Source organism: Stenotrophomonas sp. B2, from assembly GCF_014947095.1.
In the GTDB taxonomy this organism is placed as follows: Bacteria; Pseudomonadota; Gammaproteobacteria; order Xanthomonadales; family Xanthomonadaceae; genus Stenotrophomonas; species Stenotrophomonas maltophilia_P.
Map to the genome: position 1 here is coordinate 57,004 of NZ_JADCQA010000012.1, position 55,415 is coordinate 112,418.

52 protein-coding genes (2 of these 52 only partly in view) are annotated in these 55,415 nt (G+C 67.1%); 33 read left to right on the forward strand and 19 right to left on the reverse strand.

Features of this window, described 5'->3' with window-relative positions; all coding sequences use genetic code 11:
* Positions 1-1,376, forward strand: the final stretch of a protein-coding gene (gene glnE, locus IMX13_RS14515) for a bifunctional [glutamate--ammonia ligase]-adenylyl-L-tyrosine phosphorylase/[glutamate--ammonia-ligase] adenylyltransferase (RefSeq protein ID WP_193396604.1). 1,420 nt of this gene lie to the left of the window's left edge; 1,376 of the gene's 2,796 nt are visible here — the last part of the coding sequence; its start codon lies off the left edge, out of view; its stop codon occupies positions 1,374-1,376.
* A gap of 111 nt (positions 1,377-1,487) precedes the next feature.
* Here glnE and IMX13_RS14520 read toward each other — a convergent pair whose 3' ends face one another.
* Positions 1,488-2,054: a queuosine precursor transporter gene (locus tag IMX13_RS14520; RefSeq protein ID WP_053520117.1), complete on the reverse strand. Its 567-nt coding sequence runs from the start codon at positions 2,052-2,054 to the stop codon at positions 1,488-1,490.
* A 101-nt stretch (positions 2,055-2,155) separates the two neighbouring features.
* A complete protein-coding gene (locus IMX13_RS14525) occupies positions 2,156-3,115 on the reverse strand; it encodes a mitochondrial fission ELM1 family protein (RefSeq protein ID WP_193396605.1) in 960 nt (319 codons plus the stop codon).
* Between the two features lie 126 nt (positions 3,116-3,241).
* On the opposite strand from IMX13_RS14525, the gene IMX13_RS14530 reads away from it, so the two are divergent.
* Together IMX13_RS14530 and IMX13_RS14535 are read left to right on the forward strand one after the other, a co-directional pair.
* A complete protein-coding gene (locus IMX13_RS14530) occupies positions 3,242-3,832 on the forward strand; it encodes a malonic semialdehyde reductase (RefSeq protein ID WP_053520115.1) in 591 nt (196 codons plus the stop codon).
* An 85-nt stretch (positions 3,833-3,917) separates the two neighbouring features.
* Positions 3,918-4,628: a YceI family protein gene (locus IMX13_RS14535; protein ID WP_074902043.1), complete on the forward strand. Its 711-nt coding sequence runs from the start codon at positions 3,918-3,920 to the stop codon at positions 4,626-4,628.
* 104 nt (positions 4,629-4,732) lie between these two features.
* On the opposite strand, the gene IMX13_RS14540 is transcribed toward IMX13_RS14535, so the two are convergent.
* Positions 4,733-5,134 (reverse strand): hypothetical protein, encoded by a 402-nt coding sequence (locus IMX13_RS14540; protein ID WP_193396606.1) that lies wholly within the window; start codon positions 5,132-5,134, stop codon positions 4,733-4,735.
* A 180-nt stretch (positions 5,135-5,314) separates the two neighbouring features.
* On the opposite strand from IMX13_RS14540, the gene IMX13_RS14545 reads away from it, so the two are divergent.
* Positions 5,315-6,139 carry a hypothetical protein gene (locus IMX13_RS14545; RefSeq protein WP_193396607.1) on the forward strand — a complete coding sequence of 275 codons (825 nt, stop codon included), beginning with the start codon at positions 5,315-5,317 and terminating at the stop codon, positions 6,137-6,139.
* A 16-nt stretch (positions 6,140-6,155) separates the two neighbouring features.
* On the opposite strand, the gene IMX13_RS14550 is transcribed toward IMX13_RS14545, so the two are convergent.
* Positions 6,156-6,953, reverse strand: coding sequence for a siderophore-interacting protein (locus IMX13_RS14550; protein WP_053520112.1), 798 nt, complete (start codon positions 6,951-6,953; stop codon positions 6,156-6,158).
* Between the two features lie 59 nt (positions 6,954-7,012).
* The gene (locus IMX13_RS14555; RefSeq protein WP_053520111.1) at positions 7,013-7,570 is read right to left on the reverse strand and encodes a PadR family transcriptional regulator; all 558 of its coding nucleotides are present in this window, start codon (positions 7,568-7,570) and stop codon (positions 7,013-7,015) included.
* 573 nt (positions 7,571-8,143) lie between these two features.
* Between IMX13_RS14555 and aceE the strand changes: the two genes are divergently transcribed.
* Both aceE and IMX13_RS19000 read left to right on the forward strand, forming a co-directional pair.
* Positions 8,144-10,831, forward strand: a complete 2,688-nt coding sequence (gene aceE / locus IMX13_RS14560; protein ID WP_065175416.1) for a pyruvate dehydrogenase (acetyl-transferring), homodimeric type — start codon at positions 8,144-8,146, stop codon at positions 10,829-10,831.
* Between the two features lie 575 nt (positions 10,832-11,406).
* Positions 11,407-13,041: an anti-phage dCTP deaminase gene (locus tag IMX13_RS19000; protein WP_193396608.1), complete on the forward strand. Its 1,635-nt coding sequence runs from the start codon at positions 11,407-11,409 to the stop codon at positions 13,039-13,041.
* Between the two features lie 289 nt (positions 13,042-13,330).
* Here IMX13_RS19000 and IMX13_RS14570 read toward each other — a convergent pair whose 3' ends face one another.
* Complete coding sequence (locus IMX13_RS14570; protein ID WP_193396609.1) at positions 13,331-13,699, reverse strand: hypothetical protein; 369 nt, start codon at positions 13,697-13,699, stop codon at positions 13,331-13,333.
* Between the two features lie 687 nt (positions 13,700-14,386).
* Between IMX13_RS14570 and IMX13_RS14575 the strand changes: the two genes are divergently transcribed.
* Positions 14,387-15,526: a YncE family protein gene (locus IMX13_RS14575; protein ID WP_193396610.1), complete on the forward strand. Its 1,140-nt coding sequence runs from the start codon at positions 14,387-14,389 to the stop codon at positions 15,524-15,526.
* 113 nt (positions 15,527-15,639) lie between these two features.
* Here IMX13_RS14575 and IMX13_RS14580 read toward each other — a convergent pair whose 3' ends face one another.
* A complete protein-coding gene (locus IMX13_RS14580; RefSeq protein ID WP_193396611.1) occupies positions 15,640-16,116 on the reverse strand; it encodes a nuclear transport factor 2 family protein in 477 nt (158 codons plus the stop codon).
* Positions 16,117-16,334: 218 nt separating this feature from the next.
* Here IMX13_RS14580 and IMX13_RS14585 point away from each other — a divergent pair, with 218 nt between their 5' ends.
* Positions 16,335-17,147, forward strand: a complete 813-nt coding sequence (locus IMX13_RS14585) for an alpha/beta hydrolase (protein WP_193396612.1) — start codon at positions 16,335-16,337, stop codon at positions 17,145-17,147.
* A gap of 20 nt (positions 17,148-17,167) precedes the next feature.
* Entirely contained in the window at positions 17,168-17,338 is a 171-nt protein-coding gene (locus tag IMX13_RS14590; protein ID WP_164972344.1) for a hypothetical protein, read from the forward strand.
* Here the strand turns inward: IMX13_RS14590 and IMX13_RS14595 are convergent.
* Positions 17,335-18,078, reverse strand: coding sequence for a hypothetical protein (locus IMX13_RS14595; RefSeq protein ID WP_193396613.1), 744 nt, complete (start codon positions 18,076-18,078; stop codon positions 17,335-17,337). The two genes, IMX13_RS14590 and IMX13_RS14595, sit on opposite strands and share 4 nt — an antisense overlap.
* Before the next feature lie 139 nt (positions 18,079-18,217).
* Here IMX13_RS14595 and IMX13_RS14600 point away from each other — a divergent pair, with 139 nt between their 5' ends.
* Both IMX13_RS14600 and IMX13_RS14605 read left to right on the forward strand, forming a co-directional pair.
* Positions 18,218-18,814, forward strand: coding sequence for a hypothetical protein (locus IMX13_RS14600; protein ID WP_227255455.1), 597 nt, complete (start codon positions 18,218-18,220; stop codon positions 18,812-18,814).
* 54 nt (positions 18,815-18,868) lie between these two features.
* Entirely contained in the window at positions 18,869-19,837 is a 969-nt protein-coding gene (locus IMX13_RS14605) for a polysaccharide deacetylase family protein (protein ID WP_193396614.1), read from the forward strand.
* Between the two features lie 3 nt (positions 19,838-19,840).
* On the opposite strand, the gene IMX13_RS14610 is transcribed toward IMX13_RS14605, so the two are convergent.
* Both IMX13_RS14610 and IMX13_RS14615 read right to left on the reverse strand, forming a co-directional pair.
* Positions 19,841-20,731: an MnmC family methyltransferase gene (locus IMX13_RS14610; RefSeq protein WP_193396615.1), complete on the reverse strand. Its 891-nt coding sequence runs from the start codon at positions 20,729-20,731 to the stop codon at positions 19,841-19,843.
* Positions 20,732-21,244: 513 nt separating this feature from the next.
* Positions 21,245-21,661: a hypothetical protein gene (locus IMX13_RS14615; RefSeq protein WP_193396616.1), complete on the reverse strand. Its 417-nt coding sequence runs from the start codon at positions 21,659-21,661 to the stop codon at positions 21,245-21,247.
* An 85-nt stretch (positions 21,662-21,746) separates the two neighbouring features.
* Between IMX13_RS14615 and IMX13_RS14620 the strand changes: the two genes are divergently transcribed.
* Complete coding sequence (locus IMX13_RS14620; protein WP_065175406.1) at positions 21,747-22,031, forward strand: hypothetical protein; 285 nt, start codon at positions 21,747-21,749, stop codon at positions 22,029-22,031.
* Between the two features lie 24 nt (positions 22,032-22,055).
* Here the strand turns inward: IMX13_RS14620 and dmeF are convergent, their stop codons facing one another.
* The gene (gene dmeF / locus IMX13_RS14625; protein WP_193396617.1) at positions 22,056-23,030 is read right to left on the reverse strand and encodes a CDF family Co(II)/Ni(II) efflux transporter DmeF; all 975 of its coding nucleotides are present in this window, start codon (positions 23,028-23,030) and stop codon (positions 22,056-22,058) included.
* A 51-nt stretch (positions 23,031-23,081) separates the two neighbouring features.
* Between dmeF and IMX13_RS14630 the strand changes: the two genes are divergently transcribed.
* Positions 23,082-23,366 (forward strand): metal-sensing transcriptional repressor, encoded by a 285-nt coding sequence (locus tag IMX13_RS14630; RefSeq protein ID WP_049417302.1) that lies wholly within the window; start codon positions 23,082-23,084, stop codon positions 23,364-23,366.
* A 24-nt stretch (positions 23,367-23,390) separates the two neighbouring features.
* Here IMX13_RS14630 and IMX13_RS14635 read toward each other — a convergent pair whose 3' ends face one another.
* Complete coding sequence (locus IMX13_RS14635; protein ID WP_053518817.1) at positions 23,391-23,768, reverse strand: MerC domain-containing protein; 378 nt, start codon at positions 23,766-23,768, stop codon at positions 23,391-23,393.
* A gap of 68 nt (positions 23,769-23,836) precedes the next feature.
* On the opposite strand from IMX13_RS14635, the gene IMX13_RS14640 reads away from it, so the two are divergent.
* Positions 23,837-25,162, forward strand: a complete 1,326-nt coding sequence (locus IMX13_RS14640; RefSeq protein WP_193396618.1) for a GTP-binding protein — start codon at positions 23,837-23,839, stop codon at positions 25,160-25,162.
* 10 nt (positions 25,163-25,172) lie between these two features.
* Here the strand turns inward: IMX13_RS14640 and IMX13_RS14645 are convergent, their stop codons facing one another.
* Positions 25,173-26,783 carry an ATP-binding cassette domain-containing protein gene (locus tag IMX13_RS14645; protein ID WP_193396619.1) on the reverse strand — a complete coding sequence of 537 codons (1,611 nt, stop codon included), beginning with the start codon at positions 26,781-26,783 and terminating at the stop codon, positions 25,173-25,175.
* A 163-nt stretch (positions 26,784-26,946) separates the two neighbouring features.
* Positions 26,947-27,846, reverse strand: coding sequence for a LysR family transcriptional regulator (locus tag IMX13_RS14650; RefSeq protein ID WP_053518823.1), 900 nt, complete (start codon positions 27,844-27,846; stop codon positions 26,947-26,949).
* Between the two features lie 197 nt (positions 27,847-28,043).
* On the opposite strand from IMX13_RS14650, the gene IMX13_RS14655 reads away from it, so the two are divergent.
* Positions 28,044-29,222 (forward strand): serine hydrolase domain-containing protein, encoded by a 1,179-nt coding sequence (locus IMX13_RS14655; protein WP_193396620.1) that lies wholly within the window; start codon positions 28,044-28,046, stop codon positions 29,220-29,222.
* Complete coding sequence (locus tag IMX13_RS14660; protein ID WP_128988049.1) at positions 29,219-30,403, forward strand: MFS transporter; 1,185 nt, start codon at positions 29,219-29,221, stop codon at positions 30,401-30,403. Before IMX13_RS14655 ends, IMX13_RS14660 begins: the two co-directional genes overlap by 4 nt.
* 3 nt (positions 30,404-30,406) lie before the next feature.
* Here IMX13_RS14660 and IMX13_RS14665 read toward each other — a convergent pair whose 3' ends face one another.
* Positions 30,407-32,023, reverse strand: a complete 1,617-nt coding sequence (locus IMX13_RS14665; protein ID WP_065182542.1) for an EAL domain-containing protein — start codon at positions 32,021-32,023, stop codon at positions 30,407-30,409.
* A 226-nt stretch (positions 32,024-32,249) separates the two neighbouring features.
* Here IMX13_RS14665 and cycA point away from each other — a divergent pair, with 226 nt between their 5' ends.
* The 4 genes from cycA (at position 32,250) to IMX13_RS14685 (ending at position 38,035) form a co-directional block, all read left to right on the forward strand.
* Positions 32,250-33,623 carry a D-serine/D-alanine/glycine transporter gene (gene cycA, locus IMX13_RS14670; protein ID WP_180875803.1) on the forward strand — a complete coding sequence of 458 codons (1,374 nt, stop codon included), beginning with the start codon at positions 32,250-32,252 and terminating at the stop codon, positions 33,621-33,623.
* 61 nt (positions 33,624-33,684) lie between these two features.
* Positions 33,685-34,461 carry a lytic transglycosylase domain-containing protein gene (locus IMX13_RS14675; RefSeq protein WP_065182540.1) on the forward strand — a complete coding sequence of 259 codons (777 nt, stop codon included), beginning with the start codon at positions 33,685-33,687 and terminating at the stop codon, positions 34,459-34,461.
* 133 nt (positions 34,462-34,594) lie between these two features.
* The gene (locus tag IMX13_RS14680; RefSeq protein ID WP_193396621.1) at positions 34,595-35,947 is read left to right on the forward strand and encodes a hypothetical protein; all 1,353 of its coding nucleotides are present in this window, start codon (positions 34,595-34,597) and stop codon (positions 35,945-35,947) included.
* A gap of 9 nt (positions 35,948-35,956) precedes the next feature.
* Positions 35,957-38,035, forward strand: coding sequence for a gluconolaconase (locus IMX13_RS14685; protein WP_193396622.1), 2,079 nt, complete (start codon positions 35,957-35,959; stop codon positions 38,033-38,035).
* On the opposite strand, the gene IMX13_RS14690 is transcribed toward IMX13_RS14685, so the two are convergent.
* Positions 38,013-38,417: a YciI family protein gene (locus IMX13_RS14690; protein ID WP_193396623.1), complete on the reverse strand. Its 405-nt coding sequence runs from the start codon at positions 38,415-38,417 to the stop codon at positions 38,013-38,015. The genes IMX13_RS14685 and IMX13_RS14690 overlap by 23 nt on opposite strands.
* Positions 38,418-38,600: 183 nt before the next feature.
* Between IMX13_RS14690 and IMX13_RS14695 the strand changes: the two genes are divergently transcribed.
* From IMX13_RS14695 to IMX13_RS14735, 9 genes are all read left to right on the forward strand, one after another.
* The gene (locus IMX13_RS14695; protein WP_111186600.1) at positions 38,601-39,014 is read left to right on the forward strand and encodes a YciI family protein; all 414 of its coding nucleotides are present in this window, start codon (positions 38,601-38,603) and stop codon (positions 39,012-39,014) included.
* A 51-nt stretch (positions 39,015-39,065) separates the two neighbouring features.
* Entirely contained in the window at positions 39,066-39,488 is a 423-nt protein-coding gene (locus IMX13_RS14700) for a VOC family protein (protein WP_065182537.1), read from the forward strand.
* Between the two features lie 38 nt (positions 39,489-39,526).
* Positions 39,527-39,937 carry a VOC family protein gene (locus tag IMX13_RS14705; RefSeq protein ID WP_193396624.1) on the forward strand — a complete coding sequence of 137 codons (411 nt, stop codon included), beginning with the start codon at positions 39,527-39,529 and terminating at the stop codon, positions 39,935-39,937.
* Between the two features lie 30 nt (positions 39,938-39,967).
* Positions 39,968-40,324 carry a DUF1428 domain-containing protein gene (locus IMX13_RS14710; RefSeq protein ID WP_053518847.1) on the forward strand — a complete coding sequence of 119 codons (357 nt, stop codon included), beginning with the start codon at positions 39,968-39,970 and terminating at the stop codon, positions 40,322-40,324.
* Positions 40,325-40,369: 45 nt separating this feature from the next.
* On the forward strand, positions 40,370-41,638 hold the full coding sequence (locus IMX13_RS14715) for a sigma-70 family RNA polymerase sigma factor (RefSeq protein WP_053518849.1): 1,269 nt from the start codon (positions 40,370-40,372) through the stop codon (positions 41,636-41,638).
* Positions 41,639-41,692: 54 nt separating this feature from the next.
* Complete coding sequence (locus tag IMX13_RS14720) at positions 41,693-43,342, forward strand: M28 family metallopeptidase (RefSeq protein WP_193396625.1); 1,650 nt, start codon at positions 41,693-41,695, stop codon at positions 43,340-43,342.
* Positions 43,343-43,501: 159 nt separating this feature from the next.
* A complete protein-coding gene (locus tag IMX13_RS14725) occupies positions 43,502-44,764 on the forward strand; it encodes a histidine kinase (protein WP_193396626.1) in 1,263 nt (420 codons plus the stop codon).
* Entirely contained in the window at positions 44,754-45,521 is a 768-nt protein-coding gene (locus IMX13_RS14730) for a LytTR family DNA-binding domain-containing protein (RefSeq protein WP_193396627.1), read from the forward strand. Before IMX13_RS14725 ends, IMX13_RS14730 begins: the two co-directional genes overlap by 11 nt.
* 32 nt (positions 45,522-45,553) lie before the next feature.
* A complete protein-coding gene (locus IMX13_RS14735; RefSeq protein ID WP_053518860.1) occupies positions 45,554-45,898 on the forward strand; it encodes a hypothetical protein in 345 nt (114 codons plus the stop codon).
* Between the two features lie 39 nt (positions 45,899-45,937).
* Here IMX13_RS14735 and IMX13_RS14740 read toward each other — a convergent pair whose 3' ends face one another.
* The gene (locus IMX13_RS14740; RefSeq protein ID WP_053518857.1) at positions 45,938-46,552 is read right to left on the reverse strand and encodes a hypothetical protein; all 615 of its coding nucleotides are present in this window, start codon (positions 46,550-46,552) and stop codon (positions 45,938-45,940) included.
* Between the two features lie 331 nt (positions 46,553-46,883).
* Complete coding sequence (locus tag IMX13_RS14745) at positions 46,884-48,995, reverse strand: M13 family metallopeptidase (protein WP_074901982.1); 2,112 nt, start codon at positions 48,993-48,995, stop codon at positions 46,884-46,886.
* A 287-nt stretch (positions 48,996-49,282) separates the two neighbouring features.
* On the opposite strand from IMX13_RS14745, the gene IMX13_RS14750 reads away from it, so the two are divergent.
* Positions 49,283-52,234, forward strand: a complete 2,952-nt coding sequence (locus IMX13_RS14750) for an EAL domain-containing protein (protein ID WP_227255456.1) — start codon at positions 49,283-49,285, stop codon at positions 52,232-52,234.
* 66 nt (positions 52,235-52,300) lie between these two features.
* Here the strand turns inward: IMX13_RS14750 and IMX13_RS14755 are convergent, their stop codons facing one another.
* Positions 52,301-53,182, reverse strand: a complete 882-nt coding sequence (locus IMX13_RS14755; RefSeq protein ID WP_193396628.1) for a LysR family transcriptional regulator — start codon at positions 53,180-53,182, stop codon at positions 52,301-52,303.
* Positions 53,183-53,277: 95 nt separating this feature from the next.
* On the opposite strand from IMX13_RS14755, the gene IMX13_RS14760 reads away from it, so the two are divergent.
* The 3 genes from IMX13_RS14760 to IMX13_RS14770 all read left to right on the forward strand — a co-directional run.
* Positions 53,278-53,688 carry a DoxX family protein gene (locus tag IMX13_RS14760; RefSeq protein WP_193396629.1) on the forward strand — a complete coding sequence of 137 codons (411 nt, stop codon included), beginning with the start codon at positions 53,278-53,280 and terminating at the stop codon, positions 53,686-53,688.
* A 31-nt stretch (positions 53,689-53,719) separates the two neighbouring features.
* Positions 53,720-54,508, forward strand: a complete 789-nt coding sequence (locus IMX13_RS14765) for a class III extradiol ring-cleavage dioxygenase (RefSeq protein WP_193396630.1) — start codon at positions 53,720-53,722, stop codon at positions 54,506-54,508.
* 115 nt (positions 54,509-54,623) lie between these two features.
* Positions 54,624-55,415: the start of a Na+/H+ antiporter gene (locus IMX13_RS14770; protein WP_193396631.1), read on the forward strand. It continues 852 nt past the right edge of the window; the window shows 792 of its 1,644 coding nt (coding positions 1-792); it begins with the start codon at positions 54,624-54,626; the stop codon falls past the right edge of the window.

Genomic DNA, 55,415 nt, shown 5'->3' on the forward strand with positions numbered 1-55,415 from the left:
CGCTGCGCGATTTCGCGCAGAGCACCGGCGTGAAGTCGCTGTCCGACGCCGCGCGCGCGCGGCTGGACCGCGTGCTGCCGGCGCTGCTGCACGCCGCCACGCGCTCGCCGCAACCGGATGCCGCACTGAAGCGCGTACTCGGCCTGCTGCAGGCGGTGCTGCGCCGGACCAGTTATCTGGCCCTGCTGGACGAACAGCCCAGTGCGCTGGCGCGGCTGGTGGATGTGCTGGCGCGCAGCGCGCTGCTGGCCGAGCGCCTGGCGGCCTATCCGTTGCTGCTGGACGAACTGCTGGACGTGCGCGTGTCCGGCCCGATGCCGGATGCGGCCGGCATGCTGGCCGAATGCCAGCAGGCGCTGACGGTCGAAGATCCGGAAGCCGCGTTGCGCTGGCTCAACGAAACCCGGCTGGCCCTGAGTTTCCGCATGGCGATGGCCACGCTGGACGGCCGCCAGGGCGCGGTCGACAGTACCCGCCAGCTGGCCGAACTGGCGCAGGCGGTGGTGGTCACGGTGCTGGCCATGGCCGAGTCCGACATGCAGGCCGCGCACGGGGGCATTCCCGGCGGGCGCTTTGCGATCATCGGCTATGGCAGCCTGGGGGGCCTCGAACTCGGCTTCGGTTCCGATCTGGACCTGGTATTCCTGCACGATCATCCGGCGGGCGTGGAGACCAGCGATGGCGCGCGCGCGCTGGAGCCGGGACGCTGGTACGCGCGGCTGGCACAGAAGGTGATGGCCCTGCTCGGCGCGGTCACCGCCGCCGGTCGCCTGTACGACATCGACGTGCGCCTGCGGCCGGACGGTGGCAAAGGCTCGCTGGTCTCGTCCCTGGCCAGTTACACCGAATACCAGCGCGAACGCGCGTGGACCTGGGAGCATCAGGCGCTGGTGCGTGCGCGCGGCGTGGCCGGTGATGCCAGCCTGCTGGCCGACTTCGAGCAGGTGCGTGCGCAGACCCTGGGCCGTGCACGCGACCCCGCCACCCTCTATGCCGATGTGCTGAAGATGCGAGGGCGCATGCGCACCGAACTGGACCGCAGCGATGCCGCGCGCATCGATCTGAAGCAGGGCGCCGGTGGCGTGGTGGACCTGGAGTTCCTGCTGCAGACCGGTGTGCTCGAGCGCAGTGCACACGTACCGGCGCTGCTGTCACCCCGCGACACGCCGTCATTGATCGATGCACTGGCCGCAGCGGAATTCCTGCCGGTCGCCACCGCGCAGGCACTGCACGCTGCGCATGCCACTCTGCTGGATGTGGGCCTGGCCTGCACGCTGGACCGTCGCCCGCGGCTGGCACCGACCACACCGGCCATCGAAGCGGCCTGCGCAGCAATCAGTGCGGCCTGCCGGGCGGCCGGCCTGCCGTTCGGCTGATCGGCGGCGAGGCCGCCGGGCATGACCCGGCGCTACCCGAACAGGCGCGCTGCGCCATGCCGGCGTCATCCAAACAAACGCAACGGTAGCGCCGGGCCATGCCCGGCGGAATCACCGCGCGCTTTCCGCGCGCAGCGGCGCCATCTTCCACAGCAGCGCGCGGAACGGCGCCAGCAGGCACACGCCAATGGCCAGCTTCACGGCCAGATCGCCCGCCGCCCAGCTCACCCACGGCAGGCTGGAACCGGCAAAGGCGATCGACCAGAAGATCGTGGTGTCCACCGTCGCGCTGCAGGTGGTGGCTACCATCGGCGCACGCCACCAGCTGCCCCGGCGCAGGCGGTCGAATACGGTGATGTCCAGCAGCTGCGCCACGATGAAGGCCGAGCACGATGCGATGGCGATGCGCGGCGTCGCCACCCAGACCGACAACAGCACCGCCACCGCGAAACCGATCCAGGCCACGCGCCGGGCGGGTCCCGGGCCGAAGCGGCGGTTGATCAGATTGCTCACCAGGAACGCGACGGGATAGCTGAACGCACCCCAGGTCAGCCAGTCGTTGATCGGGTACTGCACCAGCACGTTCGACAGCAGCACCACCGCGCCCATCGCCAGCACGGCCAGCACCAGGGCGCGCGGGGTCAGCGGGGCAAAAACGGGGGCAGGACGCACGGACATGGCGAGCCAGGAGGACAAGGGGAATGGCCCATTATCCGCGCGGCCAAAGGCAAATCCAAAACCACCCGTTCAGGAACACGCCCGCCGCCAACGGTGGGGCGTTACCCCAATGCCAGCCGCGCCCTGACCTCGGCGGCGATGCGCGCGGTTTCGCGCAGTGGTTCGATGCGGTCGTACTGCCAGTCCAGCCAGCGTTTCTGCAATCGCCCGCGCTCGTGCAGCAGCTGCTGGAAGCGGGCGAGGCGTCCCTGCGCGGTCTCCGCCAGCGCCACCATCACCGGCATGCGCGTGGCGCAGGCTTCAGAGAGCAGGTTCACCGAATCGGGCGATACCACCACCCGGTTGGCCCAGCCGAGCAGGCCGCCATACGGATTCACCCCGTCGCCGCCGTCGCCCCAGATCACGTGCGGCAGGTCGGCGAAGGTCGCGCGCAGGATCTCGGCCAGTGCCGGCGGGGTGCGTCGCGAGGTGGTGGCCAGCAGGCTGCCGCCTTCACTGCGAATCTGCGCGGCCAGGGCGCGGAACACACCGACCATCGCCGTTTCGTCCCACGGCGCCAGCGGCGTCGGGCCGCCCACCAGCAGTGCAGTGCGCGGACCGGGCAGGGTGCTGAAGCCGGCGAACGCCGCCCGTCCCCAGGCCAGCCAGTCGTCATCGACCGGGTTGAGGCTGCCGATCAGGGTCAGCACATTGCTGCCGCGCAGGCGGTCATGCTCGGGTACCACCACCATGTCCCAGTGGCGGGCGCCGATGCGCGGGTCGAGGATCTGCACCACCTGCGTGCCGCGGGCGCGCAGCACGCGCAGCGCACCGGCGGCCTGGCGGCCACAGCCGATCGCCAGCGCAGGGGGCTCGGCAGCCAGTGCCGCGAACGCATCGCCGTAGCCGTTGGCATCCCCGGGCAGGCGCCGCGGGGTGACCCAGCGCCAGGGCGCCCGAGGCTGCAGCACCACCGGCCGATAGGTGCCCTGGCGCAGCGCCGAGGCCAGCGCGACCGCCTGGCGGACATTGCCTGCACGGCCATCGGTGACCGTCCACGGTGCGCTCGATCGTTTCACCATTGGCATTAATTCGTTTCAGCCCTGCTGGGTGTTGCAACAGTCGCGACACTCTACACTGCGGCTGGTCGTTTCGCCCCGCGTTGCCCGCGGGCACTGACTCCCCTTCGCCGCCCTGGAGATGCACCGATGTCCCACGCGCTTGACGCCGCCGCACTGGATCAGCTGTTCCGCACCGCCCGCACCCAGAATGCCTTCCTCGACACCCCGGTGGACGACAGCCTGCTGCAGGAACTGTACGAGCTGGTGAAGTGGGGCCCAACCGCGGCCAACGCCAGCCCGGCGCGCTTCGTGTTCGTGAAGTCGGCCGAAGCCAAGGCCAAGCTGGCCCCCGCGCTGTCCGAAGGCAACCATGACAAGACCATGGCCGCACCGGTCACCGTCATCATCGGTTTCGACCTGGATTTCCACGAGAAGCTGCCGTACCTGTTCCCGCACGCCGACGCCAAGTCCTGGTTCGACGGCCCGCAGGAAGGCCGCCACGAGGCCGCCATCCGCAACGGCAGCCTGCAGGGCGCCTACCTGATCCTGGCCGCGCGCGCGCTGGGCCTGGATGCCGGCCCGATGTCCGGCTTCGACCCGGCCAAGGTCGATGAAGCCTTCTTCGCCGGCACCAGCATCAAGTCGAATTTCCTGGTCAACCTGGGGTACGGTGACCCGGCGGGCCTGTTCCCGCGCCTGCCGCGTCTGTCGTTCGACGAAGCGGCGCGCATCGCGTAAGTCGCTGTATCGGTTTCGGGCCCGCCGGTTGCGGCGGGCCATTGCTGCACCCTGTACCCACCCTACGATCCGGAGAGTTCCTCAGATGAGCGCCACCCGTAAACTGCTGCTGCCGCTGGCCCTGACCCTGGCCATCGCCGCCTGCTCCAAGCCGGCCGATACCGCTGCCCCGGCCGCTGATGCCGCCGCTCCGGCCGCCACCGAACAGCCGGCCGCCACCCCGGCTGCCGATGCTGCCGCTGCCGCGCCCGCCGCCGAAGCGATCCAGATCGCCTCGGGCACCTACAAGCTCGACCCGAGCCACACCGACGTGCTGGCGCAGTGGAGCCACTTCGGCTTCTCCAACCCGAGCGCACACTTCGGCAACGCCGAAGGCACCCTGGTGTACGACGCCGCCGACGTGACCAAGTCCACCGTGGAAGTGAAGCTGCCGCTGAGCGGCCTCAACAGCTTCACCGCCAAGTTCGACGAGCACCTGAAGAGCGCCGACTTCTTCGACGCTGCCAAGTTCCCGGCGGCCACCTTCAAGAGCACCAAGGTGGAATCGGCCGGCACCAACAAGCTGACCGTCACTGGCGACCTGACCATCAAGGACATCACCAAGCCGGTGACCCTGGACGTCACCATCAACGGCGGCGGCGAGCACCCGATGGCCAAGGTTCCGGCCGCCGGCTTCGATGCCACCACCACCCTCAAGCGCAGCGATTTCGGCGTGGGCGCCTACGCCCCGAACGTCAGCGATGAAGTGAAGATCCGCATCACCACCGAAGCCACCGGCGAGAAGCCGGCCGCTTGATGCACCCCGCTCACTCGTCGTGAGAAGGCAGAAGGCCCGCTGCGAAGCGGGCCTTCTTTTTTGAGCGCCGGGAACGCGCGTTGGCCGCTATCGGGTACGCGCGCTCAGCGCAGCGCGCCCAGCCACGCTGCACACGCCTCGCTCGGGCTCTGCTTGGCCTTCACCGTCATGCCACTCAACCGCACGAAGGTCTGCGCGGCCTGCGCCACCACCTGACGTGCGATCAACGCGGCCTGCCTGGTCGCCGCCTGCTGCTTGCGCAGCTGCACGATATGCACCGACGGCCGGCCCACCGGCGCGTACTTCTGGTCGCGGCGCAGCACATCGGCCACCTGCGCCACTTCGTACTCGGCCTGCAGGAACCGGTGTTCGGCGTCCAACAGATCCCGCAGCGGTGCACGCAGGGCGGCCGGATCAGCGAAGGCCGCCAGCGCGCCATCACAGGCGTCGTCGTCGTTGAAGCGGGAGCGCAGCGCATCGACGCCGGCCAAGGTCAGTTTGCCCACAGGGGCCTCGTTGCAACTGGGAAGGAGCGCGATTGTCGCATCTGCCCGGCTCGATCCGCTGCCGGCGTCATGCGCCGCTCCGTGGGACAAGGGTCTGACCCCGTGGCATGGGCCGAAGAGCCACCCACAGTGAACCCGGTCCTACAATCGCCTGCTGTTTCATCCACGGAAGGTAAGGCCATGCAGGACGTGCAGTACTGGTTGAACGAATTCTGGGCCGGGTTGAGCGTGCTCGATCTGGCAGTGGGCAGCGTGCTGGGCGCGCTGCTGGGCCTCATGGTCGGACTGGCCGGCTGGTATGCGCTGCGCCGCCGCGGCTGGTTGCAGCGGCGCAGGCGCTGGCATCACTGGCTGCTGGCCAGTTACGCGCTGCTGCTGCCGCTGGGCACCGCCTTCTTCGGCCTGCAGCTGGGTTTCACCGCGGGCGCGCACCGCGCGCTGCTGCAGCAGATGGACCATTTCCAGCCGCATCTGCAGACGCTCGTGGCCCAGTGGAGCCACGGGTTCACCGACTCGCTTGACGACCCGCGCATGCGCGATGCGCTGCACAGCGAAGGCACGGTGGGCGATGTGGCCGAAGCGGTCGCCTCGGCCTACCTCAGCGAACACCCGCTGCCGGTACTGGATGGCCTGGGTGACGGCGTACTGGCACGCGCCAGTGGCTGGGTGATCGGCAAGGTGCGCGAAGGCGTGCTGCGCGGCCTGGTGGAAGACACCCTGGTGGACAAGGCCGGTGTGCTGGGCGTGGAGCCGACGGTGGTGCGCGAAGCGCTGACGATGCGCGTGGACGAACTGCTGCACACCCGCGGCGTGTTGCGGCTGGTGAAAGCGCAGATCAACGGCATGATGCCGGGCGTGTACTTCGGCCTGCTGCTGCCGTGGCTGGTCGTTGTGCTGCTGATGGCGCTGGAGATCTGGGCCGCGCACCGGTTCGGATGGCGACAGCAACGCATCCCGGTGGCTGCCTGCTGCAGAGCCGGGCCATGCCCGGCTCACGCAGACTGAGGCAAACGCTGCGCGCTCAGTCGCCGTCGGTATCGTCCGGGTGCGCCTTCCAGTAGCCGGTCGAACGGATCCAGTCGCGCGGCACGCCCAGATGGCCTTCGATGAACTTGCGCATCATCCGTGCGCGACGCGATTCGGTGGCGATCCAGTAGAACGTGTCGCCCTCCGGTGCCTCGAAGTCGGTCAGCATGTCTTCCAGCAGCGTGCTGCTGGCCGCCGGGAAGCCATTGCGCTCCAACCAGTGAATCTGCACGTTCTCGTACTGCGGCAGGTCCTGACGCTCGGCTTCGTCGCTCACTTCGATGAAGGCCTGCACCTCGGCGCCCTCCGGCAGCACGTCCAGCCAGCGGGCAATGGCCGGCAGCGCGGTTTCATCGCCAATCAGCACGTAGGCGTCGTAGCTGTCGGCCACCACGAACGAGCCGCGCGGGCCGCCGATCACCAGCGTGTCGCCCGGCTGCGCCCGTTCAGCCCACGGCCCGGCAATGCCCTGGTCGTGCAGCACGAAGTCGATGGCCAGTTCGCCGGCGTCGTGGTCCCACCAGCGTGGGGTGTAGTCGCGTGCCGGAGACGGCTGCTTGCCGTCCGGGTAGCTGCGGCCTTCGGCCGTCAGCACCGGCAGCACCATTTCGCCGCTGGCGTTGGGGAAGAACAGCTTGATGTGGTCGTCGGCGCCGGGCGAATCGAAGCCGGCCAGATCATCGCCGCCCAGCACGACGCGGCGCATGTGCGGGGTGACCACCTCGGTGCGCAGCACCGTCAGTTCGCGGAATCTCACATCCAGGCGCAGGCGCGCGTTGTGATGCTCAGTCATGGGAATACCTGTAAAGGTGTCGCGCAGGGGGCGCGGCGTAGGGGGAGACCTGGCTGGAGTCAGTCTGGCTGGGTCGTTGAAGAGGTGGGCTCGCTACCGGTGGTGCCGTTGATCAGTGCCGATGCCTGCGACAGCAGCGCCGCCACCTGCTCGGCCTCGCCTTCGGCCCAGCGGCCGTGGTGATGCACCAGCGCCCGCTTGAAGTCACGCAGGGCGCTGGCCAGCGGCGGCGGCAGCGATGCCTTGGTGATCTCGCGGGCGCGGTCGAAGGCCCGTCGCTGGGCCAGGCGCACCTGGGTGCGCTGCACCTTCAGCTCGAACTCGCCGGCGGCGGTGATGCGGAACACCCGGCGGCCATCCACTTCCTCCGATGCCACCCAGCCGGCCTGCTCGAAGCTCGCCAGCAGCGGGTACATGGTGCCGGCGCTGGGCGTGTAGGCCTGCAGAAACTGGTTGCTGATCAGTTGCATCAGCTCGTAGCCATGGCGCGGCTGCTCGCCGATCAGGGCCAGCACCAGCAGGCGCAGGTCGCCCCGGCTCAGCACGCGTGGCTGGCCATGGCGGCGGGGCACGGCCGATTCGCTGGAACGGGTTCTGGGGGAAGGGGAACGGCTCATTTCGATATATCGGTAACGAGTATCGAAACGATATATCGATAGGGCAGGCGCCGGCAAGCATCGATCCGGCCACAACCGTGCCGCGTTTGGGCCACGTACACAGAAAGGGCGCCCTTGCGGTGCGCCCCGGGGACCACTGTGGAAGGGAGCGAGGCAGCCAGACGGCGGGCCGTTGCGGCAGTGCCAACACTCGCCGCCACCTTGCGCGGCAGGCGCAGCCCGGTCCAGAGCCAGGCGCGACACCGCATCAGTCATTCAGCTGCGGTGCCCCCGGCGTAGGCCCACACGCGGTCGGCCGTGCCCTACAACGGTCATCGCCCTGGGTAACACTTCGTTCTGCACATGCGCCAGGCGGGCAATCGCGACGTGCCCGAAGCGGTCCGAGGCCCGCCGCAGCGGCCTGCAGCGCGCCTGCTGGCCCGCCGAAGACAGGCGGGACATGCCTTGCGGACACTGGCTGCATGCGTCCATACGCCAGCGTAGCCAAGTGACGAAAGCCCTTGGTGCGCTACACTTTGCGGTCTAGATATCTATACAACAGTCGCGCGCGTGCGTGCGGTTATGGGAGCGCTAATGAACTGGTTGAACGAGGTGCTGAACAACGACCCGAATCCTGTGGAAACCCAGGAGTGGATCGAGTCGTTGAAGGCCGTTATTGATGTCGAGGGCTCCGAGCGCGCGCATCAGCTGCTGGAAGGCATGGTGGAGCTGACCCGTCGTTCGGGCGCCTACCTGCCGTTCTCTCCCACCACCGAATACGTCAATACCATCGAGCCGCAGTTCGAGGCCAAGAGCCCGGGCAATGCCGAGCTGGAATGGCGCATCCGTTCGATCATCCGCTGGAACGCGATGGCCACCGTGGTCCGCGCCAACCGCAAGCCGGGCGACCTGGGCGGCCACATCGCCTCGTTCGCCTCCGGCGCCACCCTGTACGACGTGGGCTTCAACCACTTCTGGCGCGCCCCGAGCGACAACCACCCGGGCGACCTGCTGTTCATCCAGGGCCACAGCGCCCCGGGCATCTACGCCCGCGCCTTCCTGGAAGGCCGCATCAGCGAAGAGCAGCTGGACAAGTTCCGCATGGAAGTGGACGGCGGTGGCCTGTCCTCGTACCCGCACCCGTGGCTGATGCCGGACTTCTGGCAGACCCCGACCGTGTCGATGGGCCTGGGCCCGCTGGCCGCCATCTACCAGGCGCAGTTCATGCGTTACCTGGAAAACCGTGGCCTGATCGAGAAGTCCGACCGCAAGGTGTGGTGCTTCATCGGCGACGGCGAGTCGGACGAGCCGGAAACCCTGGGTGCCATCGCCCTGGCCGGCCGTGAAGGCTTGGACAACCTGATCTTCGTGGTGAACTGCAACCTGCAGCGCCTGGACGGCCCGGTGCGCGGCAACGGCAAGATCATCCAGGAACTGGAAGGCGTGTTCCGCGGCGGCGGCTGGAACGTCATCAAGCTGCTGTGGGGCGGTTACTGGGATGCCCTGCTGGCCAAGGACACCAACGGCGTCCTGAAGAAGCTGATGATGGAAACCGTCGACGGCGAATACCAGAACTGCAAGGCCTTCGGCGGCGCGTATACCCGCGAGCATTTCTTCGGCAAGTACCCGGAGACCGCCGCGATGGTCGCCGGCCTGTCCGACGACGACATCTGGCGCCTCAACCGCGGTGGCCACGACCCGCACAAGGTGTACGCCGCCTACCACCAGGCCGTGAACACCAAGGGCATGCCGACCGTCATCCTGGCCAAGACCGTGAAGGGTTACGGCATGGGCAGCGCCGGTGAAGCGCTGAACCCGACCCACCAGACCAAGAAGCTGGACGACGAAGCCGTCAAGCACTTCCGCGACCGCTTCAACATTCCGGTGACCGACGAGCAGCTCAAGGACGGCCAGGTGCCGTTCTACAACCCCGGCCCGGACTCGCCGGAAGTGCAGTACCTGCAGGAGCGCCGTGCCGCCCTGGGTGGTTACCTGCCGCAGCGCCGCCGCAAGGCCGACAAGAGCTTCAACGCACCGAAGCTGGAAACCTACGAGCGCCTGCTGAAGAGCAGCGGCGAACGCACGTACTCCACCACCATGGCGTTCGTGCAGAGCCTGAACATCACCCTGCGCGACAAGGAGCTGGGCCCGCACATCGTGCCGATCGTGGCCGACGAAGCCCGCACCTTCGGCATGGAAGGCCTGTTCCGCCAGATCGGCATCTACGCGCCGTTCGGCCAGAAGTACAAGCCGGTGGACGCCGACCAGCTGATGTTCTACCGCGAAGACCAGAGCGGCCAGGTGCTGCAGCAGGGCATCAGCGAGCCGGGCGCGATCAGCTCGTGGATGGCCGCCGGTACCAGCTACTCGGTCAGCAACGTGCCGATGCTGCCGTTCTACATCTACTACTCGATGTTCGGCTTCCAGCGCGTGGGCGACATCGCCTGGCAGGCCGCCGACATGCGTACCCGCGGCTTCCTGCTGGGTGGCACCGCCGGCCGCACCACGCTGAACGGTGAAGGCCTGCAGCACGAAGATGGCTTCAGCCATCTGGTGGCCGGTGGCATCCCCAACGTGCGCAGCTACGACCCGACCTTCGGCTACGAAGTGACGGTGATCCTGCAGCACGGCACCAAGGCGATGATGGAAGACCAGGTAGACGAGTACTACTACCTGACCCTGATGAACGAGAACTACGCCCACCCGGACATGCCGGAAGGCGCAGCCGAGGGCATCGTCAAGGGCATGTATCTGCTGACCGACGCCGGCAAGCCGAAGAAGGGCGAACTGCGCGTGCAGCTGCTGGGTTCGGGCACCATCCTGCGCGAAGCCATCGCCGCCGCCGAGCTGCTGGACAAGGACTTCGGCGTCACCGCCGATATCTGGAGCTGCCCGAGCTTCAACGAACTGCGCCGCGACGGCTTCGATGTGGAGCGCCACAACCGCCTGCATCCGGAAGGCGAGCAGCGCAAGGCCTACGTGACCGAGCTGCTGGAAGGCCGCCAGGGCCCGGCGATTGCCGCTACCGACTACGTGCGTGCGTATGCGGACCAGATCCGCGCGTTCGTTCCGATGTCGTACACGGTGCTGGGTACGGATGGTTTCGGCCGTTCGGATACCCGTGCGAACCTGCGTCGCTTCTTCGAGGTTGACCGGTACTACATCGCGCATGCCGCGATTGCGGCGCTGGCGAAGGAAGGGAAGATGACCGCGAAGGATGTGGCCCGGGCGATCAAGCAGTACAAGATTGATCCGGAGAAGGCTAATCCTGTTGGGGTTTGATTGAGTGCCCGCCGGAGCCGCTGGGGCTTCGGCGGGCATCACGCAGTGCTCACCACTGCGCGATGCTATTGGTCAAGTTGTTGAAAAATAAAGCCAAATTCTGATGGTGCCGGGGCTTGCCTTCATCTCGATGGTGGCTAAACTAGTTCCAAGCACCAAACCGGAGTAGGACATGTCGGCCCAGACGAAAGGGGGAGCAATGGAAGGGCAGCTTTCGTTCTCGTTTGAAATCAGCCGGGACCTAGATGTCGACTCATGTGTTAGCTCAGCTCAAGAGCAATCAACAGTCAATGTCATACATGCGCATACTGCGCAGGTGACATGCATTTCGTCACGACGAATCTCTGTCGAGAAGCGGGATCAGAGCGATGCCTACCTGCGCGTGATGGAATACGCTCGAAGCCTCCGGCACATCTAAAAAACAGTCTCCGCGTCTTTTTTAGCTTCAATTGAAGTGAGTAGCTGTTTGCTTCATTCAGAGGTGGCAGGATGTCGCAAAGTCACAATCCGGACTATCTTGCTTAAGGTTGTATTAACGTTTACCTTTCCCAATAGTTCTCAGGGAAGGGGCGGTCGTGAACTCTGCACTTACGCTTGTGTCATCGGAGTCGCCGGGCGAGCAGAAGCCTGGGCCAAAGCGTGCGCTCAAAGACATCTTGGATGGCGTTACCTCAAAAGAGCTGGTCTTGGCCTTCAGCGGGCCTATTGGCGCTGGTGTAAAGGATGTAGTTGATCTGGTCGAGAATGAGCTTGTTGGACTAGGATATTCTACAGAGAGAATCAAGCTTAGTGATCTGATTCGCCAGGCTGCACGGAAGCTGAATCTGTTCCCATCTGAGCCTGAGGTGGCTTCCGCTGTAAGCCGATATAGGGCATTACAAGACATGGGGAACGCGCTTCGCGATCTTAAGGGAAGTGACGTCCTTGCCCAGTTGGCTGTGCGAGACATTTCCTTGGACCGGGCTAAAAAGAACTCCGGTGAAATCAAAGATGTTGTGCCCGGTAGAGTCGCCTACTTGATCGACCAGTTGAAAAATCCAAGTGAGGTGTCTCTCCTGCGGGCTGTATATCGAGAAAATTTCTATCTTGTGGGCACACTTTGTGGGTCGGATCAAAGAAAAAGGAATCTCCAAAGCGAAGGGCTCTCAGTAACCGAGGCTGAGTCGCTCATGGAGCGAGATCGAAAAGAGGGTGTTAGTCATGGGCAGAATTTAGAAAAGACTCTCCAATTGGCGGATTTCTTTGTCAGAAATTCAACCTCTAATACCCGCGCTATACGCGGGCCGCTCGATCGGTTTCTTCGTCTTGTTCATGGAGATTTAACTGTAACTCCGACAATTCATGAGCAGGGCATGTACGCGGCATTCTCCGCAGGGTTAGGATCTGCTTGCATGTCAAGGCAGGTAGGTGCGGCGATTATAGATCGTGAGGGTAAACTGATTTCCATGGGCTGCAACGATGTCCCACGCGGTGGGGGTGGCCTTTATCGAGAGAGCCTACAGCCTGACGACCACCGTTGCGTGCATCTAAAAGGGGGGAACTGCTTTAATGATGAGAAGAAGAATAAAGTTAGCAATGAAATCGGGGTAATGATTCTTCCTCATCTTAAGGAGTTTTTGGAGAAGAATGGCGTTTCCGATGGCGAAGAAAAATCGAGGGAGCTCTCTAGGATAATATCTAAAATTATTAGGGGGGAGTCACGACTTAAGGATATAATAGAATTTTCACGCGCAGTTCATGCGGAAATGGATGCGCTTGTTAATCTGGGTCGGACCGGGCAGGGGACTTCGCAGGATGCTGTTCTTTATACAACGACATACCCCTGTCATAACTGCGCCAGGCACATTGTGGCTGCCGGAATTCGGGCGGTGTATTTTATTGAGCCGTACGAAAAGAGCCTGGCAACAGATCTGCACTCGGACGCGATTAGCCATGATTCTGATCAGGAAATTCCTCTTAGTGAGTGGCTAGATCCAGATAGAACTAAGCATAGGAAGGTTGCATTTTTGCATTTTGAAGGTGTGTCGCCGAGGCGATACATGGATCTGTTCTTTGCCGAGGGCAGAAAGGATGGGCAAGGTAAAGGGCGAAAATGGATCGGGCGCTCTGCTTCTAAGAAAATTCCGGAGTATCTCGAGGCATACCCCGCCCTTGAATCTAGGGTGGTCAAGCACCTCGACGACACGGGGATGGGTCTGGAAGACGTCTAATCATTAAGTCGGGGGCATTATTCAGAACGGCTGAGGGATAGAGTTAGCCGCAAATGTTGACGTGTTGAATAATGCGCTAACCGTCCGGTGGCTAAGAAGAGAGCCGATTGAGCTTTGTTCGAATTATACATCGAAGCTTGAATCCATACGCCTCACGCCATATTGATATAAGGGTGTCGGCGTGTTGATGAGCTTCCCATAGAGATAAAGATTGCAGCAGAAGATGGGGAAGGTAATCTCATCGATTGATGAAGGTGCGCCTACTATGACGATCTTCGCACTTTGCCAACTACTGCCGAACCTGCAACCGCTCAGTAACCTGCGCAGTCAACGCCACACAAGCCATCTTCAACCCCTCCATCACCCGATCCCCCACGTACTCTTCGGGCGCGCCATTCTGCCGCGTGCGCTCCGCAGCCAGCATCAGCTCCGCCACCACGCGTAAACCGGCCAGCGCGCAATCCGCGTCCGCCAGCTGAAGACAACGCCCAGGCAACTGATGCCGCTCGGGCCACGGCCGGCCATCCGCAGCCGCACCCTTTCCGATGCGACGCAGGGTGGAAACAAATCCGTTGGGATCGGGGGATGCGTCGCGCTCGGGCTCGGTATTGGCCGGATCGTACTGCGCGTGCAGGGAACGGAAATCCGATTCGTTCATGGCAATGCTCCGTACAGGACAGAAAGCAACGCCACCGATGGAGGTGGCGGGACGATGCGTGGCTCGAAAACCGGTAAGTATCAGACCGGCGGGTCCGAAGACCCCCACGCACCGCCCGCCATGGAACGCGAACGGATTGCCAGCCGGCGCCACGCAAACGTGACGCCGGCTGACAAGCGTGAACATCTGATACTTGGACGGGTTTTCGAGTCCCGCGCCACCCTTTTCCGGTGGCCCGCCAATCTGCTCACGCCTGCGCCCTGAAATCCAATTGGAATTTGCGGAGAAAACACGCAGTTCCACAGAGCAGGACTATTGTCGCAGATGGCCAGCGTGCCGTATGCGACGACAATCTCCGCAATCGAACTTCAAGGAAGCTTTCTACGACAGGAAAGATCGTAATCAGCCTGTACGCCCGCACAGAACGCTACCGCCTACCGATCGCGCAGGGCCTCCCGAAAGCATCCGTCCACACCGGAATGGGGCCATCGTCACCGCCCCACAGCCGAAAAGGCGAGCCAAAAGCGACACTCCGGCCGTCGTCCTCGGCGCCACGTCTCTCCCCAGCCTGCTACCATTCCCCCGCAACCCAGCCAGCCCACCCCGCGCAGACACACCCGGGGCGGGCCGTCGCCGTACGGCCCAGCGAGCCAGGACACCCTTCCGTGCCCTTTCAAGGATGCTCGCATGTTCCGTCATTCCGCTTTCCGCTCGGCCGCCCTGGCCCTTGCCATTTCGCTCAGCGTCGGCGCCCCGGCGGCCTTCGCCGATAACGCGCCCGTCGCCAGCACCCCCGCTGCCGTGCAGCGTCAGGCCATCGCCAAGGGCCTGTACGAACTGGCGTACAGCCCCACCCAGAACGCCGTGTTCGTTGCATCGTCCGGTGGCTTCGGCGATGACGCCGGCCCGTCGCAGGTGCTGCGCCTGAACCCGGCCACGCTGGCCGTGGAAACCCGCATCCCGCTGGAGCGCAAGGCGTTCGGCGTGGTGTTGGATGACGCTCACAACCGCCTGTACGTCGGCAACACCGTCGATACTTCGGTAACCGTGGTCGATACCGCCCAGAACAAGGCCATCGGCATCGTGCAGCTGATGGAGAAGAAGGTCGGCAAGGACGGCAAGGCCGCCTACACCCACGACCTGCGCGAACTGGTGGTCGACAGCCCGGCCAACCGTCTGTACGTGACCGGCCATTCCAGCGAAGGCAGCGTGCTGTTCGTGGTCGATACCACCACCCTGAAGGTGATCAACACCATTCCGGGCCTGGGCAACGCCAAGGCGCCGGGCCTGGCGCTGGATGCCGCCAACAAGCGCGTGTATACCAGCAACCTGCTGGCCGACCTGGTAGTGGTCGGCACCGACGCCAACACGGTGGTGGCCCAGCACAAGATCAGCGCCGAGCAGCCGATGAACATCGCGCTGCACCCGGACGGCAAGCGCCTGTTCGTGACCGACCAGGGCTCGGAGATGATCCGCAGCTACATGACCAAGAGCAGCGCGGGCTTCACCAGCAAGCACCCGGGCCAGCGCGTGCTGGTGCTCGACCGCACTACCGGCAAGGAACTGGCCAGCATCCCGACCGACGCCGGCCCGCTGGGCATCCTGCTGGATGCACCGCGCAAGCGCCTGTACGTGACCAACCGCGACGGCGGCACGGTGACCGCGTACGACAGTGACAGCTACCAGAAGGTGGCCACCTACCCGGTGCCGACCCACCCGAACAGCCTGGCGCTGGATGCCAAGAACAACGTGCTGTACGTGAGCATCAAGAACGGCGAGAAGGATGCCAAGGACGCGAACGAGAGCGTGGCGCGCATCCAGTTGTAACGGCTGGAGGTGGCCGCGCTGGGAGAGCGCGGCCACCTGTTGCAGGCATGGGATTTCGCCAGGTGCGCGCCAGAGTGGCGGCGTGGACCCTCCACCGCCTGCCACCCCGAACCTCAATCCACCCCGCGGTGGTCATAGCTGATCACCCGCTCCACCTGCCAGGTGCCGTCCACGCGTCGCCACACCTGCACGAAGCGCGCCTGCCCCACCCACCGCTCCACACCGTCCTTGCCGCGTTCGTAGAAGCGATGGTCGCCCATCTCCAATGCACGCTCTTCGTGCAACGGGAACACCTGCAGCGAACGGTCCACCAATTCGCGGCGCAGGCGCCAGCCGCCCTCGCGCGCGCTGTCGCACATGCGGGCGACGCTGCGCCGGAAGTCCTCGCGGCTGCTGGCCGATTTGCCGTCCTTGTCATGGAAGAACTCCATGTCCTCGGTGGTCATCGCGGCAGCCCGATCGGCATCGCAGGCCTCGAACGCCACCGCGAACAGCTGGGTATCCGCCTGGCGGATCTGCTCGCGCAGGGTATCGGACGGGGCAGGGCTGGCGGCAAGGCCGGCGGCGAGCAGGGGCAGGGCGAACAGCATGGCGCGTCTCCGTGGATGTCGGGCGCACAGTGGCACGCTGCGGGGGCGGTTGGCGCACGGGTGTGACGAAGCCGCGTCTGCCGGGTACGAACGGCCGGATTCCGGGTGCGGGTGCAGGGCGCCAAGCGTGTAGGGCATGTCATGGCGCGGGCGGATTCCCTCACGGTCGCCACAGGCGGCGCTGCCTAAGCTGGTGCCATCTTTCACCAGGAGTTCCCATGCCTGCTTCCTCCATCCGGCTGCACATCGAAGACACCGGCGGCGAGGGCCGCCCGGTCATCCTCATCCATGGCTGGCCGCTCTCGGCCGAGGCGTGGAAGGATCAGGTGCCGATCCTGCGGGATGCGGGCTACCGCGTGATCAGCTATGACCGCCGTGGCTTCGGTCGTTCCGAGAAGCCGGTCGACGGCTATGACTACGACACGCTGGCGGCCGATCTGGCCGACATCATCGAGCAACGCGATCTGAAGGAGGTCACGCTGGTCGGTTTCTCGATGGGTGGCGGCGAGGTGGCGCGCTACATCGCCAATCACGGCGAGGCGCGCCTGCACAGCGTGGTGTTCGCGGCTGCGGTGCCGCCGTACCTGCTGCGCACCGAGGACAACCCGGAGGGCCCGCTGACCCAGGACAAGGCGGACGAGATGCGCGCCGGCCTGGAACAGGACCGCGAAGCCTTCTTCGATGGCTTCACCCGCGATTTCTTCAGCGCCAACGGCAAGCTGATGGTTACCGAAGCCGAGCGCCAGGCGGCGATCGCGCTTTGCCACCAGTCCGACCAGACGGCGGCGCTGGGCTGCATGAAGGCGTTTGCCACTACCGACTTCCGTCGCGACCTGCAGAAGGTGAGCGTCCCCACTCTGGTGCTGCACGGCGACAGTGATGCCACCGTGCCACTGGAGGGCTCGGGCAAGCGCACGCAGCGCGCCATACGTGGCAGCGAGCTGGTGGTGCTGCAGAACGCGCCGCATGGCTGCAACACCAGCCATACTGACGACTTCAATCTGGCGCTGTTGAACTTCCTCAAGCAGTAACCGGCCTCTACACTCTCCGCATGCGCCAGACCCGCACGCCGCCGTGGAAGAAGCCCAACCCGAAGGGCCAGAAGTCGCAGCCGTTGTCGCCTGCACAGAAGGAGGCGGCGCGGCAGCGCGCGGAGGAGAACGGGCGACCCTATCCGAACCTGGTCGACAACATGTGGGCGGCCAAGCTGCCGCGCGGTTAGCGCGGCGTTGGGCGGCCCGCTGGTGCAGGGGCGAGCAGGGGCGTCCAACCGCGTTCGCGCCAAGGTGCGAACGTGCGTGGGTGGACCTGCACCGCACCTGCGGCCAGAGCGCCCCGCGCTGTCAGTGCGGCCTGCAGCCGGTCTGTCTGCATCGGCTGTGCGAACGCGACCTGCAGCAGGTCACCCTGCTGCCGTACCAGTACCGGCAGGACATCGCGCGACTGGATTGCCAGCGGTGGGCGGCCGATGGTGTAGTCCATCTCGACCGTGCGTGCGCCCTGTGCGATGACAGGCTGCCACGCCTGCAACAGCGCGGCGTGCCGGGATGCGGGCAGGCGCACCTGGGCGATGCTCGCCGGGTAGCCGACGGTGCTTTCAACCATGACCTGGAAGCGTGCGCCGTCCGGCATGGCGACGGCCCATACCGCTGCCGTGGCGAAGATCGGTATGCAGCCGACGAAGTACCAGCGGCGGGGAACCGGTGCGGCAACGGGGTAGCTCCACTGCGGATGACGACGTTGCAGGCGCCGTAGTGCCTTGCGTTCGCGACGGCGCGGTGGTGTGGCCGCAGGCAGGAGGGGCGACGTCACCGGTGGCAGCTTTGCGCGCTGGGTCTGGATGACACGCGACACGGCGTAGGCCGCCCCTGCGATCATCAACAGGCCGGTGCCGTAATGCACCAGCAGGTACAGCATCAGCATCCAGCGCACTCCATGCAGCGGTTCTTCCTCGGTGGACATCGTACCGCCGAGCACACGTGTTGTCGCATCCGCCAGCCGACAGCCGTGATCGGCTTGGTTACGATGACAGACCGCCGACACGAGTGTAACGATGACATCCACTCCGTTCCCTCAGGGCCGCACGCGCGCCCCGGGACTGATGTTGCTTCTGCTGCAGGTGGTCGCCGTGCTGGGCCTTGGCCTGGCCGCAGGCTATTTCCATCACCGTGTGGATCTGTTGCTGGAGCCGGTGACGGCTGCCTGCGGTGGCCCGGACCCCGCGGCGCGACTGCGGATGGCCGAAGTGTTGATGGCGCGTGCCGGCGCGCTGGATGATTGGCAGCCACTGCGGTGGTTGCCGGTAGCGGGAATGGTGCTCGCACTGCTGGGTGCGATGGCCATCTGCGTGCATTGGTGGCACCGGGTACGGCGGCCCCTGCGCACCACCGCGTTGGGGCTGATGGCTCTGCATGCCAGCGCCATGGCGCTGGCGGCGTGGACCCTGCATCTGTACGAAGACGCGTGGAACAGCGTGGTCAGGCTGTCTCCGACGGCGTGTCTGGTCGATCTGACCCAGCAGGGACGCATGCCGCTGGAGCAGGCCCAGGAAGTGGTCTTCCATATTTTCACCCGCGCGCACGCGCCGCTGCAGCGCAATCCGGATGACCTGGCCCTGGTGCTGGTGGCGCTGCTGACGGCCGCGATGGTGGGCGGTGTTGCGCTGTGGCGGGCCGCGGCTGCTGAAGAGGGGCGCTGACGGCGCTCGCGCGCTGGGCTACAGTCGGCGTTCCTGCCGACACAAGGATGGTCCATGCGTACGTGGCTGTGTGCCCTGCCGTTGCTGCTGTTGTCGCTGGCGGTGCACGCCGCGGAGGTGGACCGGCGCATCGCGGTGACCATTGATGATCTGCCGTGGGCGCGCGTGGACACCATCTTGCCTGCGGATCTGCAGACGCGCCATGCGGCGTTGATGGCGCAGCTCCGCCAGGCCGATGTGCCGGTGGTGGGCTTCGTCAACGAGAACAAGCTGGAGGTTGATGGCCAGGTGCAGCCGGCGCGGGTGCAGATGCTGCGCGATTGGCTCGACGCGGGTTATGGGCTGGGCAACCACACCTATTCGCACATGGACCTCAATGCGCAGGGCGTAGCCGCCTTCCAGCAGGATTTCCTGCGTGGCGAACAGGTGCTGCGGCCGCTGCTGGCCGAGCGTGGCCAGCGGCCACAGTGGATGCGCCATCCGTATCTGCGTGCGGGTCGGACGGCCGAGGACCGCGCGGCAATGGACGGATTCTTCCGCGACCACGGGTACCGCGTGGCGCCGGTGACGGTGGACAACGGCGAATGGGTCTGGGCCTTCGCCTACGCCAACGTGATGAATGAACAGCCGCCGTCCGCAGCCCGCGAGGCTACGCTGGCGCAGCTGCGCAAGGGCTATGTGCCGTACATGCTCAACAAGCTGGACTACTACGAGCGGCAGTCGCAGGCGCTGCTGGGCTATGCCTTGCCGCAGGTCTGGCTGATGCATGCCAATGAACTGAACGCGGCCACCTTCGCCGAACTGGTGGCGGCCACCCGGCGGCGCGGCTACCGCTTCATCACGCTGGAAGAAGCCATGCGTGATCCTGCCTATGCGCGCGGCGCGGAAGGCTACAACGGCCGTTACGGCCCGAGCTGGCTGCATCGCTGGGCGATGGCCGAGAACAAGCCGAAGGATTTCTATGCCGGCGAACCGGTGGTGCCGGCGTGGGTGATGACGCTGGCGAAGGTGGATTCGGAGTAGCGCTCAGCGCTTGACCGCCAGCACGCCGTCCAGCGCGAGCTCGGCCTTGAACCCGGCCTTTTCCAGGCGCTTGGCCACTTCGCGCGGCACATCGCGGCCGCTGGTGAGCTTGTTGGGCGCGCCGGTGTAGTGGAACAGGCGGCCGCCCTTGCGCAGGACGCGGGCGAAATGGTCGTAGAACACCTGCGAATACAGTTCGCCTGCGATGCCGAAGCGCGGCGGGTCATGCAGGATCGCATCGACGCTGTTGCTGGCGATCTGCTCGATCTGCTGCGAGACGTCGCCCTGGCTGAAGTGCAGGCGACCACCGGCAGCGGCCGAGTCGGGATCGGGCGACCACGGGTTGAGCGTGCGCAGCCACATCACGTCGGCGTTCTTCTCGAACGAGCGGATCTGGCCGACGCCGGCCTCCAGTGCGCAGGCGGCGAAGTAGCCGAGCCCACCACAGGTATCAAGCAGCGCCTTGCCCGCCGGTGCAACCAGCTCGACCTTGCGGCGCGCGTCCTCGAACGGCGACAGCTTCGAGGTGGGCAGCATCTTGATGCCGTCGATCTCGAAGGTCGGCGCACCCCACTCGGTAGGCACCAGTTTGATCAGTGAACCGCTGTAGCGTGAGATGGGAGCGAAGTCTTCGCCCTCCCAGTAGTACAGCGTGCGGTCCTTCAGCTTGCCCGGCCACGGGTAGTGCTGGCCGCGGAAATGGAAGCCTTCCGCGTCCAGCCCCACGCTGTCCTGGCTGCGCCCCAGGTCAAGCGAGCCTTGCCACTCGGGCGCGCCCTTGTCATGGGCACGACACAGGGCGTCGGCGCTGTCGCGGGTCAGCAGAGGGCCGGTGTAATGGGGCACGGCAGGCATCGGGTGGGTCGGGGGAGGGCATGGTACCGCAGCTGCCATGAAGGATAGAAAGAGCGGTGTTGGATCCCAACGCAACTGCCGGGGGCATTTTCGCGAGTGCATACCCAACCTGCTGCCGGCCCTTCAATCGTCCCTTCCCCCTGAGACGGTTCCATATCCATGGAGGCGCAGAAGGCCTGATGATAGAGCTTGGTGGCTTCCGACTGATCACTGTATCGATAGATCAGGCGTCCAAATCCATCTGGCTTGAGATGCTGATCAACCTGGATGTGTGCTCCGTCGAAGTCTGGCCACGTTGTACGACGAACGATGATGATCTCGCCCTTGGAGTCCAACTCCGTTCTGTCGACACTCAAGGGTGTTTCTGCGAACGCAGGTACAGCCATGGCCGCCGCTAAACATAGCATCCGCGCGCGTCTGCTCATGTGTGAGTCTCCGTTTCATGGTTGCGGAGACAGTAGGCTCAACAATATCCGGCATCTTGATTGTGACCGAAGTTGTGCCTGGTCGAATTTGAAACGTTCCTCATTCGCTTGAATCCCTGCACTTCGATCAATCGCACTTCACCGCATACACCGGCCCGGCACCGATCAGCATCAGTGCCATGTAGTCGCTGTCACTGGCCTTGCCCTTCAGCGTGGCGCCGCTGTTGAAGTGGAAGAGGCCGAAGCCGCCGGCCATGCGGATCAAGGCGCTGTCGATCTGTGCCGCATCGTCGCGGAAGTAGCGGCTGATCTCGCTGGAGGTGGCCTTGTGCAGCCCGTTCGGGTCGCGCTGCCATTGGCCATCGCGGTTGAAGGAAACGAAGTACTGGCTGCCTTCGCGCTCGATGCGGAAATCGGCGGTCTTGCGCGGGCTGATGGCGAAGCAGCCTTGCAGGGCATCGGAAGAGAACGGCAGCCGCGCATCGCCGCCACAGGCGGTGAGCAGCAGCAGGGCACCGGGCAGCAGCAGGCGAAGCGCGCGCATGGGATGTCCCGACGAGGCAGGTGCGGCTAGTGTAGGCAGCAGCCGGGCGGGGCCCGTACAGAAATTCGGCAAGAGGACGCGTGCAATGGCACAGGGCAAGGCACCGTGGTGCGGTGTGGCCAGTGGATTGGGCCTGGTCGTGGGGTGGGCTGCAGGCACGCTTGCGGCACAGGCGGCGGTGGCCGCGGGAGGCAATGGCATCGCCGCGGGCCTGGGGGTGGGTGTGCTGGGCTCGGCACTGGTGGGATGCGGGCTGGCGGTGGCATCGCGGGTGCGGGGCGAGCGTTGGCCCTGGATCGGTATCGTGGGCGCGGTGCTGAGTGCGCTGCCGTTGCTGATGTACCTGCTGCGGATGATGCTGAAGCTCTGAAGCCGGGGCGAGGGCTCGGCGCTGTCAGGACGGGCTGTGATGGATCTCGACCGTCACGTGCACCAGCTCCTCGTGGATCGCCAGCGCCTGGCGCACGGTATCGGCATCAAGGCGGGCGTCACTGGTCACCACGCTGGCGCTGACCGCGTACTTGCCCCGGCCCACCTGCCAGACGTGCAGGTCGGCCAGGCGTGCCGGCCATGGGCCCTGCTCGATCACCTCGCGGACCTCGGCCACCACCGGCGCGTCCATCTGCGCGTCGAGCAGGATGCGGCCACTGTCACGCAGCAGGCCGACCGCCCACACCGTGACCAGCACGGCGCCGACCAGACCCATCACGGGGTCCAGCCAGGTGAGGCCCAGCAGTTTGCCGCCGAGCAGTGCGACGATGGCCAGCACCGAGGTGGCCGCGTCGGCCAGCACGTGCAGGTAGGCCGAGCGCAGATTGAGATCGTGGCCATGCGAAGGGGCATGAACGTGATCGTGGTGATGCCCGTGATGATGCGCGTGGTCGTGCCCATGCGGATGATGCGCGTGGCCGGGGCTGTCGTGCAGCCACCACGCACAGAGCAGATTCACGCCCAGGCCTACCACGGCGATGGCGATGGCTTCGTCGTAATGGATCGGCGCGGGAACCCACAGCCGCTGCACGGACTGCGCGGCCATCAGCGCGGCGACACCCAGCAGGGCAATGGCGCTGGTATAGCCCGCCAGGATCTCGATCTTCCAGGTGCCGAAGGCGAACCGCGGGTCGTGCGCGTAGCGCCGTGCACAGCGGTAGGCGAACACCGAAAGGCCCAGCGCGAGTGCGTGCGAGCTCATGTGCCAGCCGTCGGCCAGCACGGCCATGGAGTTGAACCACCAGCCGCCGACGATCTCCACCAGCATCATGCCGACGGTCAGCCACAGGGCGCGGCGGGTGTTGCGTTCGGCAAGGGGATTGCCATCGTCGAAGCGATGGTCGTGGCGACGGGCAGCGGCGAGCGTGTCCAGATGCATGGAGTGACCGGCGGGTGGAGTTGATACCCCCATAGGGTATACGATCCACCCATGGCACACGTACACAGAAATCGAAAACAGCTGCTGACCCGGGTGCGCCGCATTGGCGGCCAGGTGGCGGCATTGGAGCAGGCGCTGGACAGGCCCGAGGGTGAAGCGGGCGACTGTGCGGACGTGCTGGTGCAGGTTGCGGCGGTGCGTGGTGCGGCCCACAGCCTGTTGATGGAGTTGCTGCACGAGCACCTGCAGGAGCATGTGGTCGGGGCTGAAGACCCGCAGCAGCGGGCGGCGGAGGCCGAGGTGCTGGTCGAACTGTTGCGGCGTTACGGGAAGTAACGCCGAGCGGGCCGTCGGCGATGCTCAGCAGTGGCGGTGCCGGCGCCGCGCGTTCCAGACGTGGGTGGCGGCCAGCAGCAGGCTGCCGGTGACGGTCAGCGGCGTTTCCCAGGCATGCGAAGGCAGCTCGAGCGCGCCGGCCAGCAGCAGGCCCAGGCCGAGACCGGCCGCGGTCCAGGCCATGACGGGCAGGCGATGGCGGCGGTCGGCCCGCCACAGGGCGTAGCCGGTCAGCGGCAGGGCGATCGCCACGAACAGCAGATGCACCCATTCGGCCTGGGCCCAGGCGCCGAACAGTGGCAGCGCGGCGGCAAGCAGGGGCAGCGCCAGGCAGTGCAGCAGGCACAGGCTCGACAGGGCGAGGGCTCCGGCATCGAGCAGTGCGGGGGAAGGGGACTTCATGGGGGAGGTTCCTTGCGCAGCAATTGTTATACAGTAACATTTCTTTCCCGCAGCCAGACCGCTCCGACATGAACACTGTTTCCCGCGCCGACCGCCGCTTGCCCGTCACCGTGCTGTCCGGCTTTCTGGGGGCCGGCAAGACCACCCTGCTCAACCAGATCCTGCGCAACCGCGAGGGCCTGCGCGTGGCGGTCATCGTCAACGACATGAGCGAGGTCAACATCGATGCGCAGCTGGTGCGCGACGGTGGCGCCGAACTGCGCCGCACCGAAGAGACGCTGGTGGAATTCAGCAACGGCTGCATCTGCTGCACGCTGCGCGAGGACCTGCTGCAGGAAGTACGGCGGCTGGCTGACAGCGGCCGCTACGACTACCTGCTGATCGAATCCACCGGTATCGGCGAACCGATGCCGGTGGCCGCGACCTTCGCGGTGCGCGATGAGCAGGGCTTCAGCCTGAGCGACATCGCCCGGCTGGACACGATGGTCACCGTGGTCGACGGCAGTGCCTTCCTGGCCGACTTCGGATCGACCCTGCGCCTGGCCGAGCGTGGCCAGCAGGCGGGACCGGACGACGACCGCGGGGTAGTCGACCTGCTCTGCGAGCAGGTCGAGTTCGCTGACGTGATCGTGGTCAGCAAGATCGACCAGGCGGAGGAGGAAGTGCTGCAGGACACGCTGGCCGTGCTGCGCGGCCTCAACCGCGATGCGAAGCTGCTGCTGTCCAGCTTCGGTGATGTACCGCTGACGGAACTGCTCGATACCGGCCGCTTCGACTTCGAGCGGGCGCAGCGCGCACCGGGCTGGGTGAAGGAGCTGCGTGGCGAGCACACGCCGGAAAGCGAAGAGTACGGCATTGCCAGTTTCGTCTACCGTTCACGGCGGCCGTTCCATCCGGCCCGTTTCGCGCGCGCGTTGCGCAGTGGCATGCCCGGCGTGATCCGCAGCAAGGGCTGGTTCTGGCTGGCCAACCGCATGGACTGGGTGGGCGAGTTGAACGCGGTTGGCGCGGCAACGCGCACGCAGGCCGCAGGGTTCTGGTACGCCGCGCGTGATCGCGTACGTGCAGGCCTGGAAGACACCACGCCGCTGCTGCCGCCGACGCCCCTGCCGTACAGCGATGTGGGCTGGGCGCGCCAGCAGGCCAACTGCTGGAGCGCTCCGCTGCCGGGCGTGGAGGACTTCCCGGATCGCGCCGCGCATGCCGCGATGGCGCGGCTGTGGCATCCGCTATGGGGGGACCGTCGGCAGGAACTGGTGGTGATCGGCGTGCACATGGATGAACGCGCGGTGCGCGCGGAACTGGACGCGTGCCTGCTGGATGACCAGGAGCTCCGCGCCGGCCCGCTGTTGTGGCAGCAGTTGCCTCAGTCGTTCCCGGAATGGAAGCGCTGACGGGAGGGGTTCAAGGGCGTGGGTCGTGCCATTGCCAACCGTCTGCTGTTACCTGCAGTACCTGCGTGGGCCGCAATGCCTGCAGCAGGTGACGGTCGTGGCTGACCATCATCAACGCACCCGGCCATGCATCCAGCAGCTGTTCCAGCGCCTGCAGTGCCCCCAGGTCCAGGGCATTGCCGGGCTCGTCGAGCAGCAGCAGCTGGGGTGCCGGGTCGGCATACAGCACGCTGGCCAGTGCGCCCTTCACCCGTTCGCCGTCGCTGAGGCTGCTGGCGGGACGCTGGATGCGCTGCGCATCCAGCCCCAGCAACGCCAGGCGCGTGCGCAGCTCGCCAGGATCGGCGGCGGGGTTGGCGGCCTGCACGCTGTCCAGAATGCTGCGCGTACCGCACAACCCCAGCAGCTGCTGGTCCAGCAGGGCCAGCGGCGCCAGGCGCTGCACGGCGCCACTGCGGGCGGGCAGGTGATCGGCCAGCACACGCAGCAGGGTCGATTTGCCACTGCCGTTGTCGCCGATCACGGCGATGCGTTGCCGGCGACGGATCTCCAGCTGCAACGGCAGGCTGCAACCGTATGGCAGTACGAGATCAGTCGCCTGCAGCAGGCGCGCACTGCCACGTTCGCCCTCGCCTGCAAACAGGGCCAGCTCGGGTGTGGCCTGCACGGCCGATGAAGCGGCGCGTACCTGCGCGGCACTGGCCTGCAGGCGCTCGTTCTGGATCTGCTGCGCACGCCCGTGGCTGGCTTCTGCGCGCTGCTTCTGCCGGCCGAGCAGGATCGGTGCCTGGTTGGCCTGCTTCGCCTCGCGCGTGCCGCGTGCCTGCCGTTGCTGTTGGCGTTCGTGCTGCTCGCGCGCGCTGCGCTGCTGCCGCCGGTGCTGTGCACGTGCGTGGTCAAGCTGTGCGTCCGCTGCGTCCCGCTCGGCGGCGCGTGCCTCGGTATAGTGCTGCCAGGGGCCGCCGTAGCGACGCAGGCCGTGCGCGTCCAGCTCGACGATCTGCTGCATGTGCGATAGCAGTTCGCGGTCGTGGCTGATCACCAGCAGACCGCCGGTCCACTGCTGCAGCTGCGCGTAGAGCTGCTGCCGATGGCGGGCGTCGAGGTGATTGCTGGGCTCGTCCAGAATCAGCCAGTCGGCGCCACTGGCCCAGGCGCCGGACAGCGCCACCTGCATCGCCTGGCCACCGCTGAGGCGGGCCGCCGGCTGCGCAGGATCGAGATCGTCCGGTAGCTGTTGCGCCTGCCAGTGCTGTGCCAGCCGCTCGCGCAGATCCCAATGCTCGCCGATGCAGGCGAAGTCGGCCTCGTCGATGCTGCCGGCTTCAATCCGCGCCAGTGCGGCCAGCTGCGGGCCGACGCCGGCCAGTTCGCCGACGCTGCCACGGGGTGGGTGGCCGGGCGTGGGCAGCAGGAACACGTTGCCGCTGCGGTGCACGTCGCCGCTGTCCGGCGTGATCTGCCCCGCCAGCAGGCGCGACAGCACGCTCTTGCCGGCACCGTTGGCGCCGACCAGGCCGGTGGCGACCGGTTCAAAGGAAAACGACAGGTCTGAAAACAGCGACCGGCCATCGGCCAGTCGATACGACACGCGATCGAGCGTGAGGAAATGTGCGGTCATGCGACCTCCATGGATGCCGTGTTCTCCCCTGCGCACAGGGGCGGGAAGCGTCGGGCCGTCTAGTTCGAAGACGGCGGCATCAATGGCGCATCGGTCGCGAGCCTCAAGGAGGAATGAGCGGCCAGTATAGCGCCGGCGGCTGAACGATCGCGCTGCGTCGTGGCTACGGCACGGTGTCCAGGCGCGCGCCGACGAAGTCGATGAACACGCGCAGCTTCGGCAGTACGTGGCGCCCCGAGGGCCACAACAGGTGGAAGGTGCCGCAGGAGTGCACGTACTCGTCCAGTACCGTCACCAGGCGCCCGTCGGCCAGCGTATCGCGCACTGAATGCACGGGTACGAAGGCCAGGCCGACATCGCGCAGGGCCAGGGCCACGCGGGCTTCGATGGTGTTGGCGACCATGTGCACGGGCAGTTCCTGCACGGGTTCGCCTTCGGGCCAGTGGATCGGCCATGGCTCCAGCTTGCCGCTGCTGGGGAAGCGGTAGTGCAGCAGCGTGTGCTGCAGCAGGTCGGCCGGGGTGCGGGGCGTACCACGCCGCTGCAGATAGGCAGGCGAGGCAACGACACGCCGGGGAAACACCCCCATCCGACGCGCGTTCATGCGCGAATCGCTGGGCTCACCCACGCGCAGCACTGCGTCGAAGCCTTCTTCGATCACGTCCACCAGGCGGTCACTGAAGTCCAGGTCGAGGCGGATGTCCGGATACGCCGCCATGAATTCGGCCATCAGCGGCAGGGTGAGGTCGCCGACCAGCGGCAGGCTGATGCGCAGGGTGCCACTGGGCGTGGCATGCGGTTGCGCCAGTTCGGTACGTGCGGCATCGCGCTCGTCGAGGATGCGCCGGCAACGGGCCAGGAACAGCTGGCCCTCTGCGGTGAGGGTGATGCTGCGCGTACTGCGGTGGAACAGGCGTACGCCCAGGGCCTGTTCCAGCCGCGCCACGCATTTGCCCGCCGCGGAGGCGGAAATGCCCTGCAGGCGGCCGGTTTCGACGAAGCTGCGGGTGTCGGCGGCGTGCACGAAGGTCTGCAGGTTGGCGAGATTGTCGAGAACGGACATGGGCGTGGCAGGCAGGGCAGCGGCGGGGGGAATGCAACACCGTGATGCAGCGCGTTGACGCGCGATGATGGCCTTCCGGTTCCGGGCATCATGCCCATTGCGGACTCCCCGGTCCATGATGCGCGGAGCGGCAACCGGCTTTTTGCCGGCGTCCAGGCTGCCTAAGGTGGCGGCCTCTCCTCCCACGGACTGCCGCCATGAATGCCGCTGTTTCCCCAGTGACTGAACCCGCCCTGCCGTCGGTGCAGCGCCTGCTGCAGCAGGTGCACCCTCATCGGCTGGTCGGTGCGGTCGTGCAGGTGCGTGTGCACGGGGTGCTGCGCCACGCCAGCGCCACCGGCCTGGCCGACCGTGAACGCGGCGAACCGATGCGCCGTGACCATCTGTTCCGCCTGGCATCGGTGAGCAAGCCTCTGCTGACGGTGGTGATCCTGCGCCTGGTCGCCAAGGGCGTGCTTGATCTGGATGCGCCCGTGCAGCACTGGCTGCCCGATTTCCGGCCGACGCTCGCCGACGGCAGCACGCCGGCCATCAGCCTGCGCCAGCTGCTCAGTCACAGCAGCGGCCTGGGCTACCGCTTCCTGGAAGCCGATGCGCACGGCCCCTACGCGCGCGCCGGCGTCAGTGATGGCATGGATGCCAATCCGCTGTCGCTGGCCGACAACGTGCGGCGTATCGCACAGGTGCCCCTGCTGTTCCCGCCGGGCAGCCAGTGGATGTATTCGCTGGGCGTGGACGTGGCCGGGGCGGTGGCCGAAGCCGCAACGGGCGAGACCCTGCAGGCGTTGTTCGAGCGCCTGCTGGCGACGCCGCTCGGCCTGCGCGACACCGCCTTCGCAACCGGCGACGCGAGCCGCCTGGCCACGCCCTATGTCAGCGACGACCCGCTGCCGCACCGCCTGCGCGAGGGCGAGGTCGTGCCGGTGTTCCCGGAAACGGTCGGTATCGAGTACAGCCTGGCCCGGGCCACCGATGCCAGCCGCTATCCATCGGCCGGCGCGGGCCTGGTCGGCACGGCCGACGATCTGATGACAGTGCTCGAGGCGCTGCGCGACGGGCAGGCGCCTGCGCTGCTGCCGGCCCCGCTGCTGGCGCAGATGGGCACGCCGCAGGTGGGTGAGGCGGGGCCGCCGGAGCCGGCAGGCTGGGGCTTCGGCCTGGGATTTGCCGTGCTGCGCGATGCGGTTGCCGGCGCAACGCCGCAGGCGCCGGGCAGCTGGCGCTGGGGCGGTGCCTACGGCCACAGCTGGTTCGTCGACCCGGCACGGGGCCTGAGCGTGGTGGCGCTGACCAATACGCTGTACGAGGGCATGGACGGTGCATTCGTGGATGAACTGCGCGATGCGATCTACGCCGATCTGGAGGCTGCACGATGAGTGGCCACGCGATCGATGCGGCAGCCCCCGCGGGTGCGGCCTCGCGCCTGCCCTGGGCCGGCCTGCTGGCGCTGGCCGGCGGTGCCTTCATCACCCTGCTGACGGAAACACTGCCGGCCGGGGTGCTGCGGCCGATGGGCGCCAGCCTGGGTGTGAGCGATGCGGCGGTGGGTCAGCTGGTCAGCGTGTACGCGCTGGGTTCGGTACTGGCGGCACTGCCGATGACCGCGCTGACCCAGCGTTTGCCGCGTCGTCCCCTGTTGCTGGCCGCGATCGCCGGCTTCGTGCTGGTCAATACGCTGACCGCGTTGAGCAGCAGCTATGCGCTGATTCTGGCGGCGCGCTTCCTGGCCGGCGTCAGTGGCGGCCTGCTGTGGTCGCTGGTGGCAGGTTACGCCGCGCGCATGGTGGTGCCTGAACTGCAGGGACGGGCCATCGCGGTGGCGATGATCGGATCGCCGTTGGCCCTGTCACTGGGCGTGCCGGCCGGCACCCTGCTGGGCCAGCAGATCGGGTGGCGCTGGGCGTTCGCCCTGATGAGCGTGCTGGCGGTGCTGCTGCTGGTCTATGCGCGCTGGGCCCTGCCGGCCCTGCCCGCAGCCGGCTCCGGACGGCGTGTGTCGCTGGCTGCGGTATGGCGCATGCCGGGCGTGCGCAGCACCTTGCTGGTGATGGCGCTGTACGTACTCGCGCACAACGTGCTGTACACCTACATCGAGCCTCTGGCCTTGCAGGCCGGTGCGGGGGCCTGGCTGGACCGCCTGCTGCTGGCGTTCGGCATGGCGGCCCTTGTCGGTATCGCGATCGCTGGCTGGGGTGTGGACCGCCACCTGCATGCGCTGGTCTGGAGCACGGTGCTGGGCTTCATCGCCGCCGTCATGGCGCTGCTGTTGTGGCCGGTGAGCGCGACCGCACTGCTGCTGGCGACGATCGTGTGGGGTATGGCGTTCGGTGCGGTGCCGACCCTGTTCCAGACGGCATTGGCGCGGCGCGCCGGCGCGGCGGCCGACCTTGCGCAGTCGATGCTGGTGACCGGCTGGAACCTGGCCATTGCGGCCGGCGGCGTGGCCGGCGGCCTGGTGCTGCAGTCCGGCGACGCGCGCCATCTGGGCTGGCTGCCGTTGCTGTTGCTGGCGGCAAGTGCGGTGTGGCTGATCGCACGCCCGAAGGCCTGGGCGTAACGCTTACGGCAGTGGCTCCTGTTCGATCGGTACGCTGCGCGGGTTCTGCATCTGTTCGCGCGCTGCGCCGTAGCGCTGCTGCCGCTTGTGGTGGAACGCCACGAATTCGTCACGTGGCAGCGGCCGGGAGAACAGCCAGCCCTGCCCGAACTGCACCTTCTGACCGTGCAGATAGGCCAGCTGCGCTTCGGTCTCCACGCCTTCGGCCACGACCCACAGGCCCAGCTCGCGCGCCATGCCGATGATGTGCGGGGTGACCGGGCTGGTGGCACTGTCGGTGCCGATCGCATCGACGAAGGACTTGTCGATCTTCAGCGCATCCAGTGGCAGCTGTGCCAGGTACTGCAGGCTGGAATAGCCCACGCCGAAATCGTCGATGGCGACGCTGTGCCCGGCGCGGCGTGCCGCGGCCAGCATCGTGCGGGCGCGGTCCAGGTCGAGGAAGCCGCGCTCGGTGGCCTCCATCCAGATCTGCTGCGGCAGGATGCCGCTGCCGGTCATGTGCTTGGCGATCATCTTCAACGCGCGGCCGCTGCTGATGTCTTCGGCCGCAAGGTTGATCGCCACGTGCGCGCTGCGATCGCCGACCAGCAGTTCGCGCAGGTCGCGCACCACGTTCTCGATCACCAGATCGGTGACATCGCCGATCATGCCGGCCTCTTCGGCCAGCGGAATGAACAGGTCCGGACGCACCTGGGTGCCGTCCGGACGCTGCCAGCGCACCAGCGCTTCGGCGCCCACGCAGATGCCGGTGTCCAGTTCGATGATCGGCTGGTAATGCAGGTACAGCTCGCGACGGCGGATGGCGGTGGCCAGTTCACCCCGCAGCGACAGCCGGCGGCGCGACAACCAGATCACCAGGCCGGCACCGGCGGCGGCCAGCAGCACGCCCAGCGGCACGAACAGCCACGCCTGCTGGCGGAAGCTGGCGGTGAGCGCGGTCCGCGGGGTGGTGGCGATGGCCAGCCATTCTTCATTGCGAGCGGTGGCGTACAGCGTGTTCTGGTCCAGACCAATGCCGGGATCGCGCAGCAGGCTCTGCAGCAGCGCCGGATCCATGTCGTTCTGCCGGGCCAGCAGGCGGCCGTCGGGGCTGGCCAGGGCCAGCCGCACGTTCGGATCAACGATGACATCGACGAAGCGGCGGGGATCGACCAGTACGTCGTAGGAGCCATACAGGATCGACAGCACCTTGCGGCGGCCGCTGGTCTCGGGACGCACATCGACCGCGATTCCGGCGCCGTCGCTGGTGACGTGGTCCGGCCTGGGCTGGTTCACGTCGGACAGGAACGGCCCCCATGAGGTGCACCGCAGTTTGCCGCCTTCGAAATAGCCCAGCTGATCGGCCGAAGGGGTGGTCATCACCAGTGTCTGCATGCGCCGGATGTGCTCCGGGCTGCAGGCGGGGAGTGCGGTGGCCTCGGCTGATTTCAGTGCGGCCAGTGCTTCCTGGTAGGACAGGTCCGCACGCCGCAGGGTGCGTTCGGCGATGTCATGCAGGCGCTGCTGCTCCACGCTCACGGCGCGGTCCCACGTGGCGTAGGCCATGACGGCGATGGGAATGGCCGCCGCCAGCAGCGCCAGCGCGGTTCCCCCGATGATGATCCGCAGTCGGCTCACGTCCGGGGCTCCAGCAAGGCAGGCAGGGCAGGGCGCATGGTCGGGCCGATCCTTGGGCAGATGCGGCTATCTGAGCATGCCGCCGCGCCGGGCGGAATGGGACGAATCAGGTATTCGGTCACATTGTGGTGAAAGCGGCCAACTTTGCCGGATTCAGCCCGTCCCCAGCTGGCGCAACCGGCCCGGGAGGACTACCGTCGGACGCTTCGCCCGCCGATTCCGCGCCATGACCGACCCTGCCCAGCCCCCCGAGCATCTGCGCCGCAGCCTGTCCAACCGCCACCTTCAGCTGATTGCCATCGGCGGTGCCATCGGCACCGGTCTGTTCATGGGATCGGGCAAGACCATCAGCCTGGCCGGGCCGTCCATCGTGTTCGTCTACCTGATCATCGGCGCGATGCTGTTCTTCGTCATGCGCGCAATGGGCGAACTGCTGCTGTCCAACCTGCAGTACAAATCCTTCATCGATTTTTCCACCGATCTGCTCGGGCCCTGGGCCGGCTTCTTCTGTGGATGGACCTACTGGTTCTGCTGGATCGTCACCGCCATCGCCGATGTCATCGCCATCGCTGCGTACGCACAGTTCTGGTTCCCCGGCCTGGATGCGTGGATTCCGGCACTGATGTGCGTGCTGTTGCTGCTGGGGTTGAATCTGGTGACAGTGAAGCTGTTCGGTGAGATGGAGTTCTGGTTCGCGCTGATCAAGATCGTGGCGATCTGCGCGCTGATCATCACCGGCGCCGGCCTGGTGGCGTGGGGCTTCACCTCGCCCAGCGGGCACACCGCCTCGCTGGCCAACCTGTGGAACGACGGTGGCATGTTCCCGATGGGACTGGTCGGCTTCTTTGCCGGTTTCCAGATCGCGGTGTTCGCCTTCGTCGGCATCGAGCTGGTGGGAACCACCGCCGCTGAAACCGCCGACCCGGAGCGCAACCTGCCCAAGGCGATCAACTCGATCCCGGTGCGCATCATCATCTTCTACGTGCTTGCGCTGGTGGCGATCATGGCAGTGACGCCGTGGCGGCAGGTGGTGCCGGACAAGAGCCCGTTCGTGCAGCTGTTCGTATTGGCCGGGATCCCTGCCGCCGCCAGCCTGATCAATTTCGTGGTGCTGACCTCGGCAACGTCCTCGGCCAACAGCGGCATCTTCTCCACCAGCCGCATGCTGTATGGCCTGGCGGAAGAAGGCCACGCGCCGCGCGGCCTGTCGAAACTGTCGCGCGCGGCGGTGCCGGCCCGCGGGCTGCTGTTCTCCTGCCTGTGCCTGCTGGGCGGCACGCTGCTGATCTACCTGATCCCGAATCTGGTGACCGCCTTCACCCTGGTGACGACGCTGGCGACGGTGCTCTTCATCTTCGTCTGGTCGCTGATCCTGGTGGCTTACATGGTCTACCGCCGCCGTTACCCGCAGCGCCACGAGGCCTCGATCTTCAAGATGCCCGGTGGCGTGGCGATGTGCTGGGCGTGCCTGGTGTTCTTCGCGGGCGTGCTGGTCCTGTTGAGCCTGCAGGCCGATACCCGCCAGGCCCTGATCGCCAGCCCGGCGTGGTTCGTGCTGCTGGGCGTGGGCTACGCGCTGCGCAGCCGGATGGCCCGCTAGGGGCGCGGCCGCCACCGCATTCACCCATCGTTAGCGGGGGCGGCCGGATGATCCGGCCGCCATGACCCGCCGCCCCGTCCTCGCTGCGCTGATGCTGCTGTCCCTCCTGTGGGCCGGGACGGCGGCTGCGCGCACGGTGTACCGCTGCGTGCAGGGCAACACCGTCAGCCTGGCCACCGCGCCGGAACCCGGTTCGCGCTGCACCGCGCGAGATATCGACGACAACGCCATCCAGACCCCGAACCTGTGGGGCAACATGGGGGTGTTCAGCGGCGTGCTGTACGAACGTGAGCAGGACGGCCGGCTGGTCTATTCCACCCGCAATCTGCCGGGCTCGCGGGTGTTCCTGAAATTCACCGTGGCCACGCCGCCGGGCGAGCCTGCGCATGAGGGCCTGGGCCGGGTCGGCAAGCCGCAGCTGGCACCGCACGCGCGGCAGTTCAGGGCGGCAGCGAAGGCGACCGGTGTTGATGATGCCTGGCTGCGTGCCATCGCCCACGCAGAAAGCAACTTCGACGCGCTGGCGGTGTCCAGCAAGGGCGCGCAGGGCGTGATGCAGCTGATGCCCGAGACCGCACTGGAGTACGGGGTGAGCGACCCGTTCTCGCCACAGCAGTCGATCGACGGTGGCGCGCGCTACATGCGCGCGCTGCTGCGCCGCTACAACGGCGACCGCACGCTTGCCGCGGCCGCGTACAACGCCGGCATCGGCGCGGTGACCCGCTACAAGGGCGTACCGCCCTACGCGGAAACGCTGGCCTACGTGGACAAGGTGATGGCGTTGTACACGCGCTATCGCGAGGCGATGGGCATCCGCATCGAGGTGCCGGCAAAGTAGCCACTCGTCGGACGGTGATTGTGGGCGCCCCTCGGCCGCGGCAGGATGGCGCTGCACGGGTGGGCGGGGGAGCGCCGGCCCGGGCGTCGAGGGACGATCCGGCCTGCAGCATCGAATCCACAGGGGGATGTGCATGAAGCCTATCAGGAGCGTGGTCGCGGCATTGTTGTTCGCGATCGCATGCAATGGCTGTGCCAGCAAGAACGTGTTGTATCGCGATGCCGAACGACGACAGGACGCAACCGCGCTGTTCCTGGACCGTGAGGGAAGTCTCTACCCTGCAGCCAGCGTAGCGGTGCCGGTGAAGCAGATGCTGGAAGGGGCACGCCCGTCGTCGGCGGAGTTCGCGACGCTCCGGCATCTCTACCAGCAGTCGGCAGTGCCAGGTGCCGCCTCGGCAGCGGCGTGGCGCAGCCTGCTTGCCGATACCGGGGTGACGCCCGACGCCGCCTTCACCGACACCTGGCAGCAGATCCAGCAGGTGCTGCGTGCGCGCGCCTCGCAGCAGCTGGATCGTGCGGCGGAGGACGGCCGTGTGGTGGTGCTGCTCGTGCACGGCTACAACAACGACTACCGCGAGGCAGCCGCCTGGTACGAACGGGTGGAGCGTGATTTCCGCGAGCGCGGGGCGGCCAGCGGGCAGACGTTGTCATTCGTGCGCGTGTACTGGGATGGCATGCATGGCAACGCGTTCCTGATCTGGGGGGCCGCCCAGCTCAACGGGCCCTACGTGGGACTGGAGCTGCGCAGGGTGCTGGCGGGTGTGGACAACACGGACATGCCGTTGCGGGTGTTCACCCACAGCTCGGGTGCGTACGTGATGAACAACGCACTGGGCAACGGCTCTTCGCCGCTGCGCGGCATGCAGGACGCCTACTACCGTCGCGCTGCCGGTCTGGATGGCTATGGATTCCCGCCGCTGCGCAACCTGCGCATGGCCATGCTGGTGCCGGCGCAGCCGCCGACGGCGATGGCCAACTACCATCATCCGCGCCTGGAGCAGACCTTCGGCACGATCCCCGACCGGTTGATCCTGGGCCTGAGCCGGCACGATTTCGCCACCGGCAAGGGCCGCCGGCTGGGGTCGTGCAGGATGGCGGGCAACACCTGCATGGCCACCCACATCCGCTATTCCTGCGCAGCGGTACGGCGCGACCTGCGCAGCAGCGAATCGCACGGGCGAAAGCAGGTGTGGGCCGTCGCGTTTCCGCAGCCCGCGCTGAGATCGCATCCCCATGCGGTAGCGTCCTACATGCAGGATGGCGACTGGAAGCTGTTCGCGGACGCGCTGCTGCTCGACACCGCGCTGGAGCCGGCCAACCAGGCTGCGCTGTGCGAGCGCAGGGTAGGGCCGCTGAAGCACAGCGATGCCTGGCCTGACGAAATCAAAGTGCGCGCTGCAACAGCACCCGAGCGTGCGGCTGAGGCCGATGCGGGTTGGCATTGGTGGCACTACTGGCTAAGTTCGTCGCTCCCCGTTGAATGATGGAACACGATGGCGCGGCGATACTGGATGGCGGCGGTTGCGGTGGCAACCGCCGGTGCATTGGCAGCGACCTTCTGGCTGCCGGACGAACCCCACCCCGAGACACCTGCGGGACCGGCGCCGACGCCGCTGGCATGGACCGCGCAGATCGAACTGCTGGCCGGTGACGGCCATCCGGGCGATCGGGATGGCGCCTCCGCGCAGGCGCGCTTCGCCGATCCCTACGCGCTGCTGCGGCTGGCCGATGGCAGCGTCTACTTCACCGATGGCGGCGACAACAACCGCATCCGCCGCCGCCTGCCCGATGGCCGCGTCGAGACCGTGGCCGGGCAGGGCGAAGGTCGCGTCGATGGCCCGGCACTGCAGGCACGCTTCCACACGCCGTCCGGCATCGCCGCCGATGCACAGGGCAATCTGTACGTGGCCGACACCGGCAACCATGCGATCCGCCGCATTGGCGTCGATGGCCAGGTGACCACGGTGGCCGGCGGCGAGCAGGGATACGCCGACGGTCCCGGCGCGCAGGCACGTTTCGATGCGCCGATGGGTATCGCCTTGGATGCGCAGGGGCAGATCTACGTGGCCGATACCTGGAACGACCGGATCCGGGTGATCGGCACCGACGGCAGTGTGCGCACCCTCGCCGGGGGCGATCGGCCCGGCTTCATCGACGCGGCAGGAGGTGAGGCGCGGTTCGATACACCGGTGGCGTTGGCCTTCGACGCGCACGGGGTCCTGCTGGTGGCGGATCTGTTCAACAACGCGGTGCGTCGTGTCGGTGCCGATGGCACGGTCAGCACGTGGGTCGGCAGTGGCGGGGTCATCAACGGGCCGCTGTCGCTGACCGCGACCCATGATGGCGTGCTGTACGTGGGCGATCTTGAGGGACGCGTGGTGCAGGTCACCGCACAGGGCCACCAGATCGCACTGGTGGGCAATGACCGGCTGCCGCGGCTGGCGCGCCCCAGCGGCCTGGCGCTGGATGCGGATGGCAGCCTGCTGGTGGCCGACGCGGCCGGATACCGGCTGCATCGGCTGCGGCCGCTGCCGGTGGGCGAGCTTCCGGCCCCTGCGCTGGTTGGACCCGCCGCTGACGCAGCGCTGCCGGACACGGCCGGGCGCTGGCCGCTGGCACCGCAGGAGGGCTGGCACGAAGTGGTCGGCACGCTGGGCGAGGTGCGGGGTAATTTCAGGGGTGAGAGCCGGCACCATCTGCACGGCGGCTTCGATGTGCGCGGCGATGTCGGCCAGACCGTGCTGGCCATTGCCGAGGGCAAGATCAGCAGCCCGGTGGCCAGCTGGAGCCTGGGCGGGCAGGGCGAAGGGCTGGCGGTGGACCGGCTGAAGTACATCCACATGCGGGTGGGCCGCACGCCGCGCGGGGAACCGTTCGACGCGCGCTGGCAGGCGCTGTATGACGACCAGGGCGCGCTGGAACGCATCCGCGTGCGCCGGGGCACGCGCATCCACGTGGGCGATCGCCTGGGCAGCATCAACAGCCAGGCGCACGTGCATCTGGCGGTGGGTACCAGCGGCTTTGAAACCAACGCGGTCGCGCTGGGGTTCCGGAACTTCGCCGATCATTTCGCGCCGCGCATCACCGAGGTGGCGCTGCTGGACGCCAACGACCAGCCGATGACGGCGGGGAGCGACGGCAGCGTGATGGTCGCGCGGCAGGGACGGGGCGTGCAGATCGTGGTCGAGGCCTGGGACCAGGTCGACAACAACCTGGCCCGGCGCAGGCTGGGCGCGTACCAGGTGGGCTACCAGATCCTGGATGCGGCCGGTCGGCCGCTGCAGGGCTACGAGCAGCCGCGCTGGAACATCGTGTTCAACCGCATGCCGCCGCAGAATGCCGCCGTGAAGGTTGCCTACGCACCGGACAGCGGCATCACGGTGCACGGCAGCGCCGTCACCCGTTTCCGCTACCTGGTCACCAACACCGTGCGCGATGGCCTGATGGAGACCGGTCGCTGGCAGCCGGCTGCCCTGCCGCCGGGGGACTACATCGTGCGTGCCAGCGTGCGCGACTACAGCGGCAACGAGGGCATCGGCAAGCGCGAGGTCAGAGTACGGCTGCTGCCATAGCGGGCGGGGCGCCACAGCGCACACGCTCGGCGTCCATGTCCTCCAGCGGGCGCACTTCGATGCTGCCGAACCGTGCCCACGGGAACTCGCGCGCGATGCGCATCGCCTCGTCACGGTCGCGCGCGACAATGAGATTGAAGCCGGCCAGCAGCTCGCGGGTTTCGGCGAACGGGCCATCCAGCACCCGGCTGTGGCCATCGCGGACGCGCAGGGTCTGCGCGGTATCCACCGGCTGAAGCTTCTGCGCCAGCAGCAGCGTGCCTTCGGCCTGCAGCCTGTCGGCGTGGGCCAGGCAGTCGCGCATCAAGGTGTTGAACGCCTCGGTCGGCAGGGCCTGCAGCAAGGCAGGTTCGATGTAGATCAGAAGCAGGTACTGCTGCATGGCGCGATCCTGGCGGGGCGGGGCGGACCTGCATGATCGCGCAGGTTTGCGCCGGGGCATGTTGCAGCGCGGGAGACCGGTCCCCGGTCCCCCCAAAAAAAACTTTGAGAATTTGTCGATTCCCCGTCCCCTCGTTCGTTGTAACAGTGAAGGGCGCGCACCTGCGTCCCACGGGAGACCCACATGAAAGTCATGGTGATCGTCAAAGCCAACGCCGATTCCGAAGCTGGACGCCTGCCCAGCGAGCAGGAGCTGACGGCCATGGGCGCCTACAACGAACAGCTGGTTGCCGCCGGCATCATGCTGGCCGGTGAAGGCCTGCATGCCACCGCGCGTGGCCGCCGCATTCACTTCGGCGGCGGCGGACCGCAGGTCGAGAGCGGCCCGTTCGCGCCCGTCGCCGACCAGATCGCGGGCTTCTGGCTGTGGAACGTCCGCTCGCTCGACGAGGCCGTGGAATGGGCCAGCCGCGCCCCCTTTGGCAGTGGTGGCACGCTCGAGGTGCGCCCGCTGATCTCCGCCGAAGACTTCGGCGAAGCCTTCACCCCCGAATTACAGCAGCAGGAACAGCGTCTGCGCGAGCAGCTCGAAGGCTGAGCCCCGCCACGCCGCGAACACTCGACATCTTCAACCGAACGGAGCACCCCGATGAAACTGATTCCCTTCCTTGGCTTCAGCGGCCAGGCCCACGAGGCGATGGCCTTCTACGCCAAGGCCCTGGGTGGCCAGGTCACCTCGGAAATGAAGTACCGCGACATGCCCCCCTCCGACGGCTCGCCGGGGTGCAACGAGATGCCGGCCGACACCCTTGACCACGTGGCCCACAGCCAGCTGGAAATCGGCAGTGCCATCCTGATGGCCGCCGACGGCCCCGGTGCCGGCGAAGGCGGCTCGACCACCATCAATGTCGATGTCGACAGCATCGAGGAGGCCGAGCGCGTGTTCGCCGCGCTGGCCGATGGGGGCCAGGTGCAGATGCCGATCGCCGAGACGTTCTGGGCGCACCGCTGGGGCATGTTGACCGATCGCTACGGCAAGCCGTGGATGGTCAACTGCATGAAGCAGCCCTGATCGCCCGCCTTCTTTCCATTTCCCAGGGAACCTGAGCAATGAGCACACCGCAACCGCAGATGATCTTCGTCAACCTGCCCGTGCAGGATCTGGACAAGTCCAAGGCCTTCTTCGCCGCACTGGGCTACCGCTTCAACCCGGCGTTCACCGATGAGAACGCGGCCTGCATGGTGGTCAGCGACAGCATCTTCGTGATGCTGCTGGTCAAGCCGTTCTTCCAGCAGTTCACCACCAAGGCGATCGCCGACGCGCAGGCGCAGACCGAGGTGATCACCTGCCTGTCCGCCGACAGCCGCAACGCAGTGGACGTGATGGTGGACAAGGCACTTGCCGCCGGTGCCACTGAACCGCAGCCGGCGCGCGACTATGGTTTCATGTACCAGCGTGGCTTCCAGGACCTGGACGGACATCTCTGGGAAATCGCCCACATGGACGGCGAGCCGGGCTGAGCGGCCACGCCCGACGACAGGAGAACGCTCATGGCTTACGTCGATGCCTATGTGCTGCCGTGCCCCGAGGACAAGGTCGCGGCCTACCGCCGCCTTGCCCGCAAGGCCGGTGCGGTGTGGAAGGATCACGGTGCGCTTCAGTACATGGAATGCGTGGCCGACGACGTGGAACCCGGCACGTCGACCTCGTTCCCGCGTGCGGTGAAGGCCAAGCCGGGCGAGACCGTGATCGTGGCCTTCGTGGTGTTCCGATCGCGTGCGGCACGTGACCGCATCAACGCGAAGGTGATGGCCGATCCGCGCCTGGCCGGCATCGGCCCGAAGGACATGCCGTTCGATACCCGGCGGATGTTCTGGGGCGGTTTCAGGCCCATCGTCGAAGCGTGACTGCCGGTGCTTGTGCGGCGGGATCGTGCATGCTGTGATCGGCGCATGCACGAGCCCGCCCTGACCCAGCGCCTGGAGACTCTCTGGCGGATGGAATCGCCAGTGTTGATAGCGCGCCTGGCGCGGCTGCTCGGCGGTGATGTCGGCCGTGCCGAGGAACTGGCCCAGGACACCTGGCTGGCCGCGCTGGAGCGTTGGCCGGAGCAGGGCATCCCGGACAATCCTGGAGCCTGGCTGATGACCACTGCGCGCAACCGGGCCATCGATGTACTGCGCCAGCACCAGCGGGTGGCGCAGCAGCATGCGCAGTGGGGCGAGGCACTGCATCCGGCCGCGCTGCCGGCACCGGACGACAGCACCGCGCTGGAAGACGATCTTGGCGACGATCTGCTGCGCCTGATGTTCGTGGCGTGCCATCCGGTACTGCCCGCCGACGCGCGCGTGGCGCTGACCCTGCGCCTGCTCGGCGGGCTGACCACGAGCGAGATCGCGCGCGCGTTCCTGCAGCCGGAACCGACCATCGCCCAGCGCGTGGTGCGCGCCAAGCGCACGCTCGCGCAGAAGCAGGTGCCCTATGAAGTGCCGCGTGCCGAAGCGTTGCCCGCGCGCCTGGCCTCCGTGCTGGAAGCGATCTACCTGGTGTTCAACGAAGGCTATGCCGCCAGTGCCGGCGATGACTGGATGCGACCAGCGCTGTGCGAGGAGGCGCTTCGCCTGGCGCGCATTCTCGCCCACCGCATGCCGGCCGCCGCCGTGCTGGGACTGCTGGCACTGATGGAACTGCAGGCGTCGCGCGCCGCGGCGCGGGTGGATGCGCAGGGCCGGCCGGTGCTGCTGGACCAGCAGAACCGCGCACGCTGGGACTGGCTGCAGATCGAACGCGGGCGGCAGGCGCTGGCGCGCGCGCTGTCGGCCGGCGGTAGCGACGATCCCTACGTGCTGCAGGCCTGCATTGCCGAGTGCCACGCAACGGCGCGCCAGGCCGACCAGACCGATTGGGCGCGCATCGCCGGGCTGTATTCGCGGCTGCTGCAGATCCAGCCTTCGCCTGTGGTGGCGTTGAACCGGGTGGTGGCCATCCTGCGCAGTGAGGGCGCGTTCGCTGCCTGGGCGCATCTGCAGCCGCTGCTCTCCGACGACCGTCTGCGTGACTACGCACCGTTGCAGGTCGTCCGTGGTGAAGTGCTGCAGCACCTGGGTCGGGTCGAAGACGCCCGGCAGGCGTTCCAGGCCGCTGCCGCGCTCACCGACAACGTGCGCGAACGCGATCACCTGCTGGCGCGGGCCCATCCGACAGTGCCAAAAGCGCCTTAAATCCGTCGGGCCCCTTTTGTACACTCGGCGGGGATTTCCCTGCTGGAGAGAGCAATGAAGCGAGTAGCACTGGGCGTGCTGGCCCTGTCGGTGTCGGGCGCGCTGATGGCGGCCACGCCGAAATTCGATGGCGCGCGGATTTCCGCCGACGTGAAGGAGCTGGCCTCGGACGCCTATGAGGGCCGTTCGCCGGCCACGGCGGGCGAAGCGAAGACCATCGCCTACCTGAGCAAGCAGTTTGCCGACGCCGGCCTGCAGCCGGGCGGCGACCTGAAGGATGGCAAGCGCCTGTGGACCCAGGCCGTGCCGCTGCGCAAGGGCGACATCGTGGGGACGCCGCAGCTGGCCCTGCATCAGGGTGACAGGACCATCGCGCTGGAGCAGGGCAAGCAGATCGCCGTGCGCGCGGCCATGAACGGCGCCAGCACGGTGGACATCAGCAAGGCGCCGCTGGTCTTCCTCGGCTACGGCGTGAAGGCACCGGAGCGCAACTGGGACGACTTCAAGGGCGTGGACCTGAAGGGCAAGATCGCGGTCGTGCTGATCAACGACCCGGACTTCGAGACCGGCAAGGGCGACTTCGACGGCAAGGGCATGACCTGGTACGGCCGCTGGCCCTACAAGTACGAGGAAGGCGCACGCCAGGGCGCGCTGGGCGTGCTGATCGTGCATGAGACCGCACCGGCCTCGTACGGCTGGGCCACGGTCGCCGGCTCCAACACCAACACCATGTTCGATGTGGTGCGCGACAACCCGGCCGACAGTCACCCTCTGCTGGAAGGCTGGATCCAGCGCGACCTGGCCGTGGACCTGTTCCGCGCGGCCGGCCAGGATTTCGAGGCACTGAAGAAGAAGGCGCAGCAGCGCGACTTCACGCCGGTCACGCTGACCGGCGCCAGCCTGGACGCGAAGTATGCGGTGAAGACCGAGGTGATCACCTCGCACAACGTGGCGGCGCGGCTGGAAGGCAGCAGCCACTCGGACGAGACCGTGATCTACAGCGCCCACTGGGACCACATCGGCGTGGGCGAGCCCGATGCCCGCGGCGACCGTATCTTCAACGGTGCGCTGGACAATGCCAGTGGCACCGCTTCGCTGATCGAACTGGCCCGTGGCTTCGCCAAGGGCAAGCAGCCGCAGCGCTCGCTGCTGTTCCTGGCGGTCACCGCCGAAGAAAAGGGCCTGCTGGGTTCGGAGTACTACGCGACCCACCCGTTGTATCCGCTGGAGAAGACCGTGGCGGTGATCAACATGGATGGCATGGCGCCGTTCGGCCCCTCGCGCGACTTCGGCATCTACGGTGCCGCGCGCTTCGAGCTGCTGGACCAGCTGAAAGAGGTGGCCAAGGGCTGGGACATCCGCTATACGCCCGATCCGAAGCCGGAAGCGGGCCTGTTCTTCCGCTCTGACCATTTCCCGTTCGCCAAGCGCGGCGTGCCGGCGCTGTCCTGGTCGGCCGGACAGGACTGGGTGGACGGGGGCGTGGCTGCTGGCAGGAAGGCCTCGGAGGACTACACCGCCAAGCGCTACCACCAGCAGGGCGACGAGTGGCAGCCGGACTGGGTGTTCGCCGGCGCCGCCCGCGACCTGGAGGTGCTGTACACCCTGGGCAACCAGCTGGCGAACTCGCGCAGCTGGCCGAACTGGAGCAAGGACGAGTCGTTCCGCGCCGTGCGTGACGAAAGCGCGGGGCAGCGGAAGTAAGGGAAGGCGGGGCGCTGCCCCGCCCCCCGGTAGCGCCGGGCCACGCCCGGCGTTTCCGTGAGGGGTTCCATCGCGGCTTTCCCGCACTTCGTCGCAGGCCGCTTGTCTGCCGGGCAGGCCGCCCTATGCTCGGCTTACCCCTTTCACCAAGGCGCCGCCGTGTTCGCCAGCCTCACTCTCATTTTCCGTCATCTGTTGGCCTGGGCCGCGGCGCTGGTCGTGGCCGGCATGGTCTGGAGCGGCATCTTCAGCGGCATGAACGATGGCCCGGGCTGGATCTTCGGCTTGCTGGCGATGTTCCTGATGATTACCGCGCTGGGCAGTGCGATCAGCCATGTGCGCCGGGTCTGGCTGGTGGCCGGGCGCCTGGACGCGAGCACGCTGTCCGGGCGCCAGCGTCGGCAGGTGGAACTGCCGATGGATGCCGGCCAGGCCTTTGCCGTGGTCGAGGCGGCCGTGGCCGAGCTGCCCCGGGTGGAGGACGTGGAAAGCGCGGCCGGCAGCCTGCAGGTGCGCGCCTACGTGCGCCGCGTCGACCCCTGGAACGGCCGCCAGCCCTCGCGCTGGAACCTGCCCGCGCGGCTGGCGATCAAGCGCAACGGCGTGCTGGCCACGGTCACGCCCGGGCAGGGCACCAGTACCGTCACCCTGCTGTTCGAGCCCGATGCGGGCTGGTGGGCCGATCTGCTGGCGCTGGACGAAGGCAGCAACTACGAGAATGCCGAAGCGGTCACCCGTGCGATCAGCCGTCGGGTGGCCGACCAGCGCCGCACCGAGCAGGCCGCCGCGGAGCAGACCCAGGTGGAAAAGGAGCTGTCGGTGGCGCGCCTGAACCTGCTGCACGCGCAGGTCGAGCCGCACTTCCTGTACAACACGCTGGCCAATGCCCAGGTGCTGACCCGCACCGATCCGGCGCGGGCCGAGCAGATGCTGGGGCACCTGATCCAGTACCTGCGCAGTTCGTTGCCGCAGGTGGACGAATCGATGTCGACCCTCGGCGTGGAGCTGGAGCGTACCCGCGCGTACCTGGAGATCCTGCGGATCCGCATGGGCGCAAGGCTCGCGGTGGAGGTGCAGGTGCCGCCGGAACTGCATGCGGTGAAGCTGCCGGCGATGGCGCTGCAGACGCTGGTCGAGAACGCGATCAAGCACGGCCTGGAGCCCAAGCCCGGAGGTGGAACGATCTGGATCCTGGCGCGCGGCTTCGACGACCACGTGACGGTGACCGTGGCCGATGATGGGCTCGGCTTCAGCCAAGGCACCACCAGTGGCACCGGCATTGGCCTGAAGAACCTGCGCGAGCGGCTGCGCCTGACCTGCGGCGAGCAGTCCGGCGTAGCGATCGTCGCCAATTTCCCCAGCGGCGTTGCTGCGACCATGACATTGCCGCCATCCAGCAAGGAGCGCAGCCATGTCGCTTGAAGCCCTGATTGCCGAGGACGAGGAACTGCTGCGGCAGTCGCTGGTGGACCAGCTGCGCCGGCTGTGGCCGGAGCTGAAGCTGGTGGCCGAGTGCGAAGACGGCGCCAGTGCACTGGAGCAGCTGGCCGAGAAGCAGCCGGACATCGCGTTCCTCGACATCCGCATGCCGGGCATCACCGGCATCGAGGTCGCGCGTGCACTGTCCGAGCTCAGCCCGCGCACGCAGGTGGTGTTCGTCACCGCCTACGACCAGTACGCCATCGATGCCTTCGAACAGGGTGCGATGGACTACCTGCTCAAGCCGGTCAGCGATGAGCGCCTGCTGGCCACGCGCGAGCGCATCCTGGCGCGGTTGCCCTCCACGCGCCACGATGATGCGGTGCTGGAACGCCTGCTGCAGCGCCTGGGACCGGGACAGAACGGTGACCGCCCGCCGCTGGCGTGGATCACCGCCAGCAATGGCCGCGAGACCCAGCTGATCATGCTGGAGGACGTGGTCTACTTCCGCGCGGACAACAAGTACACCACCGTGATCACCGCCGCCGGCGAGAGCCTGCTGCGCACCCCGCTGCGCGAACTGCTGGAAGTGCTCGATCCGCAGCACTTCCGCCAGATCCACCGCTCGACCATCGTCAACATGAAATCGGTCGCCGCGGTCAGCCGCGACGATACCGGGCGCGGTGTGCTGCGCCTGCGCCAGCGGCCGGAAACGCTGGTGGTCAGCCAGCCCTTCATGAGCCTGTTCCGCGGCATGTAGCCGCGACGTTGCATCTGCCCCGAGGAATGACCATGCCCCGTCTGCTGCTTGTGTGTGCTGTGCTGCTGGCACTGGCCGGCTGCGAAAAATCCAGCAATTCCTCGATTACCCGCGCGCGCGCCAACGGCGTGGACACGCTGTACAGCAAGGGCACCGTCGTTGATGGTCAGGCGCGGTTCCAGTGCATCGCCAGCAGCAGTGGCAGGTGCCACTATCTCGTGCTGGACCCGGCCTGCAGCACCGAGGCCACCTGCGCCACGCCGCCCCTGCGGCGTTTTTCGGTGGCCGTAGGCCAAACCGAAACCATGCGAGGCCTGCCCGAGGGCTTCCACCAATGCGTCAGCCAGGACCCGATAGAACAATGCCACCGTGAGTGATCACGGTGGCATTGTGGACCCCCCCGTTTTCCGCAAGGGTCAGTAGGCAGGCTGCAGCGTCAGTTCGTGATGGTGTTCGGTTTCGCCTACATGGTTCAGCCGCCCGACCAGTTCGGAGTGCTGCTTCATCCGTCCGATCTCGGTCATGATGCGGATGTCCTCATGGCGTAGCTCGCGCCTGGCGGTGACCGCCTGCTTGTAGTCCAGCACTTCCGGGTAGTGCTCGGCCAGGTCCAGCGCCTCGGCCACATGCTCGACGCTGTCGGCCTTGGAACTGATGCGGGCCCGGCTGTTGAAGGCTTTCATCCAGCGCTCGAAGCCGGCCTGCTGGTCGAACATGTTGGCCATGAACCAGATCACGAACAGGATCGAGACCCATGAGCCGAACACGATCACCACGCGGGTGAAGGTGATATGGAAGTCGTCACGCCACAGGTAGTTGGCGATCAGGCCCAGAATCACCAGCGACGCCGCCTGCCAGCCGATGATGGAGGCGATCAGCCACTGGCACTTGGCCTGGGCCAGCACCGCCACTTCATCGCGGATCTGCTGCTCGCTGAGATTGCGCCAGTGCGCGACCTGTTTGTCGAACGGGCTGCTGTAGAGCTCGTTGTCGCGAAGCAGAATTCCCAAACCCTTGAACAAAGCAATCATGGCTGGCTCCTTGTGGAACGTGCGTCGATCAGCGTTGGACGGTGTGGCGGGTTCAGTTCTAGCACTTCCAGCGAGCGGTGCAATGGGCGGAACGCCAAGCGGCGTAAGGGTCTTGTCCGGCCGGGTGAAGTTTTGTGCGATGCAGCACAGTGCCCGCACCCTGCGACAGGATGTCGCAGGGTGAAACGTGCTGCGGGCGCACATGAAACCGGGGATGAGCAGGGATCCCGGCAATCGGCCTCGTCTTCGGCCTGAATCGGCACCGACCGCGCAGCCTGCCAGGCCCGGTGCGGATGAAAACGGGCGCCTCGCGGCGCCCGTTTCCCTCATCTCACCAGACTTTGACCCGCTTGTCGGGGGCCAGGTACAGCTTCTGGCCCTCCTTCACCTCGAACGCCGGGTACCAGGCGTCGATGTTGCGCACGGTGAGCGCGCGGAACTGGCCCGGCGCGTGCACGTCGGTCAGCAGCGAATTGCGCAGCGCCTGCTCGCGGCTCTTGCTGCGCCATGCCTGGGCGAAGCCGAGGAAGAAGCGCTGGTCCGGGGTGAAGCCTTCCAGGGTCTGGCCCGGCTTGCCCTGCAGCGACAGCTGGTAGGCGTCGTACGCCGTTCCCAGACCGGCGACGTCGGCGATGTTCTCGCCCAGCGTCAGCTTGCCGTTGACGTGCACGCCGGGGAACGGCTCGTAACTGCTGAACTGGGCCGCGAGCGCGTCGCCGGCGGCGTTGAACTGCTTCAGGTCCTCGGCGGTCCACCAGTTGTGCAGCTTGCCGGTCTCGTCGAACAGCGCGCCGGCATTGTCGAACCCGTGGCTGATCTCATGGCCGATCACCGCACCGATCGCACCGTAGTTCACCGCATCATCGGCGGCCCCATCGAAGAACGGCGGCTGCAGGATCGCGGCCGGGAACACCAGGCGGTTCTCCAGCGGCACGTTCATCGCGTTGATGGTCTGCGGCAGCATCGCCCACTCACCGTGGTCGACCGGCTTGCCCAGCTTGGCGATGTTGCGCTGGTACTCGAACAGCTCGGCGCGCTGTGCATTGCCCAGCGGGTCGTCGCGGCGGATTTCCAGACCGCTGTAATCGCGCCATTTTTCCGGATACCCCATGCCCACGGTCAGGCCGGCCACCTTTGCCTTGGCGCTGGCCTTGGTCTGCGGCGACATCCACGACAGCGCGTCGATGCGCCTGGCGAACGCGGCGATGATGTTCTTCGCCATTTCGTCCGCGCGCTCCTTGGTCCTGGCGTCGAAGTGCTTCTCGACATAGCGCTTGCCGATGGCCTCACCGACGGCGTGGTTGGCATCATCCACCGCGCGCTTCCAGCGATCGCTCTGCTGCGGCGTGCCGCTCAGCGCGGTGCCGTGGAAGGCGAAGCGGGCATCGGCGAACTTCTTCGGCAGGTACGCCGCGGCGCGATCCAGCGCATGGAAGGCCAGGTAATCCTTCCAGACCTCCAGCGGCTCGGTGGCCACCAGCCTGGACAGCCCGGCCACCGCCCTGGGCTGCCAGACGATGAAGTCCTGCTGCTTGCCCAGTGCAGCGGCATCGAGGAAGGCGGTCCAGTCCATGCCCGGGGCCTTGGCGTTGAAGTCAGCCTGGGTCCAGGGGTTGGCACCCTTGGTCACGTCGTTGGTTTCTTCCTGGGTGGCGTGCGCCTGCGCGATCTTCGTTTCCAGCGCAACGATGCGCTGCGCCTTGCCGGCCGGGTCGGCGCTGCCGGCCAGCTGCAGGAGCTGCGCGATATAGGCCTGGTACTGCTTGCGCAGTTCGGCCATGCGGCCGTCGCCCAGATAGAAGTCGCGGTCGGGCATGCCAAGTCCGCCCTGCACCAGATATGGCGCGGTGCGGTCCGGCTGCAGCAGATCGACCGAGACCCACAGGCCGAACAGGCGGTCGGTGTAGAAGTTGGTGGCATTGAGCAGGTCGACATCGGCGCGCATGTCGCCGCCCAGCGCGCGGGCCAGGCCGGCCTTGTCAGTGATCGCATCGATCGCCTTCAGCTGCGGCTGCACCGGTGCGATACCGCGCTGCTCGATGCCGGCCTCGTCCATGAACGCGGCGTAGTAGTCGCCGATCAGCTTGTCCTCGCCGCTGGCCTGGGCATTGCCGGCAGCGCCTTCGAGGATGGCGCGGGTGTCGGCCTGGGTCTTCTCCGCGATGACGTTGAAGCTGCCGAAGCGCGAGCGGTCGGCGGGGATCTCGGTGTTCTTCACCCAGGTGCCATTGGCGAAGCCGAAGAAATCGTCGCCGGCGGCGATGCTGCGATCCATGCCGCTGGCATCGAAGCCGAAGCTGCCCAGCATCGGCTTGGCGGCTGCGGGGGCGGATGCGGCCGGCGCGGCGGTACTGGCCGCCGGATCGGCGGCGCGGTCGCAGGCGGCCAGGGACAGGCTGGCAGCAATGGCCAGTGCCAGGGTGGGACGGCGCAGCTTGGACATGGACTTCTCTTGCGGCGGGAAAACGCCAAGTCTAATCCGCTCCGATGCGATGGGTCGCACCGTTGTGGCGCAAGGCTGTGCACGATCTGGCTGAACGCGGTGCGGCGATCTTCACGCCGTCACCGCCGTGGTGCATGCTGCATGCCGGACCCCTGCGCGGACGCAGGGCGGTGATCCGGCGTGGCGGGCCCGGCGGTCAAGAATGGCAGTCGCCGGCCGCTGAGGTCGGGGATGTGGAGGAATCGTTCGCGCATGAAGCCAGCCGACTGGACAGGGAACACCCACCGATGCCCGCGCTGAAACGCGCGTTGGCCCGGCCACTGCGCGCCATCACCTGGGGCGGGGTGGTGCTGGGCGTGCTGCTGGTGGCCGGTCTGGCGATGATGCTGGTCAATGACCATCATCGGCGGTTGGAAGCGGCGCAGCGGCAAAGCCGGGCACTGGCGGTCGGCAGCGAGCGCCTGCTGGCATTGCAGCTGCGCAATCTGGAGCGGGCGATGGGCGGCATTTCCGCCGACGCCGCCGAGCTGTTCCGGAGCGTGCCGGCACAGGCACCGCGGCTGCTCGATGCGGCCGTGGCCGGCGTGCTGCAACGGCACGCCGAGCTGCACAGCATCGTGGTGCTCGACAGCTACGGACGTGCGCTGACCGCGGGCCAGGGCGACCTGCAGCTGCCCCTGTGGACCGATCCGCAACGGCGCGGCCCTGGCAGTGCGCTGTACATCGGGCCGCCGCAGCGGGGCAGCGATGATGGCTGGGTGGTGCCGCTGGCGCTGCCGCTGGACGACGACCGCTGGCTGCTGGCGCGCCTGCGCTGCGGCGAACTGCAGCGCATCATCGGCGGGCTGGACGTGGGCCCGAACGGCCTGGTGTCGATCAGTGATGCCGAAGGCTACATGCTGGCGCGCGTGCCCGATCCGCATGGCACGGTCGGCCACCGCTACGCGCTGCCCGGGCGCGATCTGCTCGGCAGGCAGGCGGTGATCGAACTGGGGAACGTGCCCGGCGTGGTCGATGGCGTGCCGCGCATCACCACCATCAGTACGCTGGAGCGCAACCCGCTGGCGGTGCAGGTGGGCCTGGCCGAAAAGGACGTGCTGGCGCCGTGGTGGCCCTACCTGCAGGCATCGGTGGCCATCGTGCTGGTCTATGTGGCCGTGCTGCTGGTGCTGTTGTTCGCCGTCCGGCGAACGATCCGCCGGCAGCAATCGATGGCCGAGGAACTGCAGGCCGGCAATGCGGAACTGCGGCTGGCCCACCAGGTCGGGCGGGTCTGCACCTGGTACGTCGATGAGGACGCTGCACTGCTGCGCTGGTCACCGCTGGCACGCGAGATCTTCGGCGTACAGACCGACGCGCTGCCGGTGGCCGATTTCTTTGCCCGGGTGCACCGCGATGATGCCGCACGGCTGCAGAAGGCGTTTGACCAGGCATTTGCCGGCAACGCGGTGATGGATGAGGTATTCCGCCTGGTGCTGCCGGGGGGTGCGGTGCGCTGGGTCGGCGCGCGGGGCCAGCGCGTGCCGGTGGCCGATCGCCAGCGGCGCATGATCGGCGCGCTCACCGATCTCAGCGAGCGGTATCAGGCCCGTGAACAGATGAACCAGGTCGAACGGCGCTTCCGCCTGCTGTTCGACCGCAATCCTGCGCCGTTCTGGGTGTTCGATCCGGACACGCTGCGCTTCATCGAGGTCAACGATGCGGCCGTGCGGCAGTACGGCTACAGCCGTGAGGAATTCCTCACCATGAGCATCCTCGACATCCGGCCGCGGGAAGGGTGGGACGAGGTCAAGGGAGCCATCGCGCGGGCGCGCGTGGGCGACCTTCCCGATGCTGCCGTGCGCCTGCACCGGCGCAAGGATGGCAGTGTGTTCGAAGTGCGCGCGCATTTGTCCCGGCTGGATTTCGATGGCCAGCCGGCCTGCCTGGTACTGGCCGAGGATGTCAGCGAGCGGATGGCCTATGAGCGCGACCTGGCTTACCAGGCGCGGCACAACCCGGCGACCGGGCTGCTCAACGTGCGCGCGCTGACCGAGCAGCTGGATGCCCAGGCGGAGGGCTATACCATCGCCTTCGTGCAGCTGCGTGGCCTGCAGCTGGTGGCCGACACGCTGGGCCGGGAGATCGGCGATGCGGTGCTGCAGTCGATGGCCTCGCGCCTGGCTGTGCTGGCGGCACGTTACGGCGCGCTGGCCTTCCAGCCGGCGGAAGATTTCGTGTTCGCCATCGGCGCCGCGCATGACACCCGGCGCGTACTCGACGATCTGCTGCAGATCGTGTCGGCACCGATGCGTGGCAAGGATTCGCTGCACCAGTTCGAGCCGCGCATCGGCGTGGCGGTGCACACGGCAGATGATGGCCACAGCGCCGAGCAGGTGATCGGCATGGCGGCACAGGCGGCGCACGCCGCGCGCGCCGAAGGGGATGTGGTGGCCTGGTTCGACGCTGCGGTGACCACGCGCCTGGCTGATCGCCTGCGCCTGGCCGGGCGCATCCATGCGGCGATCGACAGCGAGTTCCAGCTGTACTTCCAGCCGATCCGGCACGCCAGCGACGGCAGTCCGGCGGCACTGGAGGCATTGCTGCGCTGGCCGCAGGCCGATGGCAGCTTCATTCCTCCCAACGAGTTCATCCAGCTGTGCGAGGACACCGGCCTGATCCTGGCCCTGGGGCGCTGGGTGATCCGTGCGGCGGCCCAGGCGCAGCGGCGCCTGGTGGAGGCGGGTTGGGGCGATCTGCCGATCGCGGTGAACGTGTCGGCCGTGCAGTTCTTCAACAGCGACCTGGTGGCCGAGTTCACCCGTGCCCAGCAGGACTTCGGCCTGGCCCGCGGCGCGCTGCATGTGGAGCTGACCGAGAGCAGCCTGATGCGCAAGCCGGCGCAGGCGATGCAGACCATGCAGCGCCTGCACGAGCAGGGCATCTGCGTGTCGCTGGATGATTTCGGTACCGGCTACTCCAGCATGTCCTACCTGCAGCACCTGCCGCTGGACATCCTCAAGATCGACCGCAGCTTCGTCGCCGACGTGGAGACCAATCCGCGCAACGCATCGATCTGCAGGGCGCTGCTGTCGCTGGGCCACAGCATGGGCCTGACCATCATTGCCGAAGGCGTGGAAACGCCGGGGCAGCTCGACTGGCTGGCCGCGCACGGCTGCGACCAGGTGCAGGGCTACCTGCTGGGACGTCCGGCCCCTCTGGAGCGGATCATCGGCATGCTGGACGAGGTCGCTGTCTAGCCCATGTTGCGGCTCGCCGGGCACGGCCTTGCGCCCGCGTGTCACGGGTGTTGTCCGGTGGCGCGGTCAGATCCTGGCCTCCACCAGGTAATCGATGAAGCTGCGTACCTTCGGCGCCAGGTGGCTGCGACTGGTGTAGACGGCGAAGATGCCGATCGGCGCCGCTTCCCAGTCCGGCAGGATGCGCACCAGGCGGCCGTCGGCCAGCGCCTCCTGGAGCAGGAAATCCGGTTGCAGGATCACGCCCATGCCAGCAATGGCCGCCTCGCGCAGCACGTCGCCGTTGTTGGCGCGCAGCACGCTGTTCACCGTGACCTGGACGTCGCCTCCGGGGCCGTGCAGTGGCCACTGGTCGCCGCCGGCCCAGTAGCTGTAGCCCAGGCATGCGTGATCCTGCAGTGCCTGCGGCGTGGCCGGCGTGCCGTGCGCAGCCAGGTAGGAGGGCGCCGCGCACAGGCTGACCCGCGATTCGCCCAGGCGACGCGCGATCAACGTGGGCCCGGGCTCGCGGGTGATGCGGATGGCCACGTCGTAGCCTTCTTCGACCATGTCCACCAGGCGGTCGGACAGGGCCAGGTCCAGTTCCACCTGCGGGAACCGCTCGCGGAAGCCGGCCAGCAGCGGGCCGAGACGGGCGATGCCCCAGCTGACCGGCGCATTGATGCGCAGCAGGCCGGACGGTTCCAGTGCCTGTGCGCCGATGCTGGCCTCCAGTGCGTCGAACTCCGCCAGCAGGCGCACGCACTGCGCGTAGTAGGCGGCGCCGGCACTGGTCGGGCTGACCCGGCGGGTGGTGCGGTGGAGCAGCCGCGTCGACAGGCGCTTCTCAAGCGCCGCAACCTGCCGGGTGACGCCGGCGGTGGACATATCCAGTGCCTGGGCGGCCGCACTGAAGCCATTGCGCTCGACCACGGCCACGAACACACGCATGGCGTCCAGAGTGTCCATTGTTGCGCCTTATGAAATAAATACGGTCGAATCATCGTATTTATCGGCATCGGTCGGCGCAATAAGCTGTGCTTCTTCCCTTTCGAGGCCCCGCCATGACGACCTCTGCTGCTTCCGCTCCCCCGCTGGCGCCCTATGGCGCGACGCTGCTACGCCTGGCCCTCGGCGTCCTGTTCCTGATCCATGGGCTGACCAAGCTGCTGGTGTTCACCCCGGCCGGCACCGCGGCGTTCTTCGAGTCGCTCGGTCTGCCGGGTGTGCTGGGTTACCTCACCCTCGCGGCAGAACTGGTGATTTCCGCAGCCCTGCTGCTCGGTGTCTACGCGCGCTGGGTCGGGCTGGCCGGGGTGCCCCTGTTGCTGGGCACCATCGTCACCGTGCACGGCGCGAACGGCTTCGGCTTTGCCAATGCTGGCGGTGGCTGGGAGTACCCGGCCTTCTGGGCGCTGGCGCTGGTGGTGCTGTTCCTGGTCGGTGACGGCCGCTGGACCCTGCGTTCGCGTTGAGCGCTGGCTGATACTGCAAACGGAGAATTCCATGTCCCGCCTGCCTTCGCTGTACATCTCGCATGGTTCACCGATGACTGCGCTGCAGCCGGGCGAGGTGGGCGTGCGCCTGGCCGAACTGGCGCGCGACCTGCCCACGCCGCGCGCCATCGTCATCGCCTCGGCCCACTGGCTGGGGCGGCAGCCGTTGGTCGGCGCCCACCCGCAACCGCCGACCCTCCATGACTTCGGCGGCTTCCCGCGCGCGCTGTTTGAACTGCAGTACCCGGCACCGGGCGATCCGGCGCTGGCCGAAGACGTAGCCGGGCGCATCGCCGCGGCGGGCCTGCCGGTGGCCATCGATACCCAGCGTGGTCTCGACCACGGCGCCTGGGTGCCGCTGCGCCTGCTGCGTCCGCAGGCCGACATTCCCGTGGTGCCGGTATCGATCCAGCCGTTGCTGGGGCCTGCGCACCAGTTTGCGCTGGGCCGCGCGCTGGCACCTCTGCGCGAACAGGGCGTGCTGCTGGTCGGCTCGGGCAGCATCACCCACAACCTGCACGACTGGGGCGACTATCAGGACGGCAAGGAAGCGCCCTATGTGCGGCCGTTCATCGAGTGGGTAGAGCAGCGGCTGGCGGCCGATGATCGCCCGGCGCTGTTGGACTACCGCCGGCAGGCACCGTTCGCCGAACGCGCCCATCCCACCGATGAACACCTGTTGCCGCTGTTCTTTGCGATGGGTGCGGCCGGTGAAGACCGCTTCGGCGCACGTCGCATCGATGCCGGCGTCGATGGCGGCTTCCTGGCGATGGACATCTACCGCTTCGACGGGGCATGAGCCTGTGCTGACGCAGCATCGCTGCGGTTGTCGCAGCCGCAGTCGCCTGTGGTAGTTTTTTCCGGGTTTCCGGCGCTGGCTTCATGCCCCCCGCGCGCCGCTTCCTGGAAGAAGCATGCATACCATTGAAGTCGTGCTGGCGATGCTGGTGGCGGTCGTCGCCAGCGGATACCTCGTCCGCGTCCTGCCGTTCTCACTGCCGCTGCCACTGGTGCAGATCGGTCTGGGCGCGGTCATTGCCGGCGTGTTCAACCGCGGCCATGCGCTGGAGCCGGAAGTGTTCTTCCTGCTGTTCCTGCCGCCCCTGCTGTTCCTTGACGGCTGGCGCATCCCCAAGCAGGGCCTGTTCCGCGACAAGGGCGCGATTCTCGAGCTGGCGTTCGGCCTGGTGGTGTTCACCGTCATCGGCGCCGGCCTGCTGATCCACTGGATGATCCCGGTGATGCCGCTGGCGGTGTGCTTCGCGCTGGCGGCGATTGTTTCGCCGACCGATCCGGTGGCCGTTGGAGCGATCGCCTCCAAGGCTCCCATTCCCAAGCGGCTGATGCACATCCTCGAGGGCGAATCACTGCTCAACGACGCCTCCGGTCTGGTCTGCTTCCGCTTCGCGGTGGCGGCGGTGATGACCGGTACCTTCTCGCTGGCCACCGCTTCGCTGACCTTCCTGTGGGTGGCGGTGGCGGGCCTGGCGGTGGGCGTGGCGGTGACGCTGGGCGTGTCGACCTTCCAGCGTTGGTTGTGGCGCCGTTTCGGTGAAGAGCCGGGTGCGGCGATGCTGGTCAACCTGCTGATCCCGTTCGCGGCCTACCTGCTGGCCGAAGAGATCAATGCCTCGGGCATCCTCGCGGCGGTCGCGGCCGGCATCTCGATGAGCTACGTGGAAATGACCGGCCGTGTTTCCGGCAGC

Excerpts from the sequence above, each read along its gene's own strand:
- IMX13_RS14520 (WP_053520117.1), bottom strand. The coding sequence starts at position 2,054 with ATGTCCGTGCGTCCTGCCCCCGTTTTTGCCCCGCTGACCCCGCGCGCC.
- IMX13_RS14525 (WP_193396605.1), bottom strand. The coding sequence starts at position 3,115 with ATGGTGAAACGATCGAGCGCACCGTGGACGGTCACCGATGGCCGTGCA.
- IMX13_RS14530 (WP_053520115.1), top strand. The coding sequence starts at position 3,242 with ATGTCCCACGCGCTTGACGCCGCCGCACTGGATCAGCTGTTCCGCACC.
- IMX13_RS14535 (WP_074902043.1), top strand. The coding sequence starts at position 3,918 with ATGAGCGCCACCCGTAAACTGCTGCTGCCGCTGGCCCTGACCCTGGCC.
- IMX13_RS14545 (WP_193396607.1), top strand. The coding sequence starts at position 5,315 with ATGCAGGACGTGCAGTACTGGTTGAACGAATTCTGGGCCGGGTTGAGC.
- IMX13_RS14550 (WP_053520112.1), bottom strand. The coding sequence starts at position 6,953 with ATGACTGAGCATCACAACGCGCGCCTGCGCCTGGATGTGAGATTCCGC.
- IMX13_RS14555 (WP_053520111.1), bottom strand. The coding sequence starts at position 7,570 with ATGAGCCGTTCCCCTTCCCCCAGAACCCGTTCCAGCGAATCGGCCGTG.
- aceE (WP_065175416.1), top strand. The coding sequence starts at position 8,144 with ATGAACTGGTTGAACGAGGTGCTGAACAACGACCCGAATCCTGTGGAA.
- IMX13_RS14570 (WP_193396609.1), bottom strand. The coding sequence starts at position 13,699 with ATGAACGAATCGGATTTCCGTTCCCTGCACGCGCAGTACGATCCGGCC.
- IMX13_RS14575 (WP_193396610.1), top strand. The coding sequence starts at position 14,387 with ATGTTCCGTCATTCCGCTTTCCGCTCGGCCGCCCTGGCCCTTGCCATT.
- IMX13_RS14580 (WP_193396611.1), bottom strand. The coding sequence starts at position 16,116 with ATGCTGTTCGCCCTGCCCCTGCTCGCCGCCGGCCTTGCCGCCAGCCCT.
- IMX13_RS14585 (WP_193396612.1), top strand. The coding sequence starts at position 16,335 with ATGCCTGCTTCCTCCATCCGGCTGCACATCGAAGACACCGGCGGCGAG.
- IMX13_RS14590 (WP_164972344.1), top strand. The coding sequence starts at position 17,168 with ATGCGCCAGACCCGCACGCCGCCGTGGAAGAAGCCCAACCCGAAGGGC.
- IMX13_RS14595 (WP_193396613.1), bottom strand. The coding sequence starts at position 18,078 with ATGTCCACCGAGGAAGAACCGCTGCATGGAGTGCGCTGGATGCTGATG.
- IMX13_RS14600 (WP_227255455.1), top strand. The coding sequence starts at position 18,218 with ATGTTGCTTCTGCTGCAGGTGGTCGCCGTGCTGGGCCTTGGCCTGGCC.
- IMX13_RS14605 (WP_193396614.1), top strand. The coding sequence starts at position 18,869 with ATGCGTACGTGGCTGTGTGCCCTGCCGTTGCTGCTGTTGTCGCTGGCG.
- IMX13_RS14610 (WP_193396615.1), bottom strand. The coding sequence starts at position 20,731 with ATGGCAGCTGCGGTACCATGCCCTCCCCCGACCCACCCGATGCCTGCC.
- IMX13_RS14615 (WP_193396616.1), bottom strand. The coding sequence starts at position 21,661 with ATGCGCGCGCTTCGCCTGCTGCTGCCCGGTGCCCTGCTGCTGCTCACC.
- IMX13_RS14620 (WP_065175406.1), top strand. The coding sequence starts at position 21,747 with ATGGCACAGGGCAAGGCACCGTGGTGCGGTGTGGCCAGTGGATTGGGC.
- dmeF (WP_193396617.1), bottom strand. The coding sequence starts at position 23,030 with ATGCATCTGGACACGCTCGCCGCTGCCCGTCGCCACGACCATCGCTTC.
- IMX13_RS14630 (WP_049417302.1), top strand. The coding sequence starts at position 23,082 with ATGGCACACGTACACAGAAATCGAAAACAGCTGCTGACCCGGGTGCGC.
- IMX13_RS14635 (WP_053518817.1), bottom strand. The coding sequence starts at position 23,768 with ATGAAGTCCCCTTCCCCCGCACTGCTCGATGCCGGAGCCCTCGCCCTG.
- IMX13_RS14640 (WP_193396618.1), top strand. The coding sequence starts at position 23,837 with ATGAACACTGTTTCCCGCGCCGACCGCCGCTTGCCCGTCACCGTGCTG.
- IMX13_RS14645 (WP_193396619.1), bottom strand. The coding sequence starts at position 26,783 with ATGACCGCACATTTCCTCACGCTCGATCGCGTGTCGTATCGACTGGCC.
- IMX13_RS14650 (WP_053518823.1), bottom strand. The coding sequence starts at position 27,846 with ATGTCCGTTCTCGACAATCTCGCCAACCTGCAGACCTTCGTGCACGCC.
- IMX13_RS14655 (WP_193396620.1), top strand. The coding sequence starts at position 28,044 with ATGAATGCCGCTGTTTCCCCAGTGACTGAACCCGCCCTGCCGTCGGTG.
- IMX13_RS14660 (WP_128988049.1), top strand. The coding sequence starts at position 29,219 with ATGAGTGGCCACGCGATCGATGCGGCAGCCCCCGCGGGTGCGGCCTCG.
- cycA (WP_180875803.1), top strand. The coding sequence starts at position 32,250 with ATGACCGACCCTGCCCAGCCCCCCGAGCATCTGCGCCGCAGCCTGTCC.
- IMX13_RS14675 (WP_065182540.1), top strand. The coding sequence starts at position 33,685 with ATGACCCGCCGCCCCGTCCTCGCTGCGCTGATGCTGCTGTCCCTCCTG.
- IMX13_RS14680 (WP_193396621.1), top strand. The coding sequence starts at position 34,595 with ATGAAGCCTATCAGGAGCGTGGTCGCGGCATTGTTGTTCGCGATCGCA.
- IMX13_RS14685 (WP_193396622.1), top strand. The coding sequence starts at position 35,957 with ATGGCGCGGCGATACTGGATGGCGGCGGTTGCGGTGGCAACCGCCGGT.
- IMX13_RS14690 (WP_193396623.1), bottom strand. The coding sequence starts at position 38,417 with ATGCAGCAGTACCTGCTTCTGATCTACATCGAACCTGCCTTGCTGCAG.
- IMX13_RS14695 (WP_111186600.1), top strand. The coding sequence starts at position 38,601 with ATGAAAGTCATGGTGATCGTCAAAGCCAACGCCGATTCCGAAGCTGGA.
- IMX13_RS14700 (WP_065182537.1), top strand. The coding sequence starts at position 39,066 with ATGAAACTGATTCCCTTCCTTGGCTTCAGCGGCCAGGCCCACGAGGCG.
- IMX13_RS14705 (WP_193396624.1), top strand. The coding sequence starts at position 39,527 with ATGAGCACACCGCAACCGCAGATGATCTTCGTCAACCTGCCCGTGCAG.
- IMX13_RS14710 (WP_053518847.1), top strand. The coding sequence starts at position 39,968 with ATGGCTTACGTCGATGCCTATGTGCTGCCGTGCCCCGAGGACAAGGTC.
- IMX13_RS14715 (WP_053518849.1), top strand. The coding sequence starts at position 40,370 with ATGCACGAGCCCGCCCTGACCCAGCGCCTGGAGACTCTCTGGCGGATG.
- IMX13_RS14720 (WP_193396625.1), top strand. The coding sequence starts at position 41,693 with ATGAAGCGAGTAGCACTGGGCGTGCTGGCCCTGTCGGTGTCGGGCGCG.
- IMX13_RS14730 (WP_193396627.1), top strand. The coding sequence starts at position 44,754 with ATGTCGCTTGAAGCCCTGATTGCCGAGGACGAGGAACTGCTGCGGCAG.
- IMX13_RS14735 (WP_053518860.1), top strand. The coding sequence starts at position 45,554 with ATGCCCCGTCTGCTGCTTGTGTGTGCTGTGCTGCTGGCACTGGCCGGC.
- IMX13_RS14740 (WP_053518857.1), bottom strand. The coding sequence starts at position 46,552 with ATGATTGCTTTGTTCAAGGGTTTGGGAATTCTGCTTCGCGACAACGAG.
- IMX13_RS14745 (WP_074901982.1), bottom strand. The coding sequence starts at position 48,995 with ATGTCCAAGCTGCGCCGTCCCACCCTGGCACTGGCCATTGCTGCCAGC.
- IMX13_RS14750 (WP_227255456.1), top strand. The coding sequence starts at position 49,283 with ATGCCCGCGCTGAAACGCGCGTTGGCCCGGCCACTGCGCGCCATCACC.
- IMX13_RS14755 (WP_193396628.1), bottom strand. The coding sequence starts at position 53,182 with ATGGACACTCTGGACGCCATGCGTGTGTTCGTGGCCGTGGTCGAGCGC.
- IMX13_RS14760 (WP_193396629.1), top strand. The coding sequence starts at position 53,278 with ATGACGACCTCTGCTGCTTCCGCTCCCCCGCTGGCGCCCTATGGCGCG.
- IMX13_RS14765 (WP_193396630.1), top strand. The coding sequence starts at position 53,720 with ATGTCCCGCCTGCCTTCGCTGTACATCTCGCATGGTTCACCGATGACT.